We start from the raw sequence: 56,437 nt of genomic DNA on the forward strand, positions 1-56,437 counted from the left end.
CGGCATTTCAATGCGCTCACCCGGCTGCAGCACCTGCTGGGTAAAGCAGAAGCATTCGGTCTTGTGGAAGTACGCCGCCGCCTCGGCCGGGGTGATGCTGGGAATGGCCTGGGCGCTCATGGGTTTGTCGGTCGGGTTGCGGGCGATGAACACCATCTGGTTGACCGCCCCCGGATTGACGTCGATCTGGTCGGCGGTGGAGTAGAACTCCCAGACCATGTCGCTGGCGTTGGTCGACATGAACTGCACCTTCACCGTGCGGTTCATGTCACTGGCCTGGGTGCCTTGATACTGCCCGCCGGTCTTGCCATTGATGCCGAAGGCCTTGCACATCACATCGTAGATCGGCACCAGGGCAAAACCGAAGGCGAACATCACCACGGTCAGCAGCATCAGCCGCCACACCAGGCGCTTGAGCGAGGTCCCTTCACTCATGGTTGCATCCTCGGGCCTGAGCCGTTCATTTCACTTCCGGTGGGGTCTGGAAGGTGTGATAGGGCGCTGGAGACGGCACCGACCACTCCAGCCCTTCGGCACCCTCCCAGGGTTGGGCCGGCGCCGGTACACCGCCGCGAATGCACTTGATGACGATGAACAGGAAGAAAATCTGCGTGGCGCCGAAGGTAAAGGCACCGATCGACGAGACCATGTTGAAGTCGGCGAACTGCAGGTTGTAGTCCGGAATCCTCCGTGGCATGCCGGCCAGGCCAACGAAATGCATGGGGAAGAAGGCCATGTTCATGCCCACGAACGACAACCAGAAGTGAAGCTTGCCCAGGGTTTCGTCATACATGTGCCCGGTCCATTTCGGCAGCCAGTAATAGGCCGAGGCAAAAATGCCGAAGATTGCCCCGGGCACCAGTACATAGTGGAAATGGGCCACCACGAAGTAGGTGTCGTGGTACTGGAAATCCGCCGGGGCGATGGCCAGCATCAGCCCGGAAAAACCGCCGATGGTAAAGAGGATGACGAAGGCGATGGCGAACAGCATCGGCGTCTCGAAGGTCAACGAGCCTTCCCACATGGTGCTGACCCAGTTGAACACCTTCACCCCGGTGGGCACCGCGATCAGCATGGTGGCGTACATGAAGAACAGTTCGCCAACCACCGGAATGCCGACCACGAACATGTGGTGGGCCCAGACGATAAACGACAGGAAGGCGATCGCCCCGGTTGCGTAGACCATCGAGGTGTAGCCGAACAGCGGCTTGCGCGAGAACGCCGGGATGATCGAACTGACCGCGCCGAAGGCCGGCAGGATCATGATGTACACCTCGGGGTGGCCGAAAAACCAGAACACGTGCTGGAACAACACCGGGTCACCGCCGCCGGCGGCGCTGAAGAAGCTGGTGCCGAAGTGGATGTCCATCAGCATCATGGTCACCACGCCCGCCAGCACCGGCATCACCGCAATCAGCAGGAAGGCGGTGATCAGCCAGGTCCAGACGAACAGCGGCATTTTCATCAGGGTCATGCCCGGGGCACGCAGGTTGAGGATGGTGGCGATGACGTTGATCGCGCCCATGATCGAGCTGATGCCCATCAGGTGGATGGCGAAGATGAAGAAGGTCACGCTTTCCGGCGCGTAGGTAGTCGATAGCGGCGCGTAGAAGGTCCAGCCGAAGTTCGGTCCGCCGCCGGGCATGAACAGGGTCGAGACCAGCAGCAGGAAAGCCGCCGGCAGCAGCCAGAAGCTGAAGTTGTTCATCCGCGGCAGGGCCATGTCCGGCGCGCCGATCATCAGCGGGATCATCCAGTTGGCCAGGCCGACGAAGGCTGGCATCACCGCGCCGAAGACCATCACCAGGCCGTGCATGGTGGTCATCTGGTTGAAGAACTCCGGCTGGACGATCTGCAGCCCGGGCTGGAACAGCTCGGCGCGGATGACCATGGCGAACGAGCCGCCAAGCAGGAACATCGTGAAACTGAACCACAGGTACAGGGTGCCGATGTCTTTGTGGTTGGTGGTCAGCACCCAGCGCATCAGGCCCTTGGCCGGTCCGTGGGCGTGCTCATGACCTTGGCTGTGGTCGTCGATCACTGCGCTCATGTCCTGTCTCCTGCAGTCCGGTGGCTGGGGCGCGGATACGCATCAACCCGGCTCATTTGCTTTCTGCCTGTTTGATCGCCAGCACGTCTTTTGGCGTGACCATGTCGCCCTTGTTGTTGCCCCAGGCGTTGCGTTCGTAGGTCACCACGGCGGCGATATCGACTTCCGAAAGCTGCTTGCCGAAGGCGGCCATGGCGGTGCCCGGCTTGCCGTGGAAGACGATGCTCAGGTGGTCTTCTTTCGGCCCGGTGGCGATCTTCGAGCCCTTGAGCGCCGGGAACATCGGCGGCAGGCCCTGGCCTTCGGCCTGGTGACAGGCCACGCAGGTGGTGTGATAGACCTTGTCGCCGCGCTCGATCAGCTCTTGCAGGGTCCATTCCTTGCTGGTCAGCTCTTTGAGCTTGGCCGCGTCGGCCTTGCGCTCGCCAAGCCAGGTGTCGTAGTCAGCCTTGGACTTGACCTCAACCACCACCGGCATGAACCCATGGTCCTTGCCGCACAGCTCGGTGCATTGGCCGCGGTAGATGCCGGGCTTCTCGACCCGGGTCCAGGCTTCGTTGACGAAGCCGGGGATGGCATCGCGCTTGACCGCAAAGGCCGGCACCCACCAGGAATGGATAACGTCGGCGGCGGTTACCAGAAAGCGCACCTTGGCGCCCACCGGCAGCACCAGTGGCTGGTCGACTTCGAGCAGGTAGTGCTCGTCCTTGGCGGACTTGTTGTGGATCTGATCGGCGGGGGTGGCCAGGTTGCTGAAGAACTCGACGTCCTGCCCCAGGTATTTGTAATGCCACTTCCACTGGTAGCCGGTGACCTGGATGTCGACGTCCGACTCGCTGGCATCGTAGATATCGATCAGGGTCTTGGTCGCCGGAATGGCCATGGCCACCAGGATCAGGAACGGCACCACCGTCCACATGATCTCGACCCAGGTGTGCTCGTGAAAGTGCGCGGGCTGCTGGCCGGTAGAACGACGGTGGATGATCATCGACCAGAACATTGCGCCAAAGACCACCAGGCCGATGATCACGCAGATCCAGAAGATGGTCATGTGCAGGTCGAACACTGCGTTGCTGACTTCAGTCGCCCCTGGCGCCATGTTCACGGTCCAGGCGGCGTGCGCCTGACCGAATACCGACCACAACAGGAGGCCCATCCAGACATGTGGATGTCGCATCATTGCGGGTTCCCCTTATCGTTCTTGTTATCCCGGAGGCGTGGACCTACGGCTAAGGGTACGGCGGCCAAGACTGCGAACTTCGACGACCGAGCCCCTGCGAACTGCAGTCGGGCCTCATCAGCGAATCACTTTCAAACCGGAGTATAGACAGCGACCCCGGCCTGGCAATGCGCGCGGGGAAATCATCAACAGAAGTTGAACGTTTGCGCGCAAAGCCACGGATTACCTGACCTGGAGCACAATGATGGCACTTCGATATAATCGCCGAATATTAATTTATTAATGGTTATGCCAAATGCGTCTTAGCCATTTTCAGAACCGAGCTACCTTATGTCTTCCGTTTGTCACGCCTTTACCCTGGAGTTGTCATGAACATCGCCGCTTTGCGCGAGCAGATCACCCGTGCCCGTCAACATGAGACCGAAACCGGCCAACTGAAACAGCAACTCGAAAAACAGCTACCACACCTGCACCCTTCAATCCATCTGCCAGAGGCCGATGCCCAAGGCGCTCTGGCCCGTTTCGTCGGCGCCTATATCGACCAGGTTCCAGAACTGCTGGAAGCGGCCAATGACGTTGCCCGCGAAGCCGGCATCGAGTCGCAGATCAAACCGGTGCTGAAAATCGCCGAACAGTACTTCCTGCAACCGCCCACCATCACCACTACCCACCTGGGCCTGGGCTGCCTGCTGGATGAGGCCTACCTGGCCCACCGCCTGGTGGAAGAAGTTAACGATTTGTACATCAAGCACTTCAATCAACCGCTGATCCCGCTGGACACTACCGTGGCCAACCTGATCGCCCACCAGTTGATCGGCGAGGCATTCGCCAACCAGTTGGATGAAGTGGTGCACCACTCGGTGGACGAGATGCTCAATGACCAGAGCTTCGCCCTGGAGTCGGTCGAGCAGTATCGCGACAAGCTCAGCAGCCCGGATACCGGTGCCGCCTGGAAGCGCTGGCCATGCCTGTCGCGGCAGTTGGGCGTGGGCCTGGAGCTGGATCAATCCGCTTGAGGCTGATGCGCCAGCGCCAGCGCCAGCATCGCCGGCAAGGCCGGCTCCCACCGGTTCAGTGCAGAACCTGAGCGAGGTGTGGGAGCTGGCATTGCCAGCGATGGCAACACCGCTGAATCCAGATCAGGCCCCCAACCCCGCCGTCGTCCGTACTCGCCCCTCGACCCGGCGCTTGAGCCGCCGCTGTTCGATCAGCAGGCGCGAACCCTTGCCGGCATTGGCACGCCCCCAGTCTTCGAGCAGTTCCAGACAGGAGTGGTCGATGTAACTGAGGTTGGCCAGCGGTACATGCAGGGTGGTCGCGGGTGGAATGCCTTCAAGCACCTGGGCCAGCGCGGGCACCTTGAGGAAGGTCGCCGCGCCGCTCAAACGCAGTTCCAGATGGCCCGGTTGGTCCAGGCTGGCCACGCTGATTTTCAGGCGTGCGGCCTTGAGCGCCAGCTTCAATAGCGTCAGGGCAAAACCGAGCAACACGCCAGTGAGCAGGTCGGTGAAGATGATCGCCAACGCCGTCGCCGCATAAGTGAACATCGGCATGCGCCCATAACGGCCCAGCCCGCGAAAGGCCTTGAAGTCCACCAGCTTGACCCCGGTATACACCAGCACACCTGCCAGGCTCGCTACCGGAATCTGCTGCAGTACGCTACTCAACACCACCACGAAGGCCAGTAACCAGACGCCATGCAGGATTGCCGACAAGCGAGTCTGCGCACCGGCCTGGACGTTGGCCGAGCTACGCACGATCACCCCGGTCATCGGTAACGCACCGAGCACACCACAAAGCATGTTGCCCAACCCCTGAGCCGACAGTTCACGGTCAAAATCCGAACGCTGGCCGTTATGCATGCGATCGACCGCAGCGGCAGAGAGCAGGGTTTCGGCGCTGGCGATAAAGGCCAGGGCGAAGGCGGCGACCAACAGGTTCGGGTCGGCGAGGTTAAGCAGGTCAGCCGGGCGCAGCCAGTCGATGGCTTCGCTGAGGTCCGCCGGCACTTCGACCCGGTTCACCGGCAGTGCCAGCCAGATGCTGATCGCGGTCATCAAGGCCACACCAAGCAAGGCACCCGGCACGAAACGCAGCGACTGCGGGCGCAAGCGCTCCCAACCCCACATGATGGCGATGGTGCCCAGCCCAAGCGCACCGGCCTGCCAGCCATTGCCTGGGCGTTCCAGTGGCAGCGCCTGGCTCAGGGTTGCCGGAAAGCCCAACAGGTTGGCCAGGCCCGAGGGCTGCGGGGCGCTGTCGAACATCACATGCACCTGGGACAAAACAATCAGCACACCGATACCCGCGAGCATGCCGTACACCACCGCTGGCGCCGTTACCCGGAACCAGCAGCCCAGGCGCAAACGCCCGGCGAGCAGTTGCAACAGGCCGGCCAACAGCAGGATCGGGCCAAGCATCGCCACACCATGCTGGCGCACCAACTCGAACACCAGCACCGCCAGGCCGGCCGCCGGGCCGCTGACCTGCAACGGTGAGCCGGCCAGCCAGCCAACCACGATACCGCCGACAATCCCAGTGATCAGGCCTTTGGCCGGCGGCATGCCCGAGGCAATGGCGATACCCATGCACAACGGCAAGGCAACCAGAAACACCACCACCGAGGCCAGCAATTCACGCGGCAATGCCGCTTTTACTTGTGTCGTGTTCACCGTGTCACTCCTTCTCTCACGTTTGATGGCCATTCCAATGGCCGCTGGTGCACCCCCTGACACGCGCGCAGGCGCACACCGCCAGCACAGTGCCGGCAAGGCCGTCAGGGAAATTCAAGGCAGCCGATGACCAAGGCCGCACCCGTCAGGTGCAGCCGTCAATCAGCGTTTTGGGGTGTCAGGGACGCTTAATAGCGTCCTCTTGGGGTTGCGCAGGGGATCGGCTGGCCTTCGGCAAGCGGCAGGAAGCTGTCGCTTGCCGCGTCGTAGGCTTCGACCTGGCTGGTTTCGATGTCGTAGATCCAGCCGTGGATAAACAACTGGCCAGCCGCCAGGCGCGAGGCCACCGACGGATGGGTGCGCAAGTGGTACAGCTGGGCGATGACGTTTTCCTTGGTCAGCACCTGCATGGTTTCATGCTCGCTGCCACAGGAGCAGTTGTCTTCGACCACCGTGCGGGCAACTTCGGCATGGCGCAGCCAGGCCTTGACCGTCGGCATCTTCTCCAGGCTCTGCGGGTTGAGCACCGCGCGCATGGCACCGCAATCGGAGTGTCCGCAGACAATGATGTGGTGCACGCCCAGGGCCAGCACGGCGTATTCGATGGCGGTGGATACACCGCCGTTCATCTGCCCGTAAGGTGGCACGACGTTACCGACGTTGCGGGTGACGAACAGGTCGCCTGGGGAGCTCTGGGTGATCAGCTCGGGCACGATGCGCGAGTCGGCGCAGGTGATGAACATCGCACGGGGCGTTTGCGCGGTGGCGAGTTTCTTGAACAGCTCCTGCTGCTCGGGAAAAACGTCATGATGGAACCGCAGAAAGCCGTCGACGATATGCTTCAGGGCTGCATCGGCGCTCTCGGCGGGGGTTTCCGGGACGGCCTTGGATGGGTCCTTGACGGGCATGATTCATCCTCTTTGACGGTTTTAGGTTAAGTCCATTTTACCGGGTTGATGATTCAAACGGCGTATGACAGTTGGATGAAATACGCGCACCAACAATCACATCAGTTGTTGGCTGAATTCCTACGCTACTCGGCGAAACTTAACTCAAACTGAATTGCGAGGCTCTAGTACGGGCGTTCCAGAGATTCAAAGAGTTGCCCGAATAATATCAAAAAAACATTAATGGCCAATACCCATTATTGAAAATCAAAGCAGTGACATCTGCCCGCCAGGAGGGCAAAACGCACTGCAATCAAGCGCGTAGCCTTCGCGCCGATTCAGCCCCAGGCGGCGGATCGCCTTGCTGAAGCGTTGCGCCAGCAACTCGGCAAATACCCCTTCACCGCGCATGCGCGCACCAAAGCGGCTGTCGTACAACTCACCGCCGCGGCTCTGACGGATCAGGCTGAGTACATGATTGGCCCGTTGCGGATAATGGTCCTGCAGCCACTGCTCGAACAGCGGCGCCACCTCCAGCGGCAGACGCAGCATCATGTAGGCAGCGCTCAGTGCACCATTGGCTTTGGCGGCCTCGAGCAGGTGCTCCAGTTCGCTGTCATTGATCATCGGGATCATTGGCGAGCACAACACACCCACCGGAACACCGGCCTCAGTCAGCACCCGGATCGCCCGCAGCCGTGCCTTGGGCGCTGCCGCCCGTGGCTCGAGGGTGCGCTTGAGTTCGTCGTCCAGGGTGGTCAGGCTGATCATCACCTGCACCAGACGCTGCCGGGCCAGTTCGGCGAGCAGGTCCAGGTCACGCAAAATCAGAGAACCCTTGGTGACGATGGTGACCGGGTGGCGATAACGCAGCAGCACCTCCAGCAGGCGCCGGGTCAGCTGTTGCTCGCGTTCGATGGGTTGGTAGGGGTCAGTGTTGGACCCCAGGTTGATCGGCGCGCAGACATAGCCGGGCTTGCTCAATTGCTGTTCGAGCACGGCGGCGGCGTTGGTCTTGGCGATCAGCTTGGTTTCGAAGTCCAGCCCGGGCGACAGGTCCCAATAGGCGTGACTGGGCCGGGCATAGCAGTAGATGCAACCATGCTCGCAGCCGCGATAGGGATTGATCGAACGGTCGAAGGGCAGGTCGGGCGAGTTGTTGCGGGTGATGATGCTCTTGGCGGTTTCGCTGCGCACTTCGGTGCCCTGGGTCAGGGGCACTTCCTGGTACCAGCCGTCGTCCTCGGCCACCGAACGACTGGGGGCGAAGCGGTTGTGGGGGTTGCTGGTCGTGCCGCGACCGCGCAGGGGAGCTGGAGCAACCATGGCGCACCTATACTGTTTTTTTATACAGTACACCACTCAAAATAGTTGATCCAGCACCGTTGGGCAGGCTCAGCCGGCGATCAGACCGTACCAACGCAAGAATGGCAGCGCGCTGGAAGGGCGCTTGAGGAAGGCCTCGACGCCGGTCTGAATGGGACGCGCAGCACCGGGCGCAAACAATTCATCCTGCAGCTCGCGACCAGTCTGCCGATTGAGCAGACCTTCCTGTTCAAATCGACTGAACAGATCGAAGGCATAGACATCTGCCCAGAGATAGCCGAAGTAGCCCGCGTCATAACCGGCAACCAGGTGATCGAAGGCATGCAATGGGCGCTCAAAGTCAGCCAGCGGCCAGGCGCCTGCTTCAACGAAACTGTCTTCGACCCGTTGCAGGACACTGCGCCCATCATCGGGATTGCCATGCAGATCGAGATCGAACAATGCCTTGGCCAGATCGACCGCCAACTTCGCACGCTCCTGCGCCTGCAGTTGATCCAGGAAAGTCTGCATTGCCTCGACAGTCAGTGGCTTGCCGCTCTGGTAGTGGGCAGATATATCGGCCAGATACTGCGCCGACCAGCACCAGCGCTCCAGCAACTTGCTGGCAATCTCGAAACCACCCGGCCCCAGTTTCTGTATATCACCCAGGTGATAGTTTGAGGTGCGCACCATAAGGTGATGGAGGCAGTGGCCAAACTCGTGGAACAACTTGCACAGGTCCAGATGGCTCAACAGTGGCGGCGCAGTACCTTGACCGGGTGCAACATTGGTAAACGCCGCTGCGGCACTCTGGTGATACTTGCCTTCGGCGTCGATATGCCGATTCCAGATGTAAAAAGTCCAGGCACCGTCAGAAGGCTTGCCTTCCCTGCCAATCGCATCTATGTACAGGTAGCCCAATAAAGCGTGGTCCTGCACGACTTCAAACAGGCGAACGCCAGGATCCCAAGTAGCAACTGCCGGCACCTTGGTCAGCACCAGGCCAAAGAGCCTGTGGGCGAGATCAACCAATGCCTTTACAACCGTATCCAGAGAGAAGCAGGCCCGCACATCATCTTCTGACAATCTCAATGGTGTGTGGTCCATCTGCTTGCGCATATAAGCAACATCCCAGGGCTGAAAGGGGGCCAGACCCTGTTGCTGCGCAGCATTTTGCAAATGCTGTCTTTCCCGTTCCAACCCCGGCCGAGCCTGGCGGGCCAGGTCTTTGAGGAACGCCAGAACCCGCTCCGGTGATGCGCCTCCTTTAAGCTGCAAGTTGTACTGGGCAAAGCTGTCGAAGCCGAGCAAACGCGCCTTTTCCTGCTTTGCCTTGGCCAATGCCTGCAACACCCCGGCATTATCGAAGTCCGGGTCAGGGCTTGCACCCCGGGTCAGGTAGGCTCGATAGACCTGCTCCCGCAAATCCCGGTCCTGCGCACGCTCGATAACTGCCAGGTATGGCGCCTCTTCGAGGCTAATCAGCCACCCGTTCAAGTTCCTGTCTGTTGCCGACGCAGCCATCGCGGCCTTATCCAGTTCGGGTACTCCCAGCAATCGCTGCTCATCCATGACATGCAGACTCCAGTCGTCACTGGAGCGGTTCACGTTTTCGACGAACGTATCTTGCAGCATGCTGATCCGCTGCTCGAGCGCCTGTACACGTTCGCTTTGCACGTTACTCAAGTGCGCGCCTGATAATCGCGAGGATGTGATCGTTCGTTGCAACGCCGCTTTGCTTTGCCAATCCAGGTTCATGCCATGAGCGCTACCGGCAAGACGCTCGTACAAACTCAGTAACTCTACGTTTTGCAACTTTTCCGCAAAGTAGGCTTGCACCAGATCCCAGCATTGATAAGCAACCGTCTGCCACTCTCCTGGGCGATAACTCAGAGGCGCGATGTTGTAGAACGTGTTGTTCAGGCGGGCGTCCAGGGCATCAACGGCCAACACCAGATCATCCCAGGTGGGGAGTTCACGTTGATCGGCGATGATGGCGTGCAGCGCTGCACGGTTATCGGCAATGACCTGTTCGATCGCTGGTTGCAGATGCTCAATACGCACCGCCGCATAATCGATCAGTTCAGCATGATTCAGGAAGGGATTATCATCGTTCATGGCAATGTCCAGAGCGCGGGGTTTTAGCCCGCTACTCTGGTTTGCCGCCGCCGCTCGTTGGCACTAATTAACTAGCACCCAAGCCAATAAGCGCCATTACTCTGTGGGCTTCTTCAGCTTCGGATTAGGGAAGAACTGCACCGTCTGCACCGTGGCCGCGGCAGGCTTCACCTCGACCTTGTTGACCCGGGTACCCAACTCCTTGGGCACCGACAGCCCCTGTTCGTTAAGGGTGTCGGAAAACCCGCAGGCCACGCACTCACGGTGCGGAACGCTGTCTTCGCTCCACATCATCAGTTTGTCCGGCTCGCTGCACGCCGGGCAGACCGCCCCGGCGATAAAGCGTTTTTTCGTTATCACAGGCCCATCACTCATGCCGCCACTTCCTCACTCAAGCCACTATGGCGCAAGAGTGCATCGATTGATGGCTCGCGGCCACGGAAGTCGACGAACAGCAGCATCGGCTCCTGGGAACCACCACGGGCCAGGATCGCTTCGCGGAACGCGCGACCGGTGTCGGCATTGAGCACGCCTTCTTCTTCGAAGCGCGAGAAGGCGTCGGCCGACAGTACTTCAGCCCACTTGTAGCTGTAGTAACCGGCCGCATAACCACCGGCGAAGATATGCGCAAAGCTGTTGGGGAAGCGGTTGTACGCAGGTGGGCGCATGACCGAGACCTCGTCGCGCACGCCTTCGAGCACTTGCAGTACACCGCGGTCGTCGCCGTGGCTGGCGTGCAGTTCGAAGTCGAACAGCGAGAATTCCAGCTGGCGGACCATCATCAGCCCGGACTGGAAGTTCTTCGCCGCCAGCATCTTCTCCAGCAAATCCTGGGGCAGGGCTGCGCCAGTTTCGTAGTGACCGGAAATCAGCGCCAGGCCTTCAGGCTCCCAGCACCAGTTTTCCATGAACTGGCTCGGCAGCTCGACCGCATCCCAGGCCACACCGTTGATACCGGAAACACCGGCATGCTCGATACGGGTCAGCAGGTGATGCAGGCCATGGCCGAACTCGTGGAACAGGGTGGTGACTTCGTCATGGGTCAGCAACGCCGGCTTGCCGGGGGCGGCCGGGGTGAAGTTGCACACAAGGTTGGCCACCGGGCTCTGCAACTGGCCGTCAGCGGTCAGGCGACGATCGCGGGCGCCGTCCATCCAGGCACCGCCGCGCTTGTTGGCACGGGCATAGAGGTCGAAGAAGAAGCGCCCGACGTGCTGGCCGTGCTCCTTGATTTCGAACAGGCGCACGTCCGGATGCCAGCTGTCGAAGCCTTGCAGCTCGGCAATCTCGATGCCGTACAGGCGCTGGACGATGGTGAACAGGCCAGTCAGCACCTTGTCGATCGGGAAGTAGGCGCGCAGGGTTTCCTGGGAAACGCTGTAGCGCTGTTCACGGAGTTTCTCCCCGTAGAAACCGCTGTCCCAGCTCTGCAGGTCCGGGCACCCCTGCTCGGCGGCATAGGCCTTGAGCTGGGCCAGGTCCTGGGTGGCAAACGGCTTGCTGCGTTTGGCCAAGTCACGCAGGAAGCTCAGCACCTGGTCGCTGGACTCGGCCATCTTGGTCGCCAGGCTCAGCTCGGCGAAGTTCTTGTAGCCCAGTAGCTCAGCCAGTTCCTGACGCAGGTCAAGGATCTCGCCCATCACCGGACCGTTGTCGAACTGGCCGGCGTTAGGGCCCTGATCGGAGGCGCGGGTGCAGTAGGCGGCATAGATTTCTTCGCGCAGGGCGCGGTCTTCGGCGTAGGTCATCACCGCGTAGTAGCTGGGGAATTCCAGGCTGATCAACCAGCCATCGAGGCCCTTGGCCTGGGCGGCGGCGGCCATCTGTGCCTTGGCCGAGTCAGTCAGGCCGGCCAGTGCCGCTTCGTCGGTGACGTGCTTGGTCCAGGCCTGGGTGGCGTCCAGCAGCTGGTTGGAGAAGCGGCTGCCCAGTTCGCTGAGCTTGCTCTGCACTTGCGCATAACGTTGTTGCTTATCGGCCGGCAGGTCGATACCCGACAGGCGGAAGTCACGCAGGGCGTGTTCGAGAATTGTCTTTTGCGCCACATCGAAGCCGGCGGCTTCGGGGCTGGCGATCAACGCTTCATAGGCCTGGAACAACTCACGGTTCTGGCCCATTTCAGTGGCGTAGGCACTTAAAGCCGGCAGGCAGGCCTCGTAGGCTTCACGCAGTTCGGCGCTGTTGCACACGGCGTTGAGGTGGCTGACCGGGCTCCAGGCGGCGCCCAGGCGGTCGTTGAGTTCGTCCATGGCCAGGATCAGGCCGGCCCAGCTTGGGTGCTTACCCTGGGCCTGGAGGATGTCGGCAATGGCTTCACGGTTGTCGGCCAGGATCTGTTCAATCGCCGGCTGCACATGCTCGGCACGGATCGCCGAGAAGGGCGGCAAGTCATAAGACTGCAGAAGCGGGTTGTTCGCACTCACGGTTAAACACCTTGGCAGAAGAAACACTTCCCCATCTTAATTACAATCGACGCCGACCGCAGCCCTATCCATACCAAAGAGAATTCCGATCATGGCCATCCGCAGCTTCCAGCATCACACACCCCGGCTTGGCGAGCGTGCCTTTGTCGACCGCAGCGCCGTGGTGCTGGGCGATGTCGAGATCGGCGCCGACAGCTCAGTGTGGCCATTGACAGTGGTGCGCGGCGATATGCACCGAATCCGCATCGGTGCGCGCACCAGCGTGCAGGACGGCAGCGTGCTGCACATCACCCACGCCGGGCCGTTCAACCCGGAAGGCTTCCCGCTGTTGATCGGCGATGAGGTAACCATTGGTCACAAAGTCATGCTCCACGGCTGCACCCTGGGCAACCGCATCCTGGTCGGCATGGGCAGCACCATCATGGATGGCGCCATCGTCGAAGACGAAGTGATCATCGGTGCCGGCAGCCTGGTGCCGCCGGGCAAGCGCCTGGAAAGCGGCTTTCTCTATGTCGGCAGCCCGGTCAAGCAGGCCCGCGCCCTGACCGAAAAGGAGCGCGCGTTCTTCCCCTACAGCGCCGGCAACTACGTCAAACTCAAGGACCAGCACCTGGCCGAAGGCTATCACCTGCCCGAGTGAACCTGTCCACAGCCCTATTCGAGACTGCCATGCACCAGCAAAACATCCTCTTCGACCTCGACGGCACCCTGACCGATCCGCGCTTGGGCATCACCCGCTCGATCCAGTACGCACTGGCCAAGCTCGGCATCGACGAGCCGGACCTGACGCGCCTGGAACACTTCATCGGCCCGCCGCTGCTGCAGGCATTCATGCAGTTCTATGATTTCGATGAAGCCAAGGCCTGGGCCGCGGTGAATTTCTACCGGGAGCGATTCAAGGTCACCGGCCTGTACGAAAACCAGGTCTTCGACGGCGTCAGCGAACTGCTCGAATCCCTGCAAGGGCAGGGGCGCACCCTGTACATTGCCACCTCCAAACCCTGGGAGTTTGCCCGCGAGATCGCCCGCCATTTCGATTTCGCCAAGCACTTCAAGGTGATCTACGGCAGCGAGCTGGACGGCACCCGCACCAACAAAATCGAACTGATCCGCCACCTGCTGGCCGAAGAGGCCCTGGACCCGGCGCAAACCCTGATGATCGGCGATCGCAAGCACGACCTGATCGGGGCGCACAGCAACGGCCTGGAAGCGGTAGCGGTCGGCTATGGCTTTGGCAGCCATGAAGAGCTGACGGCGGAACAGCCGGCTTATCACTTTACGACCGTGAACCAGTTGCACCAGGCGTTTCAGCGCAGCTGAGAAACCGATCGCGGGTCAAGTCGAGTCGCCGCGCCGCCGCTCCTGTAGGAGCGGGCTTGACCCGCGATGCTTTTCAGCGCCTGCTGGCGTTGTTCAATTGGCAGCCGCCCCAAGGCTTCTACCCGCTGGTAGAACACCTGCCAATCGCCACCCACCTCGACAAACAGCTGTGCAAACGCCGGTACCCACTGGTCATACAGGCCAAAGGGAAGCAATTTGGCATTGTTCATCGGGGCATTGATCCAGGCGTCATAGCGCCCGCGCCCGCCCCATTGGCTATCGCGCAAGGTTCGATACTCACCGCGCAGGCGTTCGAACTCAGCCTGCTTGCCTGCGCGCTTGGCGGCTTCGGTCAGCGGCGCCGCATACAAGGCCTTGAGCCGCTCGCGGCTGGCCAGTACCAGCCCGATGAACTGGTCGCGCTGCCGGCTGCCATCCTCGGCCAGCACCGGCAGCCCCCGCGCCGCGCGCCACTGGCGGGTGCCTTCCTGTTCGACGAAGGTGGCGAAAGACTCATTGAACGCGGTGTCGTCCCGCACATAGAGCCGTTGGTGGGCCAACTCATGGAAGATCACCGTGGCCAGGCGTTCATCGCCCCAGCCAAGCATGGAGCTGAGGATCGGATCGTCGAACCAACCCAGGGTGGAGTAGGCCTCAACACCGCCGACATAGACATCCAGCCCTTGCTGCTTCTGTAATGCCGCTGCCCCGCGCGCCGCGCCCTGCTTGTAATAACCGCGATAGGCGACGCAACCGGCGATCGGGAAGCAGTGGGTTTGCGGCTCCAGTGAAAACTCCGGCGTGGCAAATACGTTCCAGACCACGAAGGGCCTGCCAATGTCGGCATACACCCGGTAACTGCGGTTGTCCGGCAGCTTCAGCTGTGCGCTGGCGAAGGCCCGGGCCTGTTCGGCCTTGAGCAGGTGCTGACGCAGTTTGCTGTCGGTGGCCGGATTGGCAACCAGGTCGGCAACCGGCTGGCGCGCCTGCAACAGCTGCCACTGACCGCTGGCCAGTTGCCCGTAGTAACTGACACTGGCACAACCGTTCAGCAGCCCGAAGGCCAGCAAGGGAACCAAGTAGCGCAAAATGTGGTCGAGTGCCCCATGACTTGAGCGCAACAAAAGAAATAGTCGAAGCATTCGCGTCCCGTCATTCGCTCAAGTACTCATCAGCTTCAAGACTATCCTGCCCGGCTGGAGTTTTGCCATGCGTACACTGCTTGTCATCAGCGGTATTGTGCTTCTGTCCGGCTGCGCCGGCCTGCCTGCCCCCGACCCCAACCAGGCCTGGATCGACCTCGCATCGGGCCAGGACGACACCCTGCATGCCGTGGAAGTGGACGAACGCGCCTGGGCCGACAAACGCTATTTCGAGGTACCGCCAGGCAGTCATGAGCTGACCGTGCGCTACCTGTTCCCGGTCAATCCAAGCAATATCGGCCCGGTCGACGAGCCGCTGTGGCGCGATTGCCAGCTGCATGTGAAGTTCAAGCATTTCAGCGCCGGCCAGCGTTATCAGCTTGAGGCCGGCAGTATCGGTTTCCGCCCTTGGGCCAAGCTCTATGACGAACAGCGCAATGTGGTTGGCAAAGGCCTGCCGGCGGGCTGCCAGCGTACCTGAAGGCGTGAATGGCGCTATGCTTATGCTTTGTAACCCGCACGCCGGAGTTCGCCATGCGCCAGCCTATGATGCTGCTCGCAATCAGTACCCTGGGAGCTTGCGCCAGCCCCCTGCCCCCTGTGGACAACAAGCAGGCCTGGGTCGACCTTTACACCATCACACCGGGCAAAGTGGTGATGGCCGAGCGACTTGACGGAAAACGCCTGACTGATGGTCGGTTCTTTCAGGTTACGCCCGGTGCCCACGAGCTGGTGGTGAGGTTCGATTATGAAATCTATTCCGGTGGGTTCAGTACCGACCCGACCGAGCGCACCTGCTACCTGACGATCAAGTTCGCTCACTTCAAGGCGGGGCAGCGCTACCGTCTGGAAGCCCGCGCCCCGGCCATGCAGCCCAGCGCCTACCTCTATGATGCCCAGCGCAACGTAGTGGCCGAAGAGTCGAACGACGTGTTCTGCACACCCTGACGCCTAGCGATCATTGTTCTGGTAGATGATCTTCTTGGTGCCGTTTTCGCAGCTGCCGACCACCATGTTCTGGTCTTTGACTTCGTCATTGCTGACGATTTCCAGGGTGTAGGAACTCACGTTGTTAGCCTGGATCTTGGCTTCGATCTCAGCCTTGAGCTCTTCACAGTTTTTCGGCGCGGCCAGCGCGGACGTTGCCAGCAGCGAAGCCAGCACAGCGATTGCAACACGGATCATGGGACAGCTCCTTGTGACAGCAGATGTTCTAGCGACCCTCATTTGACCACAACAAGCGCGCTACGGTTCTGCCTTGGCTCAGCAGCATCGCGTCCAGGCAGACCCTCGAAGCGGGTCTTGAATCCATAAGGAGTCTGTTTAAGGGTGCCACTTTCAGTGGACAGCAGGCCCTTGCCATCCTGCACGCCACCTTGCCAGCGCCTCGCCTTAATTTCAGAGCCCCCTGACACAGGCAAGTTCAGACAGATTACAAACCCTGGCATTGATTCCTGCAGATGTGCCCATACAGAGCTAGAAAGGCCGTTGGGTTATTTCGGCCAATCGACTGCCCCGGAGGCTCAAACGCCCATGAAGCAACTTGCGGATATCAAGATCTCCACCCTTGACCTGGTGCCGGTACGTGCCGACAGCGGCCCAGCGCAGTCTCTACGCAACTCCCTGGACCTGGCGCAACACGTCGAAAAATTCGGCTACAACCGCTTCTGGGTGGCCGAGCACCACAACATGGACGGCATCGCCAGTTCCGCAACTTCAGTGCTGCTCAGCTACCTGGCCGGTGGTACGTCAACCATTCGTGTGGGCGCCGGCGGGGTGATGCTGCCCAACCATGCACCGCTGGTGATCGCCGAACAGTTCGGCACCCTGGCCAGCCTGTATCCCGGGCGTATCGACCTGGGCCTGGGCCGCGCGCCGGGCTCCGACCAGATGACGGCCCGCGCGCTACGCCGCGAACGCTCTGGCAGTGCCGACGACTTCCCCGATGATGTCGAAGAACTGGTGCGCTACCTGGGGCCGCGCACGCCCGATCAGAAGGTCATCGCCGTACCCGGGTACGGTACCGAGGTGCCCATCTGGTTGCTGGGTTCGAGCTTGTTCAGCGCGCAACTGGCCGGCATGCGCGGTTTGCCCTACGCCTTCGCCTCGCATTTCGCTCCGCGTTACCTGCACGAAGCGATTCGCGTGTACCGCAACCACTTCCAGCCTTCGGCCGTGCTCGACAAGCCCTACGTTATGCTCGGCGTGCCGCTGGTGGCTGCCGAGACGGATGAACAGGCTGATTACCTGGCCACCTCGGTGTATCAGCGCATCCTCGCCCTGATGCGCGGGCAAAGCCTGGTGCAGCGTCCGCCGGTAGCGACCATGGACGGCCTGTGGCTGCCCCATGAGCGTGAAGCGGTGGGCAGTTTCCTTGGCCTGGCGATGGTCGGGAGCCCGCAGAAGATCCGCGCCAAGCTTGAGGTGTTGCTGGAGCAGACCGAGGCGGATGAGCTGATCTTTACCTGCGACCTGTATGAGCATGCGGACCGAATTCGCTCGTATGAGCTGCTTGCCCAAACGGTTTTGGGCCGCTGAAAGCCCTATCGCGGGGCAAGCCCGCTCCTACGTTGGAGCGGGCTTGCCCCGCGATGGCTTCAACACCGTCACCCGCGCTTGTAGACAATTTCCTTGGTGCCGCCTTCGCAGCTACCGACTACCTTGCCGCCCGCAGCAGCGCCTTTATCGACGATTTCCAGGGAATAGCCGCTGACACCCTTGGCATCGAGCTTGGCGGCTATTTCAGCCTTGAGTTCTTCACACGGCTTGCCAGCAGCCAGCGCAGTACCCGCCAACGTCATCAAACCAATCGCTACTACCAACTTCTTCATCGATCGCTTTCCTTGTTCAGATCAAAATAGAGAAGGGCGCCAGGCAGGCCGGGCGCCTCAGGACTGTGTAACGCAATTGACCCGCACAAGCCAGTGTCACCGCTTCAGCTGTTGACGATGCGAAAGCCCACCTTGAGCGTGACCTGAAAATGCGCGGCCTTGTTGTCCTTGATATGGCCACGGGTGTCGACCACCTCGAACCACTCAAGATGCTTGATGCTCTTGCCTGCCTCGGCCAGGGCGTTGTTGATCGCCTCTTCAATGGAGGTAGGCGAGGAGCCGACGAGTTCGATTTTCTTGTAGGTGTGGTGATCAGACATGGGCAATCTCCTTTTTGAATGTCAGATAGAGCCTAGCAGCGCTGGGCTGTTTTACCTGCGAAGGGTAAATGCCACTAAAAGTTCGACTGCACTTTCTCAACACCCTGTAGTCGGAATCTACACAGCTCAACTCAACCTTGAAGGAGAGTCACCATGGCCAACACCTCGCTGCGTAAAGCTTCACTGCAAAGCATGGAAGCGGAAATCGAAAGCCTGCTCAAGTCACTGGAAAGCCTCAAGGACGATGCCTCGGATGAGTCGCGCAAAACCCTGAAGACGCTCAAGAGCAATGCCGAGAATGCCCTGCGCCATTCACGCCACCTGCTCAGCGATGCCTACGAAGAAGTCAAAACCAAAACCCGCGAGACCAGCCTGGCGACCCGCGACTATGCCCAGGAACACCCGTGGACCACCGCCGGTGTCGCTGTCGGGGCCCTTGGCTTGCTGGCGGCATACCTGCTGTGCAGACGCGGTAACTAAGCGGCCTGGCGCGCAAGTTCCGCGCGCAACCAGCCAGCCAATTGCTCGGCGCGCCCATCTGCGGCGCGTCGCGGCACCCACAGGGCCAGCGCCGCCTGGGTTTCACAAAACCCCCAGGGCGCAGCCAGGCGCCCGCCACGCAAGTCATCAGCGACCAGCGGCTGCGGCGCTATCGCCACCCCCAGCCCCGCCACTGCCGCCTCCAACAAGTAATACAGATGCTCGAAATCCTGCCCATAGCGCAGCGCCTGGGGGTCGATACCCTGCTGCGCGGCCCAGTTTGGCCAGGCTTGTGGGCGCGAGGTGGTCTGCAGCAGCGTTTCCGCCAGTAGCGCCTGCGCAGGCGCCCGCTGCAAGCGGTTGAACCCGGGAAAGTGCGGGCTGAGCACCGGGCCGATGCGCTCTTGGGCCAGCACGTGCACCTGCATATCCGCAGGCCACGGCGGCTCGGCAAACACCAGTAGCGCATCCAGCCCGGGGCGGCGCGGGTCAAGATCACCTTCACCGGCGGACAGGTGCAGGCGCAGTTCTGGCAAGTCCGCCTTGAGCCGGCCCAGTCGCGGGATAAACCAGCGCGCCAGCAGGCTGCCGGAGCAACCGAGGACAAACGGCGCATCGGCGCTGCTCTGGCTGATTTCTGCACAAACCCCGCGCAAGCGCTCGAAAGCATCGCTGCTGGCATCGCGTAGGCGCACGCCGGCATCTGTGAGTTTAAGGCCGCGTCCTTCTTTGACGAACAGCGCCACGCCAAGATGCTCTTCAAGCACCTTCAACTGACGGCTCACTGCGCCATGAGTAACATGCAGCTGCTCGGCTGCCTGGCTGACACTGTTGAGCCGGGCGGTGGCTTCAAAGGCCCGAAGGGCATTGAGGGGAGGCAGGTCCTGGCGCATAACGTGTGAGTTTTCCTGACATGTTGTCGCAATCTTATCGGTTTTCAGCTGCGCGTGTCGTGGTTAGAGTAAAGCCATTGACGACTTAACTACCGCCCTGGAGCGACCCATGACCCAGACCAACTTCCGCGCCGGCCCTGATGCCAATGGCCTGTTTGGCGCATTCGGCGGCCGCTACGTGGCAGAAACCCTGATGCCGCTGGTGCTGGACCTTGCCCGCGAGTACGAAGCGGCCAAGGCCGACCCGCAGTTCCTCGAGCAACTGGCGTACTTTCAGCGCGACTACATCGGCAGGCCCAACCCGCTGTACTTCGCCGAACGCCTGACCGAACACTGCGGTGGCGCGAAGATCTTCTTCAAACGTGAAGAGCTCAACCACACCGGCGCGCACAAGGTGAACAACTGCATCGGCCAGGTGCTGCTGGCCAAGCGCATGGGCAAGAAACGCCTGATCGCCGAAACCGGCGCCGGCATGCACGGCGTGGCCACTGCCACCGTCGCCGCGCGTTTCGGCCTGCCTTGCGTGATCTACATGGGCGCCACCGACATCGAGCGCCAGCAGGCCAACGTGTTCCGCATGAAGTTGCTGGGTGCCGAAATCGTCCCGGTAACCGCCGGCACCGGCACCCTCAAGGACGCGATGAACGAGGCCCTGCGCGACTGGGTCACCAACGTCGACGACACCTTCTACCTGATTGGCACTGTAGCCGGCCCGCACCCGTACCCGGCAATGGTCCGCGACTTCCAATCGATCATCGGCAAAGAGACCCGCGAACAGCTGCAGGCCAAGGAAGGGCGCCTGCCCGACAGCCTGATCGCCTGCGTCGGCGGCGGCTCCAACGCCATGGGCCTGTTCCACGACTTCCTCGATGATGCCAGCGTGCAAATCATCGGCGTTGAAGCCGGGGGCCATGGCGTCGACACCGACAAGCATGCCGCCAGCCTCAACGGTGGCGTACCGGGCGTACTGCACGGCAACCGCACCTACCTGCTGCAGGATGCCGACGGCCAGATCACCGACGCCCACTCGATTTCCGCCGGCCTCGACTACCCCGGCATCGGCCCTGAACACGCCTGGTTGCACGAAGTGAAGCGTGTCGAATACGTCAGCATCACCGACGACGAAGCCCTGGCCGCGTTCCACACCACCTGCCGCCTGGAAGGCATCATTCCGGCCCTGGAAACCTCCCATGCCCTGGCCGAAGCGATCAAACGCGCGCCGACCTTGCCCAAGGATCACCTGATGGTGGTGTGCCTGTCCGGGCGCGGCGACAAAGACATGCAAACCGTGATGAGCCATATGGCTGCCCAGGAGAAACAGGCATGAGCCGTCTTGAACAACGCTTCGCCGAGCTGAAGGCCGAAGGCCGCTCGGCACTGGTCACCTTCATCACTGCTGGCGACCCAGGCTACGACGCCTCGCTGCAAATCCTCAAAGGCCTGCCCGCCGCTGGCGCCGACGTGATTGAGCTGGGCATGCCGTTCACCGACCCAATGGCCGACGGCGTGGCGATTCAGCTCGCCACCCTGCGCGCCCTGGAGGCCGGCCAGACCCTGGCGAAGACCCTACAGATGGTTGGCGAGTTCCGCGTCGACAACCAGACCACGCCGATCGTGCTGATGGGTTACTACAACCCGATCCACCGCTTTGGCGTCGAGGCCTTCGTTGCCCAGGCCAAGGCAGTGGGCGTGGATGGCCTGATCATCGTCGACCTGCCACCGGAGCATGACGCCGAGCTGGCCACCCCGGCCCAGGCCGCGGGTATCGACTTCATCCGCCTGACCACCCCGACCACCGATGACGTGCGCCTGCCGCGCGTGCTGGAGCGCAGCTCGGGCTTTGTCTACTACGTGTCGGTTGCCGGTGTGACCGGTGCCGGCTCCGCGACCACCGAACACGTCAGCAGTGCCATCGAGCGCCTGCGTCGCCACACCGACCTGCCGATCAGCGTCGGCTTCGGTATCCGCACCCCGGAGCAGGCCGCGGCAATTGCCAAACTGTCGGATGGTGTCGTGGTCGGTTCGGCGCTGGTCGACAAGATTGCCACTGCCAAGACTGCCGAGCAGGCCGTGGGTGATGTGCTCGAGCTGTGCTCGGCGCTGGCCCAGGGTGTGCGGGGTGCGCGCAAGGCTTGATACCTGTGGGAGCGGGCTTGCCCCGCGATTGCGGTCCATCAGAAAGATCGCAATCGCGGGGCAAGCCCGCGCCTACCCCGGAGCCGTAAACTACTTGAAGATCGAAAGATCCAAAGGCCGCACCGCCCCCATCCAGATCGCATGATCACGATGATCGGCCAGATCATCCCCGGTCAGCGGATGCAGAAACACCACTAGCCCATGGCGATACAGCGCCAACCAGGGCAACACCACCCCCACCACCTCAGGCCCGAACGCCAGCTGGCAGCTCCAGTCCGGATGCGGCCCGACCGGCTTCTGATGCATGCGCCCCATGGTCACCGGGAACAGCCGCGCGGCTTCTTCACACAGTTGCCGGGCCTGCTCCATGGTGCTGGCGTCATAGTAGATATGGGCGTGATAGCCTTTGATCCTTTGCACGAAAACTCCTGAATTACAGCGAACCCGCAGGGCACTACGCGGGTCAAATGATCACCCGCTGCCAATGGAGTGATCTGGTGAAAAATGCCGAAACCCCAGCGTTCAAACTGGTCCTGCTGGGAGGTTTGAGCAGCCTGGGCAGCGCCCTGATGGCCGAACTGCTCAAGCGCCAGCATGAAGTGATCGCCGTGGTCGATGACCTCAACAGCCTGGCGCCACGCCCCGGCTTGCACTTCAAGACTGGCGGCCTGGACAACCCCGATCAGGCCGAGCAAAGCGTGGCCGGTGGCTCGGCGGTGGTCTGCCTGCTGCCTGCACTGGCGCCCGACGATTTTGCCGCGCAACTGCGCATGAGCCAGGCACTGATCGCTGGCATGTCCCGCACCACTATACGCCGGCTGTTGCTGGTGGGCGATTTCGACGTGCTGGATCACAGCGAAGGGCATAGCGAGCAGCAACGGACCTGCGCCGACCAGATCGTCGACCTGTTGCAACGCAGCCAGTTGCACTGGACCTTAGTCAACACCCCGCAACAAATCGCCGGCCTGGGCATCGAGCACTTTCACCAGACGCATGGCACCCTCGAACCCGGTCTGGCCGAACCACTGCAGCGCCTGGCACGGGTGGCAGCCGCCATGGTCGATGCCCTGGAGCTGAAGCTGCACCACGGCGAGCACGTGAACTTTGTCTTCTGACACGGCTTGCACCCGAGCGCCGGACATCGCACCCTGAACAGCTTCTGCCTGCGATAGAGAGTCTTCATGGCCTGGCCTGATCGCCACCGACTGCTGCCGTTTCTCACCTGGCTGCCGCGCCAGACCCGAGCCAGCGCGCGCCGTGATCTGCTGGTGGGCCTGAGCGGGGCGATCCTGGCGCTGCCACAATCGATCGCCTACGCCCTGATCGCCGGACTGCCCGCCGAGTACGGGCTGTACGCGGCGATTGTGCCGGTGATGGTCGCCTGCCTCTGGGGTTCGTCCTGGCACCTGATCTGCGGGCCAACGGCAGCGATCTCCATCGTTCTCTATGCCAGCGTCAGCCCGCTGGCGGTCGCTGGCAGCAGTGACTACATCACCCTGATCCTGCTGCTGACCTTCCTCGCTGGGGTGTTTCAGTGGTTGCTGGGGCTGCTGCGCTTTGGCGCGCTGGTCAATTTTGTCTCGCAATCGGTGGTGCTGGGCTTCACCCTGGGTGCTGCGGTGGTGATCGCGCTTGGACAACTGCCCAACTTGCTGGGGATGAACCTGCCCAGCCAGGCCACGGCCTTGAAGACCCTGCAACACCTGCTGGAGCACGCCGGGGAGGTGGATTGGCCTTCGTTATTGCTCGGCCTGGGCACTGTGCTGCTGGGTGCTGCGGTAAAGATGCTGCGCCCACGCTGGCCCGGCCTGTTGATAACGTTGACGCTCGCCAGCTTGCTGGCCTGGTCGCTACCAGGGCTATTTGGCCATGTGCAGTTGGTACCCGGCTTCATTGGCCAGTTGCCACCGTTGAGTCCGTTGCCACTGCTGGACCTGGAATTGATCCTGCGTCTGCTGCCCAGCGCCGTGGCGGTCGGCATGCTCGGCCTGGTCACCAGCCTGTCGATTGCCCGCTCGCTGTCATCGCACTCTGAACAGCTCATCGACGCCAATCAGGAGATCCGCGCTCAGGGCCTGTCGAACATGGTCGGCGGATTCTTCTCTGGCTATCTGTCGTCCGGTTCCTTCACCCGCTCCGGGCTCAGCTATGACGCTGGCGCCCGCTCGCCCCTGGCCGGGGTGTTTGCCGCCCTGTGGGTAACCTTGTTTGCGGTGACCGGGGCGGGGTTGATCGCGCATATCCCGATCCCGGCCATGGCTGGCAGTATCCTGCTGATCTGCTGGGGCCTGGTCGATCATCGGGCGATACGTGCGCTGTTCCGGGTCAGCCGTTCGGAATTCCTGGTCATGGCCCTGACGGGCGCCGCCACCTTGTTGCTGGAACTGCAAACGGCCATCTACGCCGGGGTGCTGGCGTCGCTGTTCTTTTACCTCAAGCGCACCTCGCGACCACGGGTACAGCAGTCCCGGGAGGGCGATGCCGATGTACTGCGTGTAGGCGGTTCGATCTTCTTCGGCGCCAGTCATTACCTGCAGGTACGCCTGCAACGCTGCCAGGGCCCGCAGGTGGTGATCGATGCGCGACAAATCAATTTCATCGACTATTCCGGGGTCGACATGCTGCACCGCGAGGCACGACGGCTAGGTCGCGCAGGCGGTAGCCTGACGCTGCAACGGGCGCGCCCGCAAGTGATCGAGGAATTGCACAAACTCGAAGGGGCAGCGAACTGCCCGATCCGCTTCGAGGATTAGCCGCGCGCCAGTTGGCGGCGCAATTCGTCCAGCACCGGGGCGGTGTCGGGACGCACGCCACGCCAGATGAAGAACGCCTCGGCGGCCTGTTCGGCGAGCATGCCCAGGCCATCCAGGACCTTGGCGGCCTTGTGCTCGCTGGCCCAGCGGCAGAAAGGCGTCGGCTCCTTGCCATACATCATGTCGTAGCACACGGTGTTACCCGGCTCGATCAGGCTGGCGGAGATGGGCGGCAGCTCACCGGCAAGGCTGGCAGAAGTCGCATTGATGATCAGGTCGACCGGCTCTTCAAGCCAGTCGAAACCACTGGCAGCCACCGGCCCCAGGTCGGCGAACTCACGGGCCAGTTGTTCGGCTTTTTCCACCGTGCGGTTGGCGATCACCAGCGATGCCGGGTTGTGCGCCAGCAACGGCTCCAGCACCCCGCGCACGGCCCCGCCGGCGCCGAGCAGCAGGATGCGTTTGCCGGTCAGTTGCACACCGGCATTGACGGTAAGATCGCGAACCAGCCCGGCGCCATCGGTGTTATCGCCCTGCAGGCTGCCGTCGGCCAGTTTGCTCAGGGTGTTTACCGCCCCGGCGCGCTTGGCCCGTGGCGTCAGGCTATCGACCAGGCGATAGGCTTCTTCCTTGAACGGCACAGTGACGTTGGCACCCAGGCCCTGCTTGAAAAAGCCCTGGGCACACATGCTGAAATCATCCAGCGGCGCCAGCAAGGTGCTGTATTCCAGCTGCTGGCCGGTCTGGTCGGCGAACAGACGGTGGATCAGCGGCGACTTGCTGTGGCCGATCGGGTTGCCGAATACAACGTACTGGTCCATTCACGCGGTTCCTGGGTCAAGGCCGGGCAGGCCCGGAAAGTTATCCACAGCAGCTCAATGGCTGGTCTTGGCCTCGCCAAGCCAGTCACGGTCCTGCAGGAAATACTCGGTCAGGCGCGCTTCTTCGCTGCCTGGCGCGGCCTTCCAATCGTACCCCCAACGCACATGCGGTGGCAGCGACATCAGGATCGATTCGGTGCGCCCGCCCGATTGCAGGCCGAACAGGGTGCCACGGTCGTAGACCAGGTTGAACTCGACATAACGGCCGCGACGGTATTCCTGGAACTCACGCTGCTCGGCGGTGTAGGGCTGATCCTTGCGGCGCTGGACGATCGGCAGGTAAGCCTCGACATAGGCATCGCCAATGGCGCGGATGAAGGCAAAGCAGGTATCGAAGTCCCACTCGTTCAGGTCATCGAAGAACAGACCGCCAATGCCCCGTGGTTCGCCGCGGTGCTTGAGGTGGAAGTAGCGGTCGCACCAGGCCTTGTAGCGCGGATAGACGTCGGCACCGAAAGGCGCGCAGGCGCGCTCGGCAACCCGGTGCCAATGCACGCAGTCTTCTTCGTTACCGTAGTAGGGCGTCAGGTCAAAGCCACCGCCGAACCACCAGACGGCTTCTTCACCTTCTTTCTCGGCAATGAAGAAACGCACGTTGGCGTGTGAGGTCGGTACATGCGGGTTATGCGGGTGGATCACCAGCGACACGCCCAACGCTTCGAAGCCACGTCCGGCCAGCTCCGGCCGGTGGGCACTGGCCGATGGCGGCAGGCCGCTGCCGAAAACGTGAGAGAAGTTCACCCCACCTTTCTCGATGACCTTGCCATCACCGATCACCCGGGTCCGCCCGCCGCCGCCAGCCTCGCGCGTCCAGGCATCCTCGACAAAGCGAGCACCACCGTCTTCGTTTTCGAGAGCGGTGCAGATACGGTCTTGCAGGTCGAGCAGGTAGGCTTTCACGGCCTCGGTGCGGCTAGTCATCAGGTCACCTGGAAGCGGGCTAAGGCAAATTCGGCGCGTAGCATACCACCGGCGGCAGGCTGGCCGCAGTTGACGGCGATCAAGCAAAGGCGTCCGATAGGGGTTTTCCCGGTACCTTCAGGAGAGTGCAGATGGCCAAGCGTATTCAGTTCAGCCAGCATGGCGGCCCCGAAGTCCTCACCCTGGTCGACTTCGAGCCGGCGCCGCCCGGCCCGCAGCAAGTTCGCGTGCGTAACCAGGCAATCGGCCTGAACTTCATCGATACCTACTTTCGCAGCGGCCTCTATGCGCCGCCATCGCTGCCCTCGGGCCTGGGCACTGAAGGCGCCGGGGTGGTCGAGGCGGTGGGTGAGCAGGTCTGTGGGCTGAAAATCGGCGACCGCGTCGCCTATGCCGGCGGCCCGCTGGGTGCCTACAGCGAAGTGCATGTGCTGCCTGAAGCCAATCTGGTCAAGCTCCCCGACAGCATCAGCTTTGAGCAAGCGGCGGCAGTGATGCTCAAGGGCCTGACCGTGCAGTACCTGCTCAAGCAGACCTACGCGGTGCAGCCGGGCGATACCATTTTGTTCCATGCCGCCGCCGGGGGCGTCGGCTCGCTGGCCTGCCAATGGGCCAAGGCGTTGGGGGCCAGGTTGATCGGTACTGTCAGCAGTGCCGAGAAGGCTGAGCGGGCCAAGGCCCTGGGTGCCTGGGCAACCATTGATTACAGCCGCGAAGACGTGGTCCAGCGGGTGCTGGAACTGACCGACGGAAAGAAATGCCCGGTGGTGTACGACGGCGTTGGCCAGGACACCTGGCTGACCTCGCTGGACTGCTTGGCGCCGCGCGGGTTGATGGTCAGCTTCGGCAATGCCTCTGGCGCGGTGAGCGGCGTCAACCTTGGCATCCTGGCGCAGAAGGGCTCGCTGTATGTCACCCGGCCAACCCTGGCCAGCTACGCCAACAATGCACAAAACACCCAGGCGATGGCAGATGACCTGTTTGCGATGATTACCAGCGGCAAGTTGACTGTGGATATCCAGCAACGTTATCCACTGAGCGAGGCGGCCAAGGCACAGAGCGAGCTGTCGGCGCGCAGGACGGTGGGGTCGACGGTGTTGCTGCCTTGAGTCGGTGATGAGTTCATCGCCGGCAAGGCCGGCTCCCACAGGGCTCTCGGTAAACCTTGTGGGAGCCGGCTTGCCAGCGATGAGGCCCTCAGCCAGCCCGCACAACCTCGCCGGTCACCAGGTCACGAATCACACTTGGATTACGCCGCCCACCCAGCGCGCCACCGAGCACCATGTCCAGCTGCCCACGGAAGTACTGCTCGACCCGCAAGCGGGTCTTGGCGGCTGGGCGGCCTTGCGGGTTGGCCGACGTGGAAATCAGCGGCCCGACCAGCGCGCACAAGTCGCGTACCACCGGATGATCGCTGACGCGCAGGGCCACTGTGTCATGCACCCCGGTAATCCACTCTGGGAGCAGGTTCTGATGCGGCACCAGCCAGGTGTTCGGTCCCGGCCAGGTCGCAGACATGCGGTCGAGCCAGGTTTCGGGGAAATCCTCGAAAAGGAAGTCGAACTGGCGGATATTATCGGCGATCAGGATTAGCCCCTTGTCGACCGAACGCGACTTGATTGCCAGCAGGCGATCCACCGCTTCTTCGTTCCACGGGTCACAGCCCAGGCCCCAGACCGCCTCAGTCGGGTAGGCAATCACCGCACCGGCCCGAATTTCACGCGCGGCTTGTTGCACACGCCAACTGCTCACCATTGCTTTCACTCCGCATAAAGGCAGATAGCAGTGTACTTAGCCAGGCCGGGCAAACCAACGCCCAGCTTCATTGCAGACGCTGCCCGCCAGCTCCAGCTCGGTCAGCGCCGCCAACACCCTGGGCAACGGCCAGCCACTGCTGCTGGCCAGCCCCTCGGTGGTTTGCGGCGCAGCCAGCAACAGATCGACCAGCTTATGGCCGGGGGTGGCGGTCGCCTGCAAGGGCGGCAAGCGCTGCCAACCCTGCAGGGTCTCAACGATCTGGTCGACGGTTTCCACCAGCAAGGCGCCATCGCGGATCAACTGGTGACAACCCTTGGACCCAGGGTGATGAATCGAGCCTGGAATCGCATACACCTCCCGGCCTTGCTCGGCAGCCAGGCGTGCGGTAATCAGCGAGCCACTGGCAAGACTCGCCTCGACCACCAGCACGCCCAGTGACAGGCCGCTGATGATCCGGTTACGCCGGGGAAAGTTACTGGCTGTAGGCCCGGCATCCAGCGGAAACTCGGAAATCACCGCGCTACCTTGCGCGATCATCGCGGCCGCCAGCGCCCTGTGACGCTGTGGATAAAGTTTTTGCAGCCCGGTACCCAGCACGCCGATGGTCTGCCCGCCAGCGTCCAGGGCAGCCTGATGCGCGGCGCCATCGACCCCCAGGGCCAGGCCGCTGGTAATGACAAAACCACCCCGGGCAAGACTGCGAGAGAAAGCCGCGGCGGTATCCAGCGCCGGCCTGGAAGCCCGGCGACTGCCGACGATCGCCAGCTGTGGTTTTTCCAGGATGGCCGGGTTGCCGGCAATGAACAGCAGCGGCGGGGCGTCCCCCAGTTCGGCCAGCAAGCCTGGGTAGCAGGGCTCGTCCCACATCAGCAAATGCTGGTCACAAGCCTCTAGCCAGCGCATTGCAGCCGCCGCGCCATCGCGCACGCCAAGGCTGCGCCGGGCATCGCTGCTCTCTGCCGGTACCTGCAGTGCGCGCCAGGCCGAGGCCGGCGCGCTGAGTGCCGCCGAGGCATTGCCGAAGGCCTGGATAAGGGTGTGAAAACGCCGCGGCCCCAGGGACGGCAGCAAATGAAGACGCAAGCGCGCTTCGAGTTCGGCGGGTGAACACGCCGACGATAAGGGTTGCGACATGACGATCATCCTTGATCGGGCAGCCTGGGTCTGCCGTGAAGAAGCTGTGGATAACTCTGTTGATAATACTTTGACAACCGGTTGAAGGATTTCCCTCAAGGGCATTCCTTCGGGCTTGCAGGCACGGGTGCAAGAGCACCCTGAAACCTTAGCTGACCTTTGCCAGGTGCCGAATGCGCCGAATCCCTTTATTATGTGTACTCATGTTTGTAATTCATCGCACAGTGCAGCTCATACGCTTATGGCCATTCTGAACATCCTCGAATTCCCGGACCCGCGCCTTCGTACCATCGCCAAACCGGTGAGCGAAGTCGACGACGGCGTTCGCCAGTTGATCGATGACATGTTTGAAACCATGTACGAAGCCCCTGGCATCGGCCTCGCCGCCACCCAGATCAACGTGCACAAGCGCATCGTGGTCATGGACCTGAGCGAGGATCGCAGCGAGCCACGGGTGTTCATCAACCCCGAGCTCGAGATGCTGACCGACGAAATGGATCAGTACCAGGAAGGCTGCCTGTCGGTGCCCGGCTTCTACGAGAACGTCGATCGCCCGATACGGGTCAAGGTCAAGGCGCTGGATCGCGACGGCAAGCCGTACGAGCTGGTCGCCGAAGGCCTGCTGGCAGTGTGCATCCAGCATGAGTGCGACCACCTCAACGGCAAGCTGTTCGTTGACTACCTGTCGACGCTCAAACGCGACCGAATCAAGAAGAAGCTGGAAAAACAGCATCGCCAGCAAGCTTGATCTCCTCTTCCCAAAGGCTTGCTCCGGCAAGCCTTTTTCTTTTTAAGCGAGAACTCCATGCGCATTGTCTTCGCAGGCACCCCAGAGTTTGCCGCCGAACACCTCAAGGCCCTGATCGACAGCCCCTATGACGTGGTGGCGGTCTACACCCAGCCGGACCGCCCGGCCGGTCGTGGGCAAAAACTGATGCCAAGCGCGGTCAAGCAACTGGCTGTGGATAACGGCATCCAGGTCCTACAACCACCGACCCTGCGCAACGCCGAGGCGCAAGCGGAACTGGCAGCCCTGCAGCCGGACCTGATGGTGGTGGTCGCCTACGGCCTGATCCTGCCGCAGGCGGTGCTGGATATTCCGCGCCTGGGCTGCATCAACAGTCACGCTTCACTGCTGCCGCGCTGGCGTGGCGCCGCGCCGATCCAGCGTGCGGTCGAAGCCGGCGACAGCGAAAGCGGTGTCACCGTAATGCGGATGGAAGCAGGCCTGGACACCGGGCCGATGCTGCTCAAGGTCAGCACCCCGATCAGTGCCAGCGACACCGGCGGCACCTTGCACGACCGCCTCGCCGAAATGGGCCCGCCAGCCGTGCTCGAGGCCGTTGCCGGTCTTGCTGCTGGCACCTTGCAGGGTGAAGTCCAGGACGACAGCCTGGCCACTTATGCACACAAGCTGAACAAGGACGAAGCGCGCCTGGACTGGAGCCGCCCGGCGGTTGAGCTGGAGCGCCTGATTCGCGCCTTCAACCCATGGCCGATCTGCCACAGCACCCTCAATGGCGAAGCCGTGAAGGTGCTCGCCGCCAGCTTATCCACAGGCTCGGGCAACCCAGGGGAAATCCTCTCTGCCAGCAAGGACGGCCTGATCGTCGCCTGCGGTGAGCAGGCGCTGTGCCTGACCCGCCTGCAGTTGCCTGGCGGCAAGGCGCTGAACTTCAGCGACCTGTTCAACAGCCGCCGCGAAAAATTCGCCACCGGCACGGTGCTTGGCCAATGAATCCACGTCTGGCAGCCGCCCGCGCCCTGGCGGCAGTACTCAGTGGCAAGGCGTCGCTGAACAGCTCGCTGCCAAGCCAGCTGGACAAGGTCGAAGTACGTGACCGTGGCCTGACCCAGGACCTGGCCTTCGGCACCGCGCGCTGGCAACCACGGTTGTCGGCCCTGGCCGAGCGCCTGCTGCAGAAGCCGTTCAAGGCCGCCGATGCCGACGTCGAGGCGCTGCTGCTGGTCGGCCTGTACCAGCTGCTCTACACCCGTATCCCCGCACACGCCGCCATCGGCGAAACCGTAGGTTGTGCCGAGAAACTGAAAAAGCCCTGGGCCAAGGGCTTGCTCAACGCCGTATTGCGCCGTGCGCAACGGGAAAGCAGCGAGATCTTCGCCGAGCTCGAACGCGACCCGGTCGTACGCACCGCGCACCCGCGCTGGCTGCAAAAGTCGCTCAAGGCCTTCTGGCCCGAGCAATGGGAAGCCATCTGCGCCGCCAACAACGCCCATCCGCCGATGATCCTGCGGGTCAACCGCCGCCATCACAGCCGCGATGCCTACCTGCAACTGCTACGTGAAGCCGGCCTTGAAGCGGCGCCCTGCCAGTTCAGCGGCGACGGCATCCTGCTCGCCGAAGCCTGCGATGTCCGCGGCCTGCCCGGTTTCGACCAAGGCTGGATCAGCGTCCAGGACGAAGCCGCACAACTGGCTGCCGACCTGCTCGACCTGGCCCCCGGCCAGCGCGTGCTCGACGCTTGCTGCGCCCCGGGTGGCAAGACCTGCCACCTGCTGGAAGCTGAAGCGGGGCTGGACGCCGTGGTCGCTATCGACCTTGAGGCCAAGCGCCTGACCCGCGTGCGCGAGAACCTCGATCGCCTGGGCCTCGACGCCCAGTTGATTGCCTGCGACGCCCGCGACACCGCCAGCTGGTGGGATGGCAAAGGCTTCCAGCGCATCCTGCTCGACGCGCCGTGCTCGGCCACCGGTGTGATCCGCCGCCATCCGGACATCAAGCTGACCCGCCAGGCCGACGACATTGCCGCCCTGGCCAGCCTGCAAGGCGAGTTGCTCGACGCCCTATGGCCAACCCTCGAGGTCGGCGGCATCCTGCTCTACGCCACCTGCTCGACCCTACCGACGGAAAACACCGAAGTGATCGAGGCTTTCCTCGCCCGCACCCCCGGTGCCCGTGAGCTGGACCTGGCGACCCAGGCCGGTATCCGCCAGCCCCATGGCCGCCAGCTGCTGGCCCAGGAAGGCGGACACGACGGCTTCTACTATGCCAAGCTGATCAAAATCGCCGCCGTGCGCGGATAACAAGAGAAGGGAACAGCGGATGAAGATCATCATCCTCGGCGCAGGGCAGGTCGGCGGTACGCTGGCTGAACACCTGGCCAGCGAAGCCAACGACATCACCGTGGTCGACACCGATGGCGACCGCCTGCGCGACCTCGGCGACCGCCTGGACATCCGCACCGTGCAGGGCCGCGCCTCCTTCCCAACCGTGCTGCGCCAGGCCGGTGCCGATGACGCCGACATGCTGGTGGCGGTGACCAACAGCGACGAGACCAACATGGTCGCCTGTCAGGTTGCCCATACCCTGTTCCACACCCCGACCAAGATCGCCCGGGTGCGCGAATCGGCCTACCTGACCCGCGCCGGCCTGTTCGACAACGACGCCATCCCGGTCGACGTGCTGATCAGCCCCGAGCAGGTGGTCACCCACTACATCAAGCGTCTGATCGAACATCCCGGCGCCCTGCAGGTGATCGACTTCGCCGAAGGCAAGGCCCAGCTGGTAGCGGTCAAGGCCTACTACGGCGGGCCGCTGGTAGGCCAGCAACTGCGCCAGATCCGTGCGCACATGCCCAATGTCGACACCCGCGTGGCAGCGATCTTCCGCCGTGACCGGCCGATCCTGCCGCAGGGCGACACGGTCATCGAAGCCGACGACGAAGTGTTCTTCATCGCCGCCAAGGCGCACATCCGGGCGGTGATGGGCGAGTTGCGGCGCATCGACGAGACCAACAAGCGCGTCGTCATCGCTGGCGGCGGGCAGATCGGCGAGCGCCTGGCCGAGGCCATCGAAAGCCGTTACCAGGTGAAAATCATCGAGATGAATCCGGCCCGTTGCCGGCACCTGTCCGACACCCTGGAAAGCACTGTGGTACTGCAGGGCAGCGCCTCGGACCGCGACCTGATGCTGGAAGAGAACATCGCCGAAGCCGACATCTTCCTGGCCCTGACCAACGATGATGAAGCCAACATCATGTCCTCGCTGCTGGCCAAGCGCCTGGGCGCGCGCAAGGTAATGACCATCATCAACAACCCGGCCTATGTCGACCTGGTCCAGGGTGGCGAAATCGACATCGCCATCAGCCCGCAGCTGGCCACCATCGGTACCCTGCTGGCCCACGTGCGCCGCGGCGATATCGTCAGCGTGCACTCGCTGCGCCGGGGTGCGGCCGAGGCCATCGAGGCGATTGCCCACGGTGACTCGAAGTCGAGCAAGGTAATCGGCAAGGCCATCGAAGACATCGCCCTGCCACCGGGCACCACCATCGGCGCGATCATCCGCGACGAAGAAGTACTGATCGCCCATGACGACACGGTGATTGAAGCCGGCGACCACGTGATCCTCTTCGTTGTGGATAAAAAGTACATCCGTGACGTCGAGAAGCTGTTCCATGTAGGGTTGAGCTTCTTCTAAGAGGGGCCTGAAATGCGCGAATCACTGGAAAAGATGCTGGCCAAGGGTGTGGATAACGCCCTGTTGCGTTTCGGCCTGGGCAAGGCCTGGCTCGATGAGGGCAATGGCGCCGAGGCGGCCGTGCACTTGCAGCGCTGCGTCGAGCACGACCCGAAGTATTCGGCGGCATGGAAGCTGCTGGGCAAGGCGCATCAGCTACAGGGTGACCTGGCGGCGGCGCGCAAGGCCTGGGAGCAGGGGCTGGAAGCGGCTCGCGCGCATGGCGACAAGCAGGCCGAGAAAGAGATGACGGTGTTTCTGAAGAAGCTCGACAGGGCTGTTTAGGACCGCTTCGCGGTCCATCGCCGGCAACGCCGGCTCCCACAATTGATGGCCAAACTCGATCCTGTGGGAGCTGGCTTTGCCAGCGATAGGGCCCTCAATACCAGCGCGGCTCACCCGCCGGGCGCTTCTTGAAGCGCTTCATGCTCCACATGTATTGGCTCGGATACGCCCGCACATAGCGCTCGACCACCTGGCTCATGGCCGCCGCCGAGGTTTCGGTGTCTTCGCTGTACATCGCCTCGGGCGCCGCTTCCAGGATCACCTTGAAGCCAGAGCCATCCGGCAGGCGCAGGGCATGCAGGAACACCCCGACCGCCTTGCCGCCCGCGAGCATGTTTGGCACGAACTTGCTGGTCAGTGCCTTGGTGGCAAAGAACGGCACGAAGATGCCCGCCGACTCGGCCGGCTCCGGGTCGGCCGGAATCCCCACCTGACCGCCTTTGCGCACTTCCTTGATGATGCTCAGGATGCCTTCCTTGGTCGACGCCGCCACGCGGTTGCCCAGTTGCACGCGCTGTTCGCGCAGCAGGTCATCGACCGCCTTGAGCTTGGGCGGGCGGTAGAAAATGATCGGTTTGCACTGGCTGCAATAGAAGTGGTTGAGCACTTCCCAGTTACCCAGGTGGCTGGTAATGCCGACCACGCCCTTGCCCGAAGCCAGGGCAGCTTCAAGCACTTCCAGGCCTTCGACCTCGCGCACCAGGTCGAGCGAGCGCTGGGCCGGCCAGATCCAGGCGCAGGCGCTTTCGGTAAAGGACTTGCCGATGTCCATCAGGGTCCGGCCCACCAGTCGCTCACGGGCAACCGGGTCCATTTCCGGGAAGCATTTGGCCAGGTTGATGCGCACCACGTTGCGCGAACTGTTTGGCACCTTCCACATGATCCAGCCGATGGCCGCGCCGACCCGCTGTACCGCGCCCCAAGGGAGCTTGGCAAACAACCGCAACGCCCCGACCATCAAGGCGCCCTTGAATTTATCCACAGGCTGGTTCCTCTTTCTGCAAGCCGGCCATTGTAACCCTCAGCGCAGCAGAGCGGCGTAGCGATCACAATCGGTGGTGTGGTCCATGACCATGCCGGTGGCCTGCATGAAGGCGTAGCAGATAGTCGGGCCGACAAAGGTGAAGCCGACTTTCTGCAGTGCCTTGCTCATTGCCGTGGCTTCGTCGGTGACTGCTGGCACCTCGCTACGCTGAACGAAATGATTGATCTTCGGTGCGCCGCCGACGAACGACCAAAGCCATTCAACGGGGTTCTCCAGCGCCAGCCAGGCCCGCGCATTGCGCCGCGCGGCATTGAGCTTGAGGCGGTTGCGGATGATGCCCGGGTCGAGCATGCGCTCTTCGATCTCTTCATCGCTCATTTGCGCCAGGCGCTGCGGATCGAAGCCGAACAGCACCTGACGGTAGCGTTCGCGTTTCTTCAGCACAGTGATCCACGACAACCCGGCCTGGAAGCCTTCGAGCAGCAACATCTCGAACAACTGGCCAGGATCACGCTGCGGCGTGCCCCATTCCTGGTCGTGGTAAGCCTGGTAAAGCGGATCGTCGGTACACCAAAAGCAACGTGGCATAAGGCTCCAAGGGTAGAGGCCTGCGCGAATCGGGTTATACTCCCGCTCTTTATATTCGCAGCCCTAGAAACAGGTGAATTTCGTGAGCCAGCCTACGCCAGCCGTGCGTACCTTCCAAGACTTGATCCTCGCCCTGCAGAACTATTGGGCCGAGCAAGGTTGTGTGGTGCTTCAGCCCTACGATATGGAAGTAGGCGCCGGCACTTTCCATACTGCCACGTTCCTGCGCGCCGTCGGCCCGGAAACCTGGAACGCCGCCTATGTGCAGCCTAGCCGTCGTCCGGCGGATGGCCGTTATGGCGAAAACCCGAACCGCCTGCAGCACTACTATCAGTTCCAGGTGGTGCTCAAGCCGAACCCGGCGAACTTCCAGGAACTGTACCTGGGCTCGCTGAAAGCCATCGGCCTCGACCCGCTGGTGCACGACATCCGTTTCGTCGAAGACAACTGGGAATCGCCGACCCTCGGCGCCTGGGGCCTGGGTTGGGAAATCTGGCTCAACGGCATGGAAGTCACCCAGTTCACCTACTTCCAGCAAGTAGGCGGCATCGAGTGCTTCCCGGTCACCGGTGAAATCACCTACGGCCTGGAACGCCTGGCCATGTACCTGCAGGGCGTTGATTCGGTCTACGACCTGATCTGGACCGACGGCCCATTCGGAAAGGTGACCTACGGCGACGTGTTCCACCAGAACGAAGTGGAGCAGTCGACCTACAACTTCGAGCACGCCAACGTCGAGAAGCTGTTCGAGCTGTTCGACTTCTACGAGAGCGAAGCCAACCGCCTGATCGAGCTGGAGCTGCCGCTGCCGACCTATGAAATGGTCCTCAAGGCCTCGCATACCTTCAACCTGCTCGATGCCCGTCGCGCCATCTCGGTGACCGAGCGTCAGCGTTACATCCTGCGTGTACGGACCCTGGCCCGCGCCGTGGCCCAGAGTTACCTGCAAGCCCGCGCCAAGCTGGGCTTCCCGATGGCGTCCCCTGAATTGCGTGATGAAGTGTTGGCTAAGCTGGAGGCTGCACAATGAGTGCTCAAGATTTCCTGGTTGAACTGGGCACCGAAGAACTGCCACCCAAGGCCCTGAGCAGCCTCGCTGATGCCTTCCTCGCCGGTATCGAAAAAGGCCTGCAGGCCGCAGGCCTGAACTACACCGACAAACAGGTGTACGCCGCGCCGCGCCGCCTGGCCGTACTGATCCGCAACCTCGACACCCAGCAGCCGGACCGCAGCGTCAACCTTGACGGCCCGCCACGCCAGGCGGCCTTCGACGCTGAAGGCAACCCGACCCAGGCCGCCCTGGGCTTTGCCAAGAAGTGCGGGGTGGAGCTGTCGGATATCGACCAGAGCGGCGCCAAGCTGCGCTTCTCCCAGCACATCCCGGGCAAGGCCACCGCCAGCCTGCTGCCAACCATCGTCGAAGACTCGCTCAACGACCTGCCGATCCCCAAGCGCATGCGCTGGGGTGCACGCAAGGAAGAGTTCGTGCGTCCGACCCAGTGGCTGGTCATGCTGCTCGGTGACGACGTGGTCGACTGCACCCTGCTGGCGCAGAAAGCCGGTCGCGAATCCCGTGGCCACCGCTTCCACCACCCGGAAAACGTGCGCATCAGCGCCCCGGCCAACTACCAGGAAGACCTGCGCAAGGCCTACGTCCTGGCAGATTTTGCCGAGCGCCGCGAGCTGATCAGCAAGCGTACCGCCGAACTGGCAATGCAACAGGAAGGCAGCGCCATCGTGCCGCCAGCGCTGCTCGATGAAGTGACCGCCCTGGTTGAATGGCCAGTTCCGCTGGTGTGCTCGTTCGAGGAACGCTTCCTTGAAGTACCGCAGGAAGCCCTGATCACCACCATGCAGGACAACCAGAAGTACTTCTGCCTGCTGGATGCCGACGGCAAGCTGCTGCCGCGCTTCATCACCGTGGCCAACGTCGAGAGCCGCGATCCAAAGCAGATCGTCGAAGGCAACGAGAAGGTCGTGCGCCCGCGCCTGACCGACGCCGAGTTCTTCTTCAAGCAAGACAAGAAGCAGCCGCTGGAAAGCTTCAACGAGCGCCTGCAGAACGTAGTGTTCCAGGCTCAGCTGGGCAGCGTTTTCGACAAGGCCGAGCGGGTTGCCAAACTGGCCGCCTTCATCGCCCAGCGTATCGGCGGCGATGCCCAACGCGCGGCGCGTGCCGGTTTGCTGTCGAAGTGCGACCTGGCCACCGAGATGGTCGGTGAGTTCCCTGAGATGCAGGGTGTTGCCGGTTACTACTACGCCCTCAACGACGGCGAGCCGCAAGACGTCGCCCTGGCCCTGAACGAGCAGTACATGCCGCGCGGTGCCGGTGCTGAGCTGCCGTCGACCCTGACCGGTGCGGCCGTGGCTATCGCCGACAAGCTCGACACCCTGGTCGGTATCTTCGGTATCGGCATGCTCCCGACCGGCAGCAAGGACCCCTACGCCCTGCGTCGTGCAGCGCTGGGCGTACTGCGCATCCTGATCGAGAAGCAACTGGACCTGGACCTGAACGAAGCGGTGAACTTCGCCGTGACCCAGTTCGGCGCCAAGGTCAAGGCCGCAGGCCTGGCCGAACAGGTACTGGAGTTCGTCTTCGATCGTCTGCGTGCCCGTTACGAAGACGAAGGCATCGACGTTGCCACCTACCTGTCGGTACGTGCCCTCAAGCCAGGCTCGGCCCTGGACTTCGACCAGCGCGTGCAGGCCGTCCAGGCCTTCCGCCAATTGCCGGAAGCTGCAGCCCTGGCCGCGGTGAACAAGCGCGTGTCGAACCTGCTGAGCAAGGCCGAGGGCGCTGTCGCCACCACGGTCGAGCCAAAGTACTTCGACAACGCCAACGAGTTCTCCCTGTACTCGGCGATCCAGCAAGCCGACCAAGCCGTGCAGCCAATGGCTGCCGCGCGCCAGTACAGCGAGTCGCTGGCGCGCCTGGCAGCCCTGCGTGAGCCGGTCGACGCCTTCTTCGAAGCGGTGATGGTCAACGCCGACGACGCCAAAGTCCGCGCCAACCGTTATGCCCTGCTCAGCCGCCTGCGCGGTCTGTTCCTGGGCGTGGCTGACATTTCGCTGCTGGGGTAAGTCTTGAAGCTGCTGATTCTCGATCGGGACGGGGTGATCAACCAGGACTCCGACGCCTACATCAAGTCGCTGGACGAGTGGATTCCGATCCCCGGTTCGATCGAAGCGATTGCGCAGTTGAGCAAGGCCGGCTGGACGGTGGCGGTTGCCACCAACCAGTCCGGCATTGCCCGCGGCTACTACGACCTGGCGACCCTCGACGCCATGCATGCGCAATTGCGCAGGCTGGTGGCCGAGCAGGGTGGCGAGGTCGGGCTGATCGTCTATTGCCCGCACGGGCCCGATGAGGGTTGCGCCTGCCGCAAACCCAAGCCGGGCATGCTCACCGCCATTGCCACGCACTACAACGTGAATCTGGCTGGCGTGTGGTTTGTCGGTGATAGTAAGGGTGACCTGGAAGCCGCTTTGGCCGTCGATGCTCAACCGATTCTGGTAAAAACCGGAAAAGGCGAGAAGACCCTGAGCAAGGGAATTCCTGAAAAAACGCTGATTTTCGATGATCTGGCAGCCATCGCCAGAGAACTTATCCACAAATAGCGCGCCTGCACAACAGGCGCACTTTTACTAGGCGGGCAAGCCCGCAACGGTACATGCCGCTATGTCGATCTTGCAGGCGATCAGAATTTTTCTTTTTTACCTGCTGCTGGGTACCAGCTCCTTGCTGTGGTGCACCCTGAGCTTTTTTATCGCGCCGTTTCTGCCATTCAGTGCCCGATATCGCTTTATCAACGTCTACTGGTGCCGCTTTGCGCTGGTGCTGGTACGGGTGTTTCTCAACATCAAGGTCAAGGTTACCGGGGCTGAGAACATCCCCAAGCAACCCTGTGTGATCCTCTCCAATCACCAGAGCACCTGGGAAACCTTTTTCCTTTCCGCCTATTTTTCGCCCTTGAGCCAGGTGCTCAAGCGTGAACTGCTGTACGTGCCGTTCTTCGGCTGGGCCATGGCCATGCTGCGGCCGATCGCCATCGATCGCGGCAACCCCAAGGCCGCCTTGAAGCAAGTCGCCAGCAAGGGCGACAAACTGCTTAAAGAGAACGTCTGGGTACTGATCTTTCCGGAAGGCACCCGCGTGCCGTTTGGCCAGATCGGCAAATTCTCGCGCAGCGGTGCCGCTTTGGCGGTAAACGCTGGCTTGCCGGTACTGCCGATCGCTCACAACGCCGGCAAGTTCTGGCCCAAGCAGGGCTGGGGTAAACGCGCCGGCACCATCGAGGTGGTGATTGGCGCCCCGATGCATGCCGAAGGCAGCGGCCCACGGGCCATTGCCGAGCTCAACGACCGCGCTGCGGCATGGAACGAACAAACCCAGCGCGACCTCGGCTCACTGCCTGCGGCAGCGCCAAATCAAGCGCAAGGCGTGGCCTGACCGATCTGTGGATAACTTGTGTACAGTATTTGGATTTCTCAGCAGAAAATTCGCTAAGTGATTAATTTAGCTACTTATTTCTCTGTATGACTGTTTTTTGAAAATCGTGCATAAGTTTTTTCGCGGCATAAAAAAACCGGCGCTTACGCCGGTTTTTTTGTGCCTGCACATCCTCACACTTTGTCGATATCCACATCACGGGTTTCTTTCAGGCAGAACAGCCCCACCACCAGGCTGATACCGGTGATCAGCACCGGGTACCAGAGCCCGTAGAAAATGTCGCCGGTGTACACCACCAAGGCAAAGGACACCGTGGGCAGGAAGCCGCCGAACCAGCCATTGCCGATGTGATAAGGCAGCGACATCGAGGTATAGCGGATACGGGTCGGGAACAATTCGACCATCACCGCCGCCAGCGGGCCGTAGGTCATGGTCGCGATCAGGATCATCGCCACGATCAGCACCACCACCATCGGCTGGTTGACGCTGGCAGGATCCGCCTTGGCCGGGTAGCCGGCCTTGTCGATGGCCGCGCGCATGGCCGCTTCGTCGAAGCCGCTGATCTTCTGCTCGCCAATGCTCACCACTACCTCGGTGCCGGCAGCCGCCTCAGTCGAGCTGTAGGGCAGGCCCTGTTTGACCAGGAAGGTTTTGACCTTGTCGCACGGGCTGTCAAAACGCGCCTTGCCCACCGGGTCGAACTGGAAGGTGCAGCCCTGCGGGTCGGCCATCACCACGATCGGCGCCTGACGGCTGGCGGCGTCGATCTGCGGGTTGGCGTAGTGGCTCAGGGCCTTGAACAGCGGGAAGTACAGCACCGTGGCCAGCAGCAGGCCAAGCATCAGGATCGGCTTGCGCCCGACCCGGTCCGACAGCCAACCGAAGAACACGAAGAACGGCGCGCCGATCACCACGCTGATGATCAGCAGGGTGTTGGCCTGGGCCGGGTCCATCTTGAGCATCTGGGTAAGGAAGAACAGCACATAGAACTGCGCGGTGTAGAAGGTCACCGCCTGGCCAGCGTTGATACTGAACAGTGCCGTGAGCACCACCTTGAGGTTGGGCCAGGAGCCGAACGACTCGCGGATTGGCGCTTTACTGGCTTTGCCCTGGGCCTTCATTTTCACGAAGGCTGGCGACTCATGCATACTCATGCGGATCCAGGTGGAAATCCCCAGCAGCACGATCGACAGCAAGAACGGCAGGCGCCAACCCCAGACTTCGAACTGGTCGCCACTGATGTAGCGGCTGCCGAGTACCACCAGCAACGACAACAGCAAGCCGAGGGTTGCGGTGGACTGGATAAAACCGGTGTGGAAACCGCGTTTGCCGGGCGGTGCATGCTCGGCAACATAAGTGGCCGCGCCACCGTACTCACCGCCCAGAGCCAGGCCCTGCAGCATGCGCAACCCCACCAGGATGATCGGTGCCGCAATGCCGATGCTGGCGTAGGTCGGCAACAGGCCGACGGCAAAGGTCGACAGGCCCATCAGCACGATGGTCACCAGGAAGGTGTACTTGCGTCCGATCATGTCGCCCAGGCGGCCGAACACCAGCGCGCCGAAGGGCCGCACCAGAAAACCGGCGGCGAAGGCCATCAAGGCGAAGATAAAGGCGGTGGTGTCGTTCACCCCGGCAAAAAACTGCTTGCTGATGACCGCCGCCAGCGCCCCATAAAGAAAAAAGTCATACCACTCGAAAACCGTCCCGAGGGATGACGCGAAAATGATCTTGCGTTCTTCCCGGCGACTGTTGCTCACCGTTGCAGCGCCCTGCTCTTGAATGTAATCCGACATCGTTGCTGTCCTCGGCCTGCAGGCCCCAGTGATTATTCTTGTTGTTCCACTGTCGACGCCGGCAGACTGCGTCCGGCGTCGTTGTTGCTACGCACCCTGGTCAGGGCGTCGGTACTGCGGTGTTTTCGTCGATGCTGGTTGTGGATAACGTCCCCTGGCGAATCAGTTGCGCGGCCTTTTCGGCAATCATCAGGGTAGGGGAGCAGGTATTGCCGGAGACGATTTGCGGCATGATCGAGGCGTCGGCGATGCGCAGCCCCGGCACACCGTGCACGCGCAGCTGATTGTCGACCACATCCAGCGGCCCGTTGCCCATGCGGCAGGTGCCCACAGGGTGGAAGATCGTAGTGCCGATCTGCCCAGCGGCTTCATGCAATTGCTCTTCGCTTTGCAGGTCCGGGCCCGGCAGGTATTCGCGCGGGCTGAAGGCCGCCAGGGCAGGGGCCTGAACGATCTTGCGGGTCAGGCGAATGGCCTGGGCGGCAACGCGCAGGTCTTCGGGATCGCTCAGGTAGTTGGGATCGATCAGCGGTGCATCGTCCGGGTTGGCCGAACGGATATCGATACGCCCGCGACTGGCCGGGCGCAGGTTGCACACCGAAGCCGTGAATGCCGGGAAGCGGTGCAGTGGCTCGCCGAAGCGTTCCAGCGACAGGGGCTGCACGTGGTATTGCAGGTTGGCCGAAGCCTGTTCGGGCCCGGAACGAACAAAAGCACCCAATTGGCTCGGCGCCATCGCCAGCGGTCCACTGCGGTCGTACAGGTAACGCAGGCCCATGCCAAGCTTGCCCCAGGGGCTGTTGGCGACCTGGTTGAGGGTTCGCGCCTGGGTAACCTGATAGATCAAACGCAATTGCAGATGGTCCTGCAGGTTGCCACCAACGCCGGGCAGCTCGTGACGAACAGTTATCCCCAGGCTCTCGAGCAAGCCGCGCGGGCCGATGCCGGAGCGCTGCAGGATCCCGGGCGAACCCACGGAGCCTGCACACAGGATAATCTCCCGGCGTGCGCTGAAGTGCTGCCAATTGCCCTGCCAACGGGCACGTACCGCGCACGCGCGGCCATCTTCCAGCAACACTTGATCAACCAGCACATCGGTCAGCACGGTCAGGTTGGGACGATTGCGGATCGGGCGCAGAAAGGCTTTGGCCGAGTTCCAGCGAATGCCAGAGCGCTGGTTGACCTGAAAGTAACCACAGCCCTGGTTATCCCCGGTATTGAAGTCAGCAACGCTGGCAATGCCGCTCTGCGCCGCCGCTTCGCGGAACGCATCGAGGATCGGCCAGGCGTAGCGTTGTTGCTCGACCCGCCACTCGCCTTGATTGCCATGCGCTTCGCTGGCGCCGCCGAAGTGGTGCTCGCTGGCCTTGAACAGTGGCAGCACGTCCTTCCAGGCCCAACCGGCATTGCCCTGCTCGGCCCAGCGATCGTAATCGCCAGCCTGGCCGCGCATGTAGATCATGCCGTTGATGGAGGAACAGCCCCCAAGCACCTTGCCTCGCGGATAACCCAGGGTGCGGCCATTGAGGCCGGGTTGCACTTCGGTCTTGAAGCACCAGTCGGTACGCGGATTGCCGATGCAGTAGAGGTAGCCCACCGGAATGTGAATCCAGGGGTAGTTGTCGCGCCCACCGGCTTCGAGCAGCAGCACCCGGCAGCCTGGGTCGGCAGATAAGCGGTTGGCCAGTAGGCATCCGGCAGGGCCGGCACCCACCACCACATAGTCGTAGACAGGATCGGCTGATGGCATGGGCAACCTCGCGCCTGATTATTATTCTTGTCCCAGCCCATGTTATTGATTAATTTCGGGATGAAAACGTTAGATTTCACTCAAGTGCTGTGCGTTTTAACACAACGTCCGTGAACACCTGATTCACAAGGAAAAGCATGTTCGACTGGAATGATCTGCGGTTTTTTCTCGAGTTGCAGCGTAGCGGCCGCCTGCTGACCGCGGCCAAACGCCTCAACACCACCCACAGCACCGTGGCCCGGCACATCGAAAATATCGAGCAGAGCCTGGGCACCGCGCTGTTCGTTCAACATGCCCAGGGCTACGAATTGACGCCGTCCGGGCAGGCCCTGCTCAAGCACGCCGAAGCGATGGAAAACGTCGCCCTGCTGGCCCAGGAAGAAATCACCCAGGCCATCACCCCGCTGGGCAAGATTCGCCTGGGGGTGACCGAAGGCATCGGCATCATGTTCTTCACCCCGCGCATGGGCAGCCTGTTCGAACGCTATCCGGGCCTTGAGGTAGAGCTGGTGGCGGTGCCGCGCTTTGTCAGCATCCTCAACCGCGAAGCGGAGATCAGCATTCACCTGGAGCGGCCGAACGCCGACCTGTTGATAACTCGCAAGCTCACCGACTACCGCCTGGCGCTGTACGCCAGCCCCGAATACCTGGCCCAGGCGCCGGCCCTCAATTACCGTGAAGACCTGGCCAAGCACAGCTGGATCGGCTACGTCGACGACCTGCTGTTCAGCCAGGAGTTACTGTTTTTGAACAGCTTCTGCCGCGCACCCAATGTGGTGTTTCGCAGCACCAGCGTGATCGCTCAGCAACAGGCCGCTCGCGCCGGCCTGGGCATCGCCGTGCTGCCCAACTACATGGCCCGCCACGATCCGGCGTTGGTGCGGGTATTGCCCAGCGAAACCATCCAGCGCAGCTACTGGATCTGTACCCGCCGCGAGCTACACAAATCAGTACGCCTGCGCGTGGTCTGGGATTTTCTCCTGGCCCTGTGCGCGCAAGAGCAGGGTGCCTTGCTGGCGGAGTAGGACGTCAGCTGCCCAAGGTTTTGACCGCCAGCAGCAAGGCTGCGCAGATCCCCACACCTGCGAACATTTGCTGCAAGCGCGGCCCGGCCAGTTTGCTGGCGAGCTGACGCGCCAGCAGCAGCCCGAGCACCGCGCCGCCGGCAAACGGCGCGCCCACCGCCCAATGCATGACGCCGCCGACTGTCGCGCTGACCACACTGCCAGTCGACACCAGGGCGATCACCGCCAGCGAAGTGGCAACGATGCTCTTCATGTCCAGGTTGGTGTAGCGGCTCAGCGCCGGGATGATCACGAAGCCACCACCAACACCGAGCAATCCCGAAAGCAAACCCGACAGTACACCGGTAAAGGCCAGGGCGCGGGCACAGGGCAGGGTCCAGCGCAGTCGCCCCTGCACGGGGTTGAGCACGCAGGGCATGACGTGGCGCTGGCCCAGTGGCGGCTCGCCGCGAAGCTCCCGGCGAGCCTTGAGCAGCATGCGCGCACAGGCATAGACCAGCACCAGGGCGAAGGTCAGGGCCAATGGCCCGTTCGGCAGACGATGGGCAAGCATCAGCCCGAAGGGTGCGATAGCGATGCCGATCAACGCCACGAACAGCGCCGCGCGATAACGCACCAGGCCCTGGCGCAATCCCAACAGGGCACCCACCGCTGCCGCCATGCCGACGGCCAGCAAGCCGACTGGCGCCGCCTCGACCATCGACAAACCCAAGCCAAACACCAGCAAGGGCACGGCCAGAATGCCGCCGCCAGCGCCGGTCAGCGCCAGCACCGCACCAATGATCGCCCCTAAACCTGCCGCTAGAAATTGATGCTCGATCACCGCAGGCCCTCGGCGGCAACCCGGGGTTTGGCCAGCCACTCGCGGCCCTTGAGCATGCAGCGCCAGTACAACGGTGGCAGGATCTGCGCCTTCAGCAGCCAGGCCAGGCGCGTCGGCCGACGGCCGTCGAGCAGCCAGCGCGGGAAGCTCGGCGCCAGCTTGCCGCCGTAGGTGAACTCGGCGAGGACGATCTTGCCGCGCTCGACGGTCAACGGGCAGGAGCCGTAGCCATCATAGTGGACGAGGTTGGGCAGGCGCCCCAGTGCCACCAGCACGTTGTTGGCCACCACCGGCGCCTGTTTGCGCGCCGCCGCCGCAGTCTTGGCATTGCTGGTATTGATGCCATCACCCAGGGCGTGGATGTTGCTGTAGCGTTTGTGGCGCAAAGTAGCCGGGTCGACATCGAGCCAACCGGCCTGGTCAGCCAGCGGGCTATTGCGGATGAAATCAGGCGCAACCTGCGGCGGCACCACATGCAGCATATCGAAGGGTTGAACCCGGGTCTCGCTGCTGCCGTCGGGCAGGGTGCGCACAAAGGTGGCCCGCTTGCCCGGGCCATCAACAGCCACCAGGCGATGGGCGTACTGCAGGTCTACTGCGTATTTGTCGATGTACTCCATCAATGCCGGAACGTAGTCGGGCACACCGAACAGCACGCCCCCGGCATTGAAGAACTGCGCCTGGATGTTGCCCAGACGACCATTGCGCAACCAGTGATCGCAAGACAGGTACAAGGCCTTTTGCGGCGCGCCGGCACACTTGATCGGCATCGGCGGCTGAGTGAACAGCGCCTGGCCCTCACGCAGGTTCTGCACCAGTTGCCAGGTATAGGGTGCCAGGTCGTAGCGGTAGTTGGAGGTCACGCCATTGCGCCCGAGGGTTTCCCTCAGACCTTCGATCGCGTCCCAGTCGAGCTTCAGCCCTGGGCAGACCACCAACTGCTCGTAACTGAGCAGCCGGCCGTCATCAAGAGTGACCGTTTGTGCCTGCGGGTCAAAGGTCTCGACCCGTGCCTTGATCCACTGTACGCCACCGGGAATGGTCGAGGCCATGGTGCGTGCCGTCGAAGGCGCCTGGAAGATCCCGGCGCCAACCATGGTCCAGCCGGGTTGGTAGTAGTGCACATCGGCAGGGTCGATGATCGCGACATCCAGCGAAGGGTCGCGACAGATCAGGCTGGAGGCGGCGGCGATACCGGCGGCACCGGCACCGACGATCAGCACTTTATGGTGGTCGCCTTTCGGCACCTCGGCAGGGGAGGGTTGAGCATGCATGGCATGGGTCCTTCTAATAATAATTCTGGGGTGAAGCTCAGAGCACGTTGAGCGGGATCTTCAGGTAGCGCACTCCGTTCTCTTCAGGCTCGGGCAACTGGCCGCTGCGCATGTTGATCTGCACCGAGGGCAGGATCAGTACCGGCATCTCCAGGGTGGCGTCGCGGGCTTCGCGCATGGCGACGAAGCTGTCTTCGCTGATGCCTTCATGGATGTGGATATTGCTGGCGCGCTGTTCGGCGACCGTGGTCATGTAACGTAGTTCGCGGCCACCCGGCAGGTAGTCATGGCACATGAACAGGCGCGTCTCGGCGGGCAGGGCAAGGATGCGCTGGATCGAGCGGTACAGGGTACGCGCGCTGGCACCGGGGAAGTCGCAACGGGCAGTGCCGTAATCGGGCATGAACAAGGTATCACCAACAAAGGCGATGCTCTGCCCGGCGACCTCCACCACATAAGTCATGCACGCCGGAGTATGCCCGGGCGTGTGCAAGGCACGCGCCTGAAGGTTACCGATGCTAAAGGGCTGCTCATCGTCGAACAGCACATCGAACTGACTGCCATCGCGAGCGAAGCGGCCATCGGCATTGAACAACGCACCGAAGACCTTTTGCACCTGGGTGATCTGGCTACCGATGGCAATCTGGCCACCCAGGATCTGCTGGAGGTAGGTCGCCGCAGACAGGTGATCAGCATGCACGTGGGTTTCCAGAATCCACTGAACCTTGCCGCCCAGTTCAGTCACCCGGCCAATCAGCTTGTCGGCCGAAGCACTGCTGGTGCGCCCTGATTTCGGATCGTAATCGAGCACACTGTCGATCAAGGCACAGTCGCCGCTGCTACGGTCCATCACCAGATAGCTGATGGTCGAAGTCACACTGTCGAACAGTGCCTCCACATACAAATTGCCGCCGATGATCATTTACCACGCTCCGAATTCTTCGCAAGTGCCAACTACGCTTCAAGGCTGGCTGGCAGTGGAGAAGCTGTCATCAAGATATGTGCCACCGTATGGGTAGGCTGTTTCCCAATGGTTACGGCGATTTTCCGGGCGGCCTAAAACTCTGCGCTGCCAGACTGTCAGCATAGTTGGCAGTGACATGGCAGCACCTGACAGTTTTTGGCAGTCCTCGGCACCTTCAGTTAAGCTCTGCCCGAGCTTGCCCAGGTGTCGCCATGTCCTTCTCTCCCACTGTTGCTGCCGATCCTGCCGTGCAGGCATTGGTGTCCTACCTCGAACACGATGCCCAGCCGACCATCGTGCTGGACACCGACTACAACATCCTCGCCGCCAACGGCGCCTACCGACGCCAGTTCGGCATTGACGGCCAGCCACCCATTGGCGCCAAGTGCCATCGGGTCTCCCATCACTACGCCGTCCCTTGCGACCAGGCCGGTGAACACTGCCCGATGCGCAAGGCCTGGGACAGCCGGGTGCCTGAGCGTGTGTTGCATGTGCACCACACCCCTCGCGGGCCGGAACATGTGGATGTCGAGTTGCGTCCGATCCTCGACGAACAGGGTGAGGTGGTGGCATTTGTCGAGCGGCTGACCAGCATCACCGTCGCCTCGGCTCAGCCCCAACAACACGGCTTGGTCGGGCGCTCGCCGGCGTTCCAGGACGCACTGGCCAGCCTGCAGCGTGCGGCACCTGCGCAAATCCCGGTATTGCTCCAGGGCGAATCCGGCACCGGCAAGGAGCTGTTTGCCCGCGCCCTGCACCTGGGCAGTCCGAGAGCCAGCGGCCCGCTAGTGGTGGTTGATTGCACCGGCCTGACCGAGTCGTTGTTCGAGAGCGAGCTGTTCGGCTACGAGAAGGGCGCCTTTACCGGCGCCCACCAGCGCAAGATCGGCCTGGCGGAAGCCGCCCATGGCGGCACCTTGTTCCTTGATGAAATCGGCGAAGTGCCGTTGGCGATGCAGGTCAAACTGCTGCGCCTGATCGAGTCCGGCAGCTTTCGTCCGGTTGGCAGCCTGCGCACGGTTCACTCAGATTTCCGGCTCGTCTCGGCTACCCACAAACCCCTCAAGGAAATGGCAGCGGCGGGCACCTTCCGTGAAGACCTGTACTACCGTATCAGCGGCTTCCCGATTCGCTTGCCGGCATTACGCGAGCGGGTCGATGATCTGCCGTTGTTGATCGAGAGTTTGTTGCAACGGATGGCGGGTTCGTCGGCCCCGCAGCTCGACCCACAGGCGATGAAACGGCTGAGCTTGTACGCCTATCCCGGCAACATTCGCGAGCTGCGTAATATCCTCGAACGGGCACGGCTGTTCGCCGACGACGGACTGATTCGTGCCGAGCATCTGCCTACGGAGCTCGGTTCGGGACTTGAGCCGATGCCAAGCATGAGCCGTCGATCCAAAGACAACCTCGGGCAGCTGGCCCAGGCCCTGGGCAGCTTCAATGGATCGCGCAGTGAGCTGGCGCGTCATCTGGGGATGAGTGAACGCACCTTGTACCGACGCCTGCGCGCATTGGGCCTTTGAGCCCGGCGCAGAAACAACAAACCCCGGCTTTTTCTTCTACGCTGAAACTGCTCACCCGCTGCGGAGAGCGTTCCATGCGTCGATTGCCGAGTCGGTAACCAGGTGCCAGGGCGCCTGACGTTCCGCTCTGTCTTTTCTGCCACAGGAGCATCGTCATGTCTGCCTGCCTTCACAGGGCGATCCTGCTCACCATCGCTATGCTCGCGATTTTTGGCTGTTCCGAAGAGGATGCGCAACCTAAGGCAACGGCCACGGCGCCCGGAACGGCTGTATCGGCCGCTCCGACGGCGCCAAGCGAGGCGGTGTTCAGCACCGAACAGCTTGATCAAATGCTTGCACCGTTGGCGTTGTATCCGGACGCTTTACTGGCTCAGGTGCTGATGGCCACCACCTATCCAGGCAATGTCGCCGACGCGGTTGTCTGGTCCAAGGCGCATCCGAACGTCAGCGGTGATGCCGCCGTCAAGCAGGTCGCCGACCAACCTTGGGACCCCAGCGTGCAATCGTTGGTGGCTTTTCCACAGGTGCTGGCCACACTTGCCCAGGACCCGGTCTGGGTGCAGCGCGTCGGTGATGCCTTTCTCGCCCAGCCCGACGCGGTGATGAACTCGGTGCAGCGCCTGCGCGCCAAGGCCAAGGCTGCTGGCCACCTGGAGTCCAACGCTCAGCAGACCGTTATCGTGCAACCGTCAAGCGCCCCCGCAGGCGGCACGACCACGGTGGTGCAAGGTGCTGCGCCGGCACAGACTATCGTTATCCAGCCGACCAACCCGCAGGTTGTATACGTCCCAAGCTACAACCCCTCTGTGGTGTACGGCAGTTGGTCCTCACCATCCTACCCACCAGCGTATTATCCGCCACCACCGGGGTATGCCATCGGCACGGCGTTAGCGACCGGCCTGGCTTTCGGTGCTGGCGTAGCGATCGTCAATTCGTTGTGGGGGGATTGCGACTGGGACGATCATGACGTCGATATCAACGTCAATCGCTACAACAATATCAACAACGTCAACCGCAGGCTCGATGCCAACCAGAACAACTGGCGCCATAATCCTGCGTATCGCGACGGCGTCCCGTACCGCGACCAAGCCAGTCGAGCCCAGTTCGACCGACGCTTACCCGGCAGTGCAGAGCGCACAGCCTACCGCGGTGACACGCCGGCCCGGGTCGAAGATCGCGCGCGAGCCCGTGAAACCCTGGCACAGCGCGGCATCGAAGCACCGGCAACCAGTAACCTTGAAGCCCGCCAACGGGTGCAGAGTGCCGACCGCGAGCGCGCCCAACAGAGCCTGGAAAAGCAGGGCATCAACCCGTCGGGCAATGCACGTGAGCGCGCCCAGGTTGCCGACCGCCAACTGAAAAATGACGGTCAATCCCGCCAGCGTGCGCAGGCGCCCCAGAAGAGCCGACAGCCTCAGCAGACGGGGCGCAACCAACAAGTACGCCAGCAAGTCCGCCAGCAACATGTTAGCGCCCAGGCGCCGCGCAACAATGCGTTGGCCGGTGTGCGCAACCCTTCACAGTCACGCATCGCGAGCAATCGTGGCCAGGTCAGCCAACGGAGCGCCAGCCGACCGTCCGCAGCGTCTGCGGGCCACCAGGTGCAGCGACCCGCGCGGATGCAACCCAGCGGTGGCGGCCGTCGCCGTTGAGAGGAGAGCCAGTCATGAATGCTGCTAGTCGAATTGCGCTGGTTCTGCTCCTGTTCTGGACATCCAGCAGTTTCGCTCAGAAACACTTCCCAAACCCGGAGGCCGCCGGCGAAGCACTGGTGCAGGCGCTTGGTAGTGAAAAGGCCGATAGCCAACAGTTGGCGAACTTGCTCGGCAACGACTGGAAGAGTTATATCCCGACCAAGAACGTCGATCGTAAAGATGTTGATGCCTTTCTCGCCCTCTACAAGGAAAAACATCAGGTTCAGTCCGACAACCCGAAGCGTGCACATCTGGTCGTCGGCGACACGCCCTGGATGTTCCCGATTCCCATCAGACACAATACTGGCGGTTGGGCATTCGACACCAAAGCTGGCGCCGAGGAAATCCGCCAGCGCCGCATCGGACGCGACGAACTGGCGACAATTCAAGCGGCGCGTGCCTATCACGACGCGCAGATGGATTACGCCGAGATTGATCGCAATGACGATGGGGTCCTCGAATACGCGCAGAAGTTCATCAGTAGCGACGGGCAGTTCGACGGCCTGTACTGGCCGGAAGAGGAGGGCGTCGAAGAAAGTCCGCTCGGACCGCTTTTTGGTGATACCGCGACTGGCGACGACTGGCACGGCTACCACTATCGCATCCTCACTGGCCAAGGCCCTTCGGCGCCGGGCGGCGCCTATGACTACATGATTGGCGATCGCATGACCCGGGGCTTTGCCGTGATCGCCTGGCCGGCGGACTACGGGGACACTGGCGTGAAGAGCTTCATGATCAGCCACGACGGCGAATTGTTCGAGAAAGACCTCGGCCGAGACAGCGCCAAGCAAGCTGCTGCGATTACGCGTTTCGACCCTGACAGCAGTTGGAGCGAAGTAAAGGACGAGGAAGAGGGGCGCTGAACCGAGCAACTCAACACATGGAAGCCAACGCAACAAAAAGCCCGCGTGAGCGGGCTTGATGATGTTGCTTTTCTTTGAACCTACACCTGATCAGAAGTCCAGGTTGGACACCGCCAGAGCGTTGCTCTCGATGAACTCACGACGTGGCTCAACGGCGTCGCCCATCAGGGTGTTGAAGATCTGATCGGCAGCGATCGCGTCTTCGATGGTCACCTTGAGCATGCGGCGCACAGTTGGGTCCATGGTGGTTTCCCACAGCTGATCCGGGTTCATCTCACCCAGACCTTTGTATCGCTGAATAGTGTGGCGCTTGGTGCTTTCGGTCATCAGCCAGTCCAGTGCTTCCTTGAACTCGGTGATGGCTTTCTTGCGCTCGCCACGCTGTACGTAGGCGCCTTCACCCAGCAGGGTACTCAGCTGTGCACCGAGGGCGGTGACGGTGCGGTAGTCGTTGCTGCCGAAGAAGTCACGGTTGAAGGTGACATAGCTGGCCAGGCCGTGGGAGGTGATTTCCACTTCCGGCAGCCAGACATTGCGCTCTTTGTCTTCGCGCAGGCTGGCCTTGTACAGCAGACCGGACTTCTCGCTGATACGCAGGCGCTCTTCGAACTTGCCCAGCCATTCCTGCATGGCAGCGTGGTCGCCCAGCTGCTCCAGCGAGACCGCCGGCAGGTAGACGAAGTGCTCGGTCAGCTCCTGCGGATACAGGCGCGAGAGACGCTTCAGGGTTTTCATCACGGTACGGAATTCGTTGACCAGACGCTCCAGCTCGACGCCGGAAACAGGTGGTGCGGATTCGTCCAGGTGCAGGCTGGCATCTTCCAGAGCCGACTGGGTCATGTACTCTTCCATGGCGTCGTCGTCTTTGATGTACTGCTCTTGCTTGCCTTTTTTGACCTTGTACAGCGGCGGCTGAGCGATGTAGATGTAACCACGCTCCACCAGCTCCGGCAGCTGACGGAAGAAGAAGGTCAGCAGCAGGGTACGGATGTGCGAACCGTCGACGTCAGCATCGGTCATGATGATGATGTTGTGATAGCGCAGCTTGTCGATGTTGTACTCTTCGCGGCCGATACCACAGCCCAGCGCAGTGATCAGCGTGCCCACTTCCTGGGACGAGATCATCTTGTCGAAGCGTGCTTTCTCGACGTTGAGGATCTTGCCCTTGAGCGGCAGGATCGCCTGGGTCTTGCGGTTACGGCCTTGCTTGGCCGAGCCACCCGCGGAGTCACCCTCCACCAGGTACAGTTCGGAAAGAGCAGGGTCCTTCTCCTGGCAGTCCGCCAGTTTGCCCGGCAAGCCGGCGATATCCAGCGCACCTTTGCGGCGAGTCATTTCCCGCGCTTTACGTGCAGCTTCACGAGCACGAGCGGCGTCGATCATCTTGCCGACAACCGCCTTGGCTTCGTTCGGGTTCTCCAGCAGGAAGTCGGAGAAGTATTTGCCCATCTCCTGTTCCACGGCAGTTTTCACTTCCGAGGACACCAGCTTGTCTTTGGTCTGCGAGCTGAATTTCGGATCCGGCACCTTCACCGAGATGATCGCGGTCAGACCTTCACGGGCGTCGTCGCCAGTGGTCGAAACCTTGTTCTTCTTGGCCAGGCCTTCTTGCTCGATGTAGTTGTTCAGGTTACGGGTCAACGCCGAGCGGAAACCGACCAGGTGGGTACCACCGTCGCGCTGCGGAATGTTGTTGGTAAAGCACAACAGGTTCTCGTTGAAGCTGTCGTTCCACTGCAGGGCAATTTCCACACCCACGCCGTCTTCACGCTGAACATTGAAGTGGAACACCTGGTTGACTGGAGTCTTGTTGGTGTTCAGGTACTCAACGAAAGCACGCAGACCGCCTTCGTATTTGAAATGCTCTTCTTTACCGGAGCGCTCATCCTTCAGCAGGATGCCTACACCGGAGTTGAGGAAGGACAGTTCACGAATCCGCTTGGCCAGGATGTCCCAGCTGAAGTGGATGTTCTTGAAGGTTTCAGCCGACGGCTTGAAGTGGATGTGGGTACCGGTGGTTTCACTTTCGCCAACGATCTTCATCGGCGCTTGTGGAACACCGTGGACGTAAGTCTGTTCCCAGATCTTGCCACTGCGGCGAACGGTGAGGATCAACTGCTCGGAAAGGGCGTTAACCACCGACACACCTACACCGTGCAGACCGCCGGATACCTTGTAGGAGTTGTCATCGAATTTACCGCCGGCGTGGAGGACGGTCATGATGACCTCGGCGGCGGAAACGCCTTCCTCTTTATGCACGTCAACCGGAATGCCGCGACCGTTGTCGCGAACACTGATGGATTCGTCCGGGTGAATAATTACGGTGATGTCATCGCAGTGGCCGGCGAGTGCCTCGTCGATCGAGTTATCGACCACCTCGAACACCATGTGGTGCAGGCCGCTACCATCATCGGTGTCGCCAATGTACATACCGGGACGCTTGCGCACGGCATCTAGCCCTTTCAGCACCTTGATGCTGGAGGAGTCGTACGTTTGATTTTCGCTCATGCCTTCACTCCCGATGGTCGTGGGTCTGGGTGATACGGCCCTGTTCCACGTGGAACAAAGCAACTGGCGTTTCCGTCTGCCAGCCTTCCCTCAATAATTCTTGATCTACACAGGTGATAAACACCTGGCAGCGTAAGTCTTCCAACAAGCGACAAAGTGCGCGGCGGTGCTGGTCGTCGAGTTCCGACGGCAAGTCATCCACCAGATAAATACATTGGCCGCGACGCGCCTGGCTAACCAAATGGCCTTGGGCGATACGCAATGCACAGACCACCAGCTTCTGCTGGCCGCGAGACAAAATGTCGGCCGCGTTATGGGCGCCGAGTCTCAGGCGCAGGTCCGCGCGTTGTGGGCCGGCCTGGGTATGGCCCATGTGCTGATCACGTTGCAGGGAGGAGGCGAGCACCTCACTGAGTTCGCGATCCTTGTCCCAGCCACGGTAATAGCTCAGGGTCAGCCCTTCGAGCTCGACCAAATCGCTCAGGGTTTGCTCAAAGACGGGCTTCAAGGCCTTGATGTAATTGCGACGGTATTCATCTATTTCCGCGCTGGCCAGGCACAGTTCCCGGTCCCAGGCCGCTTGCGAAACAGCGTCAAGTGTACCATGCCGCAACCATGAGTTCCGCTGCCGCAAAGCCTTCTGCAGGCGTTGCCATGTGGCCATGAAGCGGGGTTCCACGTGGAACACCCCCCAATCGAGGAACTGCCGGCGAATTTTCGGCGCACCTTCAAGCAGGCGAAAACTGTCCGGGTTGATCAGTTGCAGGGGCAGAATCTCTGCCAATTGCGCAGCACTACGAGCGTTCTGCCCGTCAATGCGGATGGTGAATTCGCCTTGCCGATCCCGCGAGATCCCCAGGTTGCTCGACCCGCCTTCACTTAACTCGACCTGGCCGAACACGGTACAAGCCAGCTGCTCGTACTGAATGACCGGGGTTAGCCGAGTGCTGCGGAAGGAACGGGCGAGGCCCAGCAGATGAACGGCTTCCAGCACGCTGGTTTTACCGCTGCCGTTGGCGCCGTACAGAATGTTTATGCGGGGGGAGGGGGAGAAGGTCACCGGGTGCAGGTTACGCACCGCGGTGACAGAAACGCGACTGAGGGACATCTAGAGTCTGCTGGACAAATTACAGACGCATCGGCATGACAACGTAAGCGGAGTCGTCGTTGTCAGCTTCCTGCAGCAGGGCACTGCTGTTGGAGTCCGACAGGATCAGACGAACCTGCTCAGTGGTCATGACACCCAGTACGTCCAGCAAGTAGCTGACGTTAAAGCCGATTTCCAGCGAGCTACCGTTGTACTCGACGCTGATTTCTTCTTCCGCTTCTTCCTGCTCAGGGTTGTTGGCCTGGATCTTCAACTGGGCATTGGCCAGTTGCAGACGAATGCCGCGGTACTTCTCGTTGGACAGAATCGCGGTACGGCTGAAGGCTTCGCGCAGCGCCTGACGATCGCCGACCACCAGCTTGTCACCACCCTTGGGCAGTACACGCTCGTAATCTGGGAACTTGCCATCGACCAGCTTCGAGGTGAAGGTGAATTCACCGGTGGTGGCACGAATGTGGTGCTGACCCAGAACGATGCTGACCATGCCGTCCGGCTCGGTGAGCAGACGCGCCAGCTCCAGGATGCCTTTGCGCGGTACGATGACCTGGTGGCGATCAGCTTGACCGATATCGGCACGCATCGAGCACATGGCCAGACGGTGGCCGTCGGTGGCGACGGCGCGCAGGGTGTCAGTGGACACTTCCAGCAGCATGCCGTTGAGGTAGTAGCGCACGTCCTGCTGGGCCATGGCGAAGCTGGTGCGCTCGATCAGGCGACGCAGCCGGCTTTGCTCCAGGTTGCAGGTCAGCGAGCCCGGGCCTTCTTCCACTGTCGGGAAATCGTTGGCCGGCAGGGTCGACAGGGTGAAGCGGCTGCGGCCTGCCTTTACCACCAACTTTTGCTCATCGAGCTTGATGTCGATCAGCGCATCGTTCGGCAGGCTTTTGCAGATATCCATCAGCTTGCGTGCAGGAACAGTGATCTCGCCAGGCTCGGCCGGCTCTTCCAGTTGCACGCGGCCAACCAGTTCCACTTCCAGGTCAGTACCGGTCAGCGACAATTGCTGACCCTGTACCACCAGCAGTACGTTGGACAGTACCGGCAAGGTCTGGCGGCGCTCGACGACGCCTGCGACCAGTTGCAGGGGTTTCAACAGGGCTTCGCGTTGAATGGTGAA

General features: G+C 61.9%; 54 protein-coding genes and 1 pseudogene (2 of these 55 cut by a window edge). 25 read left to right on the forward strand and 30 right to left on the reverse strand.

The features are described 5' to 3' along the window. The 3 genes in view from NLX68_RS00285 to coxB are tightly spaced (at most 52 nt apart) and all read right to left on the reverse strand, a layout consistent with a single transcriptional unit that may run on beyond the window. Positions 1-435 carry the 5' portion of a cytochrome c oxidase assembly protein gene (locus tag NLX68_RS00285; protein WP_254282040.1) on the reverse strand. 135 nt of this gene lie to the left of the window's left edge, so only the first 435 of its 570 coding nucleotides appear in the window; its start codon is at positions 433-435; its stop codon lies off the left edge, out of view. Positions 436-460: 25 nt separating this feature from the next. After that, positions 461-2,050, reverse strand: coding sequence for a cytochrome c oxidase subunit I (ctaD, locus tag NLX68_RS00290; protein WP_254282042.1), 1,590 nt, complete (start codon positions 2,048-2,050; stop codon positions 461-463). 52 nt (positions 2,051-2,102) lie between these two features. Continuing rightward, the gene (gene coxB, locus NLX68_RS00295) at positions 2,103-3,230 is read right to left on the reverse strand and encodes a cytochrome c oxidase subunit II (RefSeq protein ID WP_254282044.1); all 1,128 of its coding nucleotides are present in this window, start codon (positions 3,228-3,230) and stop codon (positions 2,103-2,105) included. A gap of 368 nt (positions 3,231-3,598) precedes the next feature. On the opposite strand from coxB, the gene NLX68_RS00300 reads away from it, so the two are divergent. Further along, the gene (locus NLX68_RS00300) at positions 3,599-4,246 is read left to right on the forward strand and encodes a hypothetical protein (protein WP_254282046.1); all 648 of its coding nucleotides are present in this window, start codon (positions 3,599-3,601) and stop codon (positions 4,244-4,246) included. A gap of 123 nt (positions 4,247-4,369) precedes the next feature. On the opposite strand, the gene NLX68_RS00305 is transcribed toward NLX68_RS00300, so the two are convergent. The 6 genes from NLX68_RS00305 to prlC form a co-directional block, all read right to left on the reverse strand. After that, positions 4,370-5,902, reverse strand: coding sequence for a SulP family inorganic anion transporter (locus NLX68_RS00305; RefSeq protein WP_254282048.1), 1,533 nt, complete (start codon positions 5,900-5,902; stop codon positions 4,370-4,372). Positions 5,903-6,090: 188 nt separating this feature from the next. After that, positions 6,091-6,810, reverse strand: a complete 720-nt coding sequence (locus tag NLX68_RS00310) for a carbonic anhydrase (protein WP_254282050.1) — start codon at positions 6,808-6,810, stop codon at positions 6,091-6,093. A gap of 246 nt (positions 6,811-7,056) precedes the next feature. Then, complete coding sequence (locus NLX68_RS00315; RefSeq protein ID WP_254282058.1) at positions 7,057-8,115, reverse strand: PA0069 family radical SAM protein; 1,059 nt, start codon at positions 8,113-8,115, stop codon at positions 7,057-7,059. Between the two features lie 69 nt (positions 8,116-8,184). Continuing rightward, positions 8,185-10,212: a M3 family metallopeptidase gene (locus NLX68_RS00320; RefSeq protein WP_254282060.1), complete on the reverse strand. Its 2,028-nt coding sequence runs from the start codon at positions 10,210-10,212 to the stop codon at positions 8,185-8,187. A gap of 96 nt (positions 10,213-10,308) precedes the next feature. Beyond that, complete coding sequence (locus tag NLX68_RS00325; RefSeq protein ID WP_254282062.1) at positions 10,309-10,587, reverse strand: YheV family putative zinc ribbon protein; 279 nt, start codon at positions 10,585-10,587, stop codon at positions 10,309-10,311. Beyond that, on the reverse strand, positions 10,584-12,635 hold the full coding sequence (gene prlC, locus NLX68_RS00330) for an oligopeptidase A (RefSeq protein ID WP_254282064.1): 2,052 nt from the start codon (positions 12,633-12,635) through the stop codon (positions 10,584-10,586). Before prlC ends, NLX68_RS00325 begins: the two co-directional genes overlap by 4 nt. A 91-nt stretch (positions 12,636-12,726) precedes the next feature. Here prlC and NLX68_RS00335 point away from each other — a divergent pair, with 91 nt between their 5' ends. Both NLX68_RS00335 and NLX68_RS00340 read left to right on the forward strand, forming a co-directional pair. Next, entirely contained in the window at positions 12,727-13,275 is a 549-nt protein-coding gene (locus NLX68_RS00335; RefSeq protein ID WP_254282066.1) for a gamma carbonic anhydrase family protein, read from the forward strand. A 29-nt stretch (positions 13,276-13,304) separates the two neighbouring features. Continuing rightward, on the forward strand, positions 13,305-13,955 hold the full coding sequence (locus tag NLX68_RS00340; RefSeq protein ID WP_254282068.1) for an HAD family hydrolase: 651 nt from the start codon (positions 13,305-13,307) through the stop codon (positions 13,953-13,955). On the opposite strand, the gene NLX68_RS00345 is transcribed toward NLX68_RS00340, so the two are convergent. Beyond that, the gene (locus tag NLX68_RS00345) at positions 13,943-15,079 is read right to left on the reverse strand and encodes an aminopeptidase (protein WP_254282643.1); all 1,137 of its coding nucleotides are present in this window, start codon (positions 15,077-15,079) and stop codon (positions 13,943-13,945) included. The two genes, NLX68_RS00340 and NLX68_RS00345, sit on opposite strands and share 13 nt — an antisense overlap. A gap of 85 nt (positions 15,080-15,164) precedes the next feature. Here NLX68_RS00345 and NLX68_RS00350 point away from each other — a divergent pair, with 85 nt between their 5' ends. Together NLX68_RS00350 and NLX68_RS00355 are read left to right on the forward strand one after the other, a co-directional pair. Continuing rightward, positions 15,165-15,578, forward strand: coding sequence for a hypothetical protein (locus NLX68_RS00350; protein ID WP_254282070.1), 414 nt, complete (start codon positions 15,165-15,167; stop codon positions 15,576-15,578). 53 nt (positions 15,579-15,631) lie between these two features. Continuing rightward, complete coding sequence (locus tag NLX68_RS00355; RefSeq protein WP_010222663.1) at positions 15,632-16,045, forward strand: hypothetical protein; 414 nt, start codon at positions 15,632-15,634, stop codon at positions 16,043-16,045. A 3-nt stretch (positions 16,046-16,048) separates the two neighbouring features. On the opposite strand, the gene NLX68_RS00360 is transcribed toward NLX68_RS00355, so the two are convergent. Beyond that, positions 16,049-16,282 (reverse strand): DUF1161 domain-containing protein, encoded by a 234-nt coding sequence (locus tag NLX68_RS00360; protein ID WP_254282072.1) that lies wholly within the window; start codon positions 16,280-16,282, stop codon positions 16,049-16,051. Between the two features lie 86 nt (positions 16,283-16,368). After that, positions 16,369-16,524 (reverse strand): annotated as a pseudogene (locus NLX68_RS00365) (OsmC family peroxiredoxin); the annotation flags it as partial. A 106-nt stretch (positions 16,525-16,630) separates the two neighbouring features. Between NLX68_RS00365 and NLX68_RS00370 the strand changes: the two are divergent. Further along, the gene (locus tag NLX68_RS00370) at positions 16,631-17,635 is read left to right on the forward strand and encodes an LLM class flavin-dependent oxidoreductase (RefSeq protein ID WP_254282075.1); all 1,005 of its coding nucleotides are present in this window, start codon (positions 16,631-16,633) and stop codon (positions 17,633-17,635) included. 68 nt (positions 17,636-17,703) lie between these two features. On the opposite strand, the gene NLX68_RS00375 is transcribed toward NLX68_RS00370, so the two are convergent. Continuing rightward, on the reverse strand, positions 17,704-17,928 hold the full coding sequence (locus NLX68_RS00375; protein WP_254282077.1) for a DUF1161 domain-containing protein: 225 nt from the start codon (positions 17,926-17,928) through the stop codon (positions 17,704-17,706). Between the two features lie 104 nt (positions 17,929-18,032). Beyond that, positions 18,033-18,248 carry a dodecin gene (locus NLX68_RS00380; protein WP_010222667.1) on the reverse strand — a complete coding sequence of 72 codons (216 nt, stop codon included), beginning with the start codon at positions 18,246-18,248 and terminating at the stop codon, positions 18,033-18,035. 153 nt (positions 18,249-18,401) lie between these two features. Between NLX68_RS00380 and NLX68_RS00385 the strand changes: the two genes are divergently transcribed. Next, a complete protein-coding gene (locus NLX68_RS00385) occupies positions 18,402-18,728 on the forward strand; it encodes a YqjD family protein (RefSeq protein ID WP_254282079.1) in 327 nt (108 codons plus the stop codon). Here the strand turns inward: NLX68_RS00385 and NLX68_RS00390 are convergent. Then, the gene (locus NLX68_RS00390) at positions 18,725-19,621 is read right to left on the reverse strand and encodes a LysR family transcriptional regulator (RefSeq protein ID WP_254282081.1); all 897 of its coding nucleotides are present in this window, start codon (positions 19,619-19,621) and stop codon (positions 18,725-18,727) included. The genes NLX68_RS00385 and NLX68_RS00390 overlap by 4 nt on opposite strands. A 109-nt stretch (positions 19,622-19,730) precedes the next feature. Between NLX68_RS00390 and trpB the strand changes: the two genes are divergently transcribed. Then, on the forward strand, positions 19,731-20,948 hold the full coding sequence (gene trpB / locus NLX68_RS00395; protein ID WP_010222670.1) for a tryptophan synthase subunit beta: 1,218 nt from the start codon (positions 19,731-19,733) through the stop codon (positions 20,946-20,948). Beyond that, positions 20,945-21,757: a tryptophan synthase subunit alpha gene (gene trpA / locus NLX68_RS00400; protein ID WP_036995299.1), complete on the forward strand. Its 813-nt coding sequence runs from the start codon at positions 20,945-20,947 to the stop codon at positions 21,755-21,757. Before trpB ends, trpA begins: the two co-directional genes overlap by 4 nt. Before the next feature lie 90 nt (positions 21,758-21,847). On the opposite strand, the gene NLX68_RS00405 is transcribed toward trpA, so the two are convergent. Further along, positions 21,848-22,177, reverse strand: coding sequence for a DOPA 4,5-dioxygenase family protein (locus NLX68_RS00405; protein ID WP_254282083.1), 330 nt, complete (start codon positions 22,175-22,177; stop codon positions 21,848-21,850). Positions 22,178-22,254: 77 nt separating this feature from the next. Here NLX68_RS00405 and NLX68_RS00410 point away from each other — a divergent pair, with 77 nt between their 5' ends. Further along, complete coding sequence (locus NLX68_RS00410; protein WP_254282085.1) at positions 22,255-22,872, forward strand: NAD(P)H-binding protein; 618 nt, start codon at positions 22,255-22,257, stop codon at positions 22,870-22,872. Between the two features lie 66 nt (positions 22,873-22,938). Further along, a complete protein-coding gene (locus NLX68_RS00415) occupies positions 22,939-24,510 on the forward strand; it encodes a SulP family inorganic anion transporter (RefSeq protein ID WP_010222674.1) in 1,572 nt (523 codons plus the stop codon). Here the strand turns inward: NLX68_RS00415 and aroE are convergent. Together aroE and hemF are read right to left on the reverse strand one after the other, a co-directional pair. Then, positions 24,507-25,331: a shikimate dehydrogenase gene (gene aroE / locus NLX68_RS00420; protein ID WP_254282087.1), complete on the reverse strand. Its 825-nt coding sequence runs from the start codon at positions 25,329-25,331 to the stop codon at positions 24,507-24,509. The genes NLX68_RS00415 and aroE overlap by 4 nt on opposite strands. 54 nt (positions 25,332-25,385) lie before the next feature. Beyond that, positions 25,386-26,312, reverse strand: coding sequence for an oxygen-dependent coproporphyrinogen oxidase (hemF, locus tag NLX68_RS00425; protein ID WP_036995297.1), 927 nt, complete (start codon positions 26,310-26,312; stop codon positions 25,386-25,388). Positions 26,313-26,443: 131 nt separating this feature from the next. On the opposite strand from hemF, the gene NLX68_RS00430 reads away from it, so the two are divergent. Next, positions 26,444-27,421 (forward strand): NADPH:quinone reductase, encoded by a 978-nt coding sequence (locus NLX68_RS00430; protein WP_254282089.1) that lies wholly within the window; start codon positions 26,444-26,446, stop codon positions 27,419-27,421. Between the two features lie 88 nt (positions 27,422-27,509). Here NLX68_RS00430 and NLX68_RS00435 read toward each other — a convergent pair whose 3' ends face one another. Continuing rightward, positions 27,510-28,067 (reverse strand): L-threonylcarbamoyladenylate synthase, encoded by a 558-nt coding sequence (locus NLX68_RS00435; protein ID WP_010222680.1) that lies wholly within the window; start codon positions 28,065-28,067, stop codon positions 27,510-27,512. A 36-nt stretch (positions 28,068-28,103) separates the two neighbouring features. Further along, positions 28,104-29,204, reverse strand: a complete 1,101-nt coding sequence (gene dprA / locus NLX68_RS00440; RefSeq protein ID WP_254282091.1) for a DNA-processing protein DprA — start codon at positions 29,202-29,204, stop codon at positions 28,104-28,106. A 241-nt stretch (positions 29,205-29,445) separates the two neighbouring features. Between dprA and def the strand changes: the two genes are divergently transcribed. From def to NLX68_RS00465, 5 genes are read left to right on the forward strand one after another with little or no spacing between them, the layout of a single operon-like run. Next, positions 29,446-29,952: a peptide deformylase gene (gene def, locus NLX68_RS00445; protein ID WP_010222682.1), complete on the forward strand. Its 507-nt coding sequence runs from the start codon at positions 29,446-29,448 to the stop codon at positions 29,950-29,952. 57 nt (positions 29,953-30,009) lie between these two features. Beyond that, positions 30,010-30,942, forward strand: coding sequence for a methionyl-tRNA formyltransferase (fmt, locus tag NLX68_RS00450; RefSeq protein WP_254282093.1), 933 nt, complete (start codon positions 30,010-30,012; stop codon positions 30,940-30,942). Next, positions 30,939-32,249 carry a 16S rRNA (cytosine(967)-C(5))-methyltransferase RsmB gene (gene rsmB, locus NLX68_RS00455; RefSeq protein ID WP_254282095.1) on the forward strand — a complete coding sequence of 437 codons (1,311 nt, stop codon included), beginning with the start codon at positions 30,939-30,941 and terminating at the stop codon, positions 32,247-32,249. The genes fmt and rsmB overlap by 4 nt, the downstream gene beginning before the upstream one ends. Before the next feature lie 19 nt (positions 32,250-32,268). Next, complete coding sequence (gene trkA, locus NLX68_RS00460; protein WP_010222685.1) at positions 32,269-33,642, forward strand: Trk system potassium transporter TrkA; 1,374 nt, start codon at positions 32,269-32,271, stop codon at positions 33,640-33,642. A gap of 12 nt (positions 33,643-33,654) precedes the next feature. Continuing rightward, a complete protein-coding gene (locus NLX68_RS00465) occupies positions 33,655-33,966 on the forward strand; it encodes a tetratricopeptide repeat protein (protein ID WP_010222686.1) in 312 nt (103 codons plus the stop codon). Between the two features lie 94 nt (positions 33,967-34,060). On the opposite strand, the gene NLX68_RS00470 is transcribed toward NLX68_RS00465, so the two are convergent. Continuing rightward, a complete protein-coding gene (locus NLX68_RS00470; RefSeq protein ID WP_036995291.1) occupies positions 34,061-34,948 on the reverse strand; it encodes a lysophospholipid acyltransferase in 888 nt (295 codons plus the stop codon). Positions 34,949-34,987: 39 nt separating this feature from the next. Continuing rightward, positions 34,988-35,539, reverse strand: coding sequence for a DNA-3-methyladenine glycosylase I (locus NLX68_RS00475; RefSeq protein ID WP_254282097.1), 552 nt, complete (start codon positions 35,537-35,539; stop codon positions 34,988-34,990). An 82-nt stretch (positions 35,540-35,621) separates the two neighbouring features. On the opposite strand from NLX68_RS00475, the gene glyQ reads away from it, so the two are divergent. From glyQ to NLX68_RS00495, 4 genes are all read left to right on the forward strand, one after another. Then, on the forward strand, positions 35,622-36,569 hold the full coding sequence (gene glyQ / locus NLX68_RS00480; RefSeq protein WP_115084528.1) for a glycine--tRNA ligase subunit alpha: 948 nt from the start codon (positions 35,622-35,624) through the stop codon (positions 36,567-36,569). Then, the gene (gene glyS / locus NLX68_RS00485; RefSeq protein WP_254282099.1) at positions 36,566-38,620 is read left to right on the forward strand and encodes a glycine--tRNA ligase subunit beta; all 2,055 of its coding nucleotides are present in this window, start codon (positions 36,566-36,568) and stop codon (positions 38,618-38,620) included. The genes glyQ and glyS overlap by 4 nt, the downstream gene beginning before the upstream one ends. A 3-nt stretch (positions 38,621-38,623) precedes the next feature. After that, a complete protein-coding gene (gmhB, locus tag NLX68_RS00490) occupies positions 38,624-39,157 on the forward strand; it encodes a D-glycero-beta-D-manno-heptose 1,7-bisphosphate 7-phosphatase (protein WP_010222692.1) in 534 nt (177 codons plus the stop codon). A 61-nt stretch (positions 39,158-39,218) separates the two neighbouring features. Next, a complete protein-coding gene (locus tag NLX68_RS00495) occupies positions 39,219-39,989 on the forward strand; it encodes a 1-acyl-sn-glycerol-3-phosphate acyltransferase (RefSeq protein WP_254282101.1) in 771 nt (256 codons plus the stop codon). A gap of 173 nt (positions 39,990-40,162) precedes the next feature. On the opposite strand, the gene NLX68_RS00500 is transcribed toward NLX68_RS00495, so the two are convergent. Beyond that, positions 40,163-41,785 carry an MFS transporter gene (locus NLX68_RS00500; RefSeq protein ID WP_254282103.1) on the reverse strand — a complete coding sequence of 541 codons (1,623 nt, stop codon included), beginning with the start codon at positions 41,783-41,785 and terminating at the stop codon, positions 40,163-40,165. 100 nt (positions 41,786-41,885) lie between these two features. Next, entirely contained in the window at positions 41,886-43,535 is a 1,650-nt protein-coding gene (locus NLX68_RS00505; protein ID WP_254282106.1) for a GMC family oxidoreductase, read from the reverse strand. 137 nt (positions 43,536-43,672) lie between these two features. Between NLX68_RS00505 and NLX68_RS00510 the strand changes: the two genes are divergently transcribed. After that, positions 43,673-44,560 (forward strand): LysR family transcriptional regulator, encoded by an 888-nt coding sequence (locus NLX68_RS00510; protein WP_254282108.1) that lies wholly within the window; start codon positions 43,673-43,675, stop codon positions 44,558-44,560. A gap of 4 nt (positions 44,561-44,564) precedes the next feature. On the opposite strand, the gene NLX68_RS00515 is transcribed toward NLX68_RS00510, so the two are convergent. Genes NLX68_RS00515 through NLX68_RS00525 form a run of 3 tightly spaced genes read right to left on the reverse strand, consistent with a single transcriptional unit; the run spans position 44,565 to position 47,579 of the window. After that, positions 44,565-45,383, reverse strand: coding sequence for a sulfite exporter TauE/SafE family protein (locus NLX68_RS00515; RefSeq protein WP_254282110.1), 819 nt, complete (start codon positions 45,381-45,383; stop codon positions 44,565-44,567). Beyond that, positions 45,380-46,657: an FAD/NAD(P)-binding oxidoreductase gene (locus NLX68_RS00520; protein ID WP_254282111.1), complete on the reverse strand. Its 1,278-nt coding sequence runs from the start codon at positions 46,655-46,657 to the stop codon at positions 45,380-45,382. Before NLX68_RS00520 ends, NLX68_RS00515 begins: the two co-directional genes overlap by 4 nt. Positions 46,658-46,694: 37 nt before the next feature. Next, on the reverse strand, positions 46,695-47,579 hold the full coding sequence (locus NLX68_RS00525; RefSeq protein WP_254282113.1) for an MBL fold metallo-hydrolase: 885 nt from the start codon (positions 47,577-47,579) through the stop codon (positions 46,695-46,697). A 254-nt stretch (positions 47,580-47,833) separates the two neighbouring features. On the opposite strand from NLX68_RS00525, the gene NLX68_RS00530 reads away from it, so the two are divergent. The 3 genes from NLX68_RS00530 (at position 47,834) to NLX68_RS00540 (ending at position 51,704) form a co-directional block, all read left to right on the forward strand. Continuing rightward, entirely contained in the window at positions 47,834-49,147 is a 1,314-nt protein-coding gene (locus tag NLX68_RS00530) for a sigma-54-dependent Fis family transcriptional regulator (protein ID WP_254282115.1), read from the forward strand. Between the two features lie 155 nt (positions 49,148-49,302). Then, on the forward strand, positions 49,303-50,799 hold the full coding sequence (locus tag NLX68_RS00535) for a DUF3300 domain-containing protein (protein ID WP_254282122.1): 1,497 nt from the start codon (positions 49,303-49,305) through the stop codon (positions 50,797-50,799). A gap of 14 nt (positions 50,800-50,813) precedes the next feature. Beyond that, the gene (locus NLX68_RS00540) at positions 50,814-51,704 is read left to right on the forward strand and encodes a DUF2950 domain-containing protein (RefSeq protein WP_254282123.1); all 891 of its coding nucleotides are present in this window, start codon (positions 50,814-50,816) and stop codon (positions 51,702-51,704) included. Between the two features lie 90 nt (positions 51,705-51,794). Here NLX68_RS00540 and gyrB read toward each other — a convergent pair whose 3' ends face one another. The 3 genes in view from gyrB to dnaN are tightly spaced (at most 19 nt apart) and all read right to left on the reverse strand, a layout consistent with a single transcriptional unit that may run on beyond the window. Then, positions 51,795-54,212: a DNA topoisomerase (ATP-hydrolyzing) subunit B gene (gene gyrB / locus NLX68_RS00545; RefSeq protein ID WP_254282124.1), complete on the reverse strand. Its 2,418-nt coding sequence runs from the start codon at positions 54,210-54,212 to the stop codon at positions 51,795-51,797. 4 nt (positions 54,213-54,216) lie between these two features. Beyond that, on the reverse strand, positions 54,217-55,320 hold the full coding sequence (recF, locus tag NLX68_RS00550) for a DNA replication/repair protein RecF (protein WP_010222707.1): 1,104 nt from the start codon (positions 55,318-55,320) through the stop codon (positions 54,217-54,219). 19 nt (positions 55,321-55,339) lie between these two features. Next, positions 55,340-56,437, reverse strand: the 3' portion of a protein-coding gene (gene dnaN / locus NLX68_RS00555) for a DNA polymerase III subunit beta (protein WP_010222708.1). 6 nt of this gene lie beyond the right edge of the window; the window shows 1,098 of its 1,104 coding nt (coding positions 7-1,104); its start codon lies off the right edge, out of view; the stop codon is at positions 55,340-55,342.

Source organism: Pseudomonas sp. SBB6 (assembly GCF_024213215.1).
In the GTDB taxonomy this organism is placed as follows: Bacteria; Pseudomonadota; Gammaproteobacteria; order Pseudomonadales; family Pseudomonadaceae; genus Aquipseudomonas; species Aquipseudomonas donghuensis.

Excerpts from the sequence above, each read along its gene's own strand:
- ctaD (WP_254282042.1), bottom strand. The coding sequence starts at position 2,050 with ATGAGCGCAGTGATCGACGACCACAGCCAAGGTCATGAGCACGCCCAC.
- coxB (WP_254282044.1), bottom strand. The coding sequence starts at position 3,230 with ATGATGCGACATCCACATGTCTGGATGGGCCTCCTGTTGTGGTCGGTA.
- NLX68_RS00300 (WP_254282046.1), top strand. The coding sequence starts at position 3,599 with ATGAACATCGCCGCTTTGCGCGAGCAGATCACCCGTGCCCGTCAACAT.
- NLX68_RS00310 (WP_254282050.1), bottom strand. The coding sequence starts at position 6,810 with ATGCCCGTCAAGGACCCATCCAAGGCCGTCCCGGAAACCCCCGCCGAG.
- NLX68_RS00315 (WP_254282058.1), bottom strand. The coding sequence starts at position 8,115 with ATGGTTGCTCCAGCTCCCCTGCGCGGTCGCGGCACGACCAGCAACCCC.
- NLX68_RS00320 (WP_254282060.1), bottom strand. The coding sequence starts at position 10,212 with ATGAACGATGATAATCCCTTCCTGAATCATGCTGAACTGATCGATTAT.
- NLX68_RS00325 (WP_254282062.1), bottom strand. The coding sequence starts at position 10,587 with ATGAGTGATGGGCCTGTGATAACGAAAAAACGCTTTATCGCCGGGGCG.
- NLX68_RS00335 (WP_254282066.1), top strand. The coding sequence starts at position 12,727 with ATGGCCATCCGCAGCTTCCAGCATCACACACCCCGGCTTGGCGAGCGT.
- NLX68_RS00340 (WP_254282068.1), top strand. The coding sequence starts at position 13,305 with ATGCACCAGCAAAACATCCTCTTCGACCTCGACGGCACCCTGACCGAT.
- NLX68_RS00350 (WP_254282070.1), top strand. The coding sequence starts at position 15,165 with ATGCGTACACTGCTTGTCATCAGCGGTATTGTGCTTCTGTCCGGCTGC.
- NLX68_RS00355 (WP_010222663.1), top strand. The coding sequence starts at position 15,632 with ATGCGCCAGCCTATGATGCTGCTCGCAATCAGTACCCTGGGAGCTTGC.
- NLX68_RS00360 (WP_254282072.1), bottom strand. The coding sequence starts at position 16,282 with ATGATCCGTGTTGCAATCGCTGTGCTGGCTTCGCTGCTGGCAACGTCC.
- NLX68_RS00370 (WP_254282075.1), top strand. The coding sequence starts at position 16,631 with ATGAAGCAACTTGCGGATATCAAGATCTCCACCCTTGACCTGGTGCCG.
- NLX68_RS00375 (WP_254282077.1), bottom strand. The coding sequence starts at position 17,928 with ATGAAGAAGTTGGTAGTAGCGATTGGTTTGATGACGTTGGCGGGTACT.
- NLX68_RS00380 (WP_010222667.1), bottom strand. The coding sequence starts at position 18,248 with ATGTCTGATCACCACACCTACAAGAAAATCGAACTCGTCGGCTCCTCG.
- NLX68_RS00385 (WP_254282079.1), top strand. The coding sequence starts at position 18,402 with ATGGCCAACACCTCGCTGCGTAAAGCTTCACTGCAAAGCATGGAAGCG.
- NLX68_RS00390 (WP_254282081.1), bottom strand. The coding sequence starts at position 19,621 with ATGCGCCAGGACCTGCCTCCCCTCAATGCCCTTCGGGCCTTTGAAGCC.
- trpB (WP_010222670.1), top strand. The coding sequence starts at position 19,731 with ATGACCCAGACCAACTTCCGCGCCGGCCCTGATGCCAATGGCCTGTTT.
- trpA (WP_036995299.1), top strand. The coding sequence starts at position 20,945 with ATGAGCCGTCTTGAACAACGCTTCGCCGAGCTGAAGGCCGAAGGCCGC.
- NLX68_RS00415 (WP_010222674.1), top strand. The coding sequence starts at position 22,939 with ATGGCCTGGCCTGATCGCCACCGACTGCTGCCGTTTCTCACCTGGCTG.
- aroE (WP_254282087.1), bottom strand. The coding sequence starts at position 25,331 with ATGGACCAGTACGTTGTATTCGGCAACCCGATCGGCCACAGCAAGTCG.
- hemF (WP_036995297.1), bottom strand. The coding sequence starts at position 26,312 with ATGACTAGCCGCACCGAGGCCGTGAAAGCCTACCTGCTCGACCTGCAA.
- NLX68_RS00430 (WP_254282089.1), top strand. The coding sequence starts at position 26,444 with ATGGCCAAGCGTATTCAGTTCAGCCAGCATGGCGGCCCCGAAGTCCTC.
- NLX68_RS00435 (WP_010222680.1), bottom strand. The coding sequence starts at position 28,067 with ATGGTGAGCAGTTGGCGTGTGCAACAAGCCGCGCGTGAAATTCGGGCC.
- dprA (WP_254282091.1), bottom strand. The coding sequence starts at position 29,204 with ATGTCGCAACCCTTATCGTCGGCGTGTTCACCCGCCGAACTCGAAGCG.
- def (WP_010222682.1), top strand. The coding sequence starts at position 29,446 with ATGGCCATTCTGAACATCCTCGAATTCCCGGACCCGCGCCTTCGTACC.
- fmt (WP_254282093.1), top strand. The coding sequence starts at position 30,010 with ATGCGCATTGTCTTCGCAGGCACCCCAGAGTTTGCCGCCGAACACCTC.
- rsmB (WP_254282095.1), top strand. The coding sequence starts at position 30,939 with ATGAATCCACGTCTGGCAGCCGCCCGCGCCCTGGCGGCAGTACTCAGT.
- trkA (WP_010222685.1), top strand. The coding sequence starts at position 32,269 with ATGAAGATCATCATCCTCGGCGCAGGGCAGGTCGGCGGTACGCTGGCT.
- NLX68_RS00465 (WP_010222686.1), top strand. The coding sequence starts at position 33,655 with ATGCGCGAATCACTGGAAAAGATGCTGGCCAAGGGTGTGGATAACGCC.
- NLX68_RS00475 (WP_254282097.1), bottom strand. The coding sequence starts at position 35,539 with ATGCCACGTTGCTTTTGGTGTACCGACGATCCGCTTTACCAGGCTTAC.
- glyS (WP_254282099.1), top strand. The coding sequence starts at position 36,566 with ATGAGTGCTCAAGATTTCCTGGTTGAACTGGGCACCGAAGAACTGCCA.
- NLX68_RS00495 (WP_254282101.1), top strand. The coding sequence starts at position 39,219 with ATGTCGATCTTGCAGGCGATCAGAATTTTTCTTTTTTACCTGCTGCTG.
- NLX68_RS00500 (WP_254282103.1), bottom strand. The coding sequence starts at position 41,785 with ATGTCGGATTACATTCAAGAGCAGGGCGCTGCAACGGTGAGCAACAGT.
- NLX68_RS00505 (WP_254282106.1), bottom strand. The coding sequence starts at position 43,535 with ATGCCATCAGCCGATCCTGTCTACGACTATGTGGTGGTGGGTGCCGGC.
- NLX68_RS00510 (WP_254282108.1), top strand. The coding sequence starts at position 43,673 with ATGTTCGACTGGAATGATCTGCGGTTTTTTCTCGAGTTGCAGCGTAGC.
- NLX68_RS00520 (WP_254282111.1), bottom strand. The coding sequence starts at position 46,657 with ATGCATGCTCAACCCTCCCCTGCCGAGGTGCCGAAAGGCGACCACCAT.
- NLX68_RS00525 (WP_254282113.1), bottom strand. The coding sequence starts at position 47,579 with ATGATCATCGGCGGCAATTTGTATGTGGAGGCACTGTTCGACAGTGTG.
- NLX68_RS00530 (WP_254282115.1), top strand. The coding sequence starts at position 47,834 with ATGTCCTTCTCTCCCACTGTTGCTGCCGATCCTGCCGTGCAGGCATTG.
- NLX68_RS00535 (WP_254282122.1), top strand. The coding sequence starts at position 49,303 with ATGTCTGCCTGCCTTCACAGGGCGATCCTGCTCACCATCGCTATGCTC.
- NLX68_RS00540 (WP_254282123.1), top strand. The coding sequence starts at position 50,814 with ATGAATGCTGCTAGTCGAATTGCGCTGGTTCTGCTCCTGTTCTGGACA.
- gyrB (WP_254282124.1), bottom strand. The coding sequence starts at position 54,212 with ATGAGCGAAAATCAAACGTACGACTCCTCCAGCATCAAGGTGCTGAAA.
- recF (WP_010222707.1), bottom strand. The coding sequence starts at position 55,320 with ATGTCCCTCAGTCGCGTTTCTGTCACCGCGGTGCGTAACCTGCACCCG.